The sequence below is a fragment of the Azospirillum sp. SYSU D00513 genome (assembly GCF_017356015.1).
Taxonomy (GTDB): Bacteria; Pseudomonadota; Alphaproteobacteria; order Azospirillales; family Azospirillaceae; genus Azospirillum.
Genome location: NZ_JAFIQV010000009.1, coordinates 108243 through 153703 on the forward strand (window position 1 = coordinate 108243; position 45461 = coordinate 153703).

The 45461-nt window shown below is 69.0% G+C and carries 39 protein-coding genes; 18 read left to right on the forward strand and 21 right to left on the reverse strand.

The window, feature by feature from the left end; genetic code table 11:
* The 5 genes from JUB11_RS32690 to JUB11_RS09265 all read left to right on the forward strand — a co-directional run.
* The coding region (locus JUB11_RS32690; protein WP_247886945.1) for a response regulator at positions 1-3741 on the forward strand (3741 nt) is incomplete at its 5' end.
* Between the two features lie 46 nt (positions 3742-3787).
* On the forward strand, positions 3788-5899 hold the full coding sequence (locus JUB11_RS09250) for a response regulator (RefSeq protein WP_207458228.1): 2112 nt from the start codon (positions 3788-3790) through the stop codon (positions 5897-5899).
* 134 nt (positions 5900-6033) lie between these two features.
* On the forward strand, positions 6034-6381 hold the full coding sequence (locus JUB11_RS09255; protein WP_247886946.1) for a hypothetical protein: 348 nt from the start codon (positions 6034-6036) through the stop codon (positions 6379-6381).
* A 1-nt stretch (position 6382) separates the two neighbouring features.
* Positions 6383-6652, forward strand: a complete 270-nt coding sequence (locus tag JUB11_RS09260) for a DUF5985 family protein (protein WP_207458230.1) — start codon at positions 6383-6385, stop codon at positions 6650-6652.
* Entirely contained in the window at positions 6652-6930 is a 279-nt protein-coding gene (locus tag JUB11_RS09265) for a DUF5985 family protein (RefSeq protein WP_207458231.1), read from the forward strand. Before JUB11_RS09260 ends, JUB11_RS09265 begins: the two co-directional genes overlap by 1 nt.
* A gap of 30 nt (positions 6931-6960) precedes the next feature.
* Here JUB11_RS09265 and JUB11_RS09270 read toward each other — a convergent pair whose 3' ends face one another.
* From JUB11_RS09270 to JUB11_RS09315, 10 genes are all read right to left on the reverse strand, one after another.
* Positions 6961-7617 carry a hemolysin III family protein gene (locus JUB11_RS09270; RefSeq protein WP_207458232.1) on the reverse strand — a complete coding sequence of 219 codons (657 nt, stop codon included), beginning with the start codon at positions 7615-7617 and terminating at the stop codon, positions 6961-6963.
* 67 nt (positions 7618-7684) lie between these two features.
* On the reverse strand, positions 7685-8842 hold the full coding sequence (locus tag JUB11_RS09275) for a hypothetical protein (RefSeq protein ID WP_207458233.1): 1158 nt from the start codon (positions 8840-8842) through the stop codon (positions 7685-7687).
* A 254-nt stretch (positions 8843-9096) separates the two neighbouring features.
* Complete coding sequence (locus tag JUB11_RS09280; RefSeq protein WP_207458234.1) at positions 9097-10245, reverse strand: M20/M25/M40 family metallo-hydrolase; 1149 nt, start codon at positions 10243-10245, stop codon at positions 9097-9099.
* 31 nt (positions 10246-10276) lie between these two features.
* A complete protein-coding gene (locus JUB11_RS09285; RefSeq protein WP_207458235.1) occupies positions 10277-11440 on the reverse strand; it encodes a M20 aminoacylase family protein in 1164 nt (387 codons plus the stop codon).
* A 60-nt stretch (positions 11441-11500) separates the two neighbouring features.
* Complete coding sequence (locus JUB11_RS09290; RefSeq protein ID WP_207458236.1) at positions 11501-13000, reverse strand: M81 family metallopeptidase; 1500 nt, start codon at positions 12998-13000, stop codon at positions 11501-11503.
* Between the two features lie 55 nt (positions 13001-13055).
* Positions 13056-14774, reverse strand: coding sequence for an ABC transporter ATP-binding protein (locus JUB11_RS09295; protein WP_247886947.1), 1719 nt, complete (start codon positions 14772-14774; stop codon positions 13056-13058).
* Positions 14771-15664 carry an ABC transporter permease gene (locus tag JUB11_RS09300; protein ID WP_207458237.1) on the reverse strand — a complete coding sequence of 298 codons (894 nt, stop codon included), beginning with the start codon at positions 15662-15664 and terminating at the stop codon, positions 14771-14773. Before JUB11_RS09300 ends, JUB11_RS09295 begins: the two co-directional genes overlap by 4 nt.
* The gene (locus JUB11_RS09305; protein ID WP_207458238.1) at positions 15664-16605 is read right to left on the reverse strand and encodes an ABC transporter permease; all 942 of its coding nucleotides are present in this window, start codon (positions 16603-16605) and stop codon (positions 15664-15666) included. The genes JUB11_RS09300 and JUB11_RS09305 overlap by 1 nt, the downstream gene beginning before the upstream one ends.
* Before the next feature lie 70 nt (positions 16606-16675).
* Positions 16676-18286 carry an ABC transporter substrate-binding protein gene (locus JUB11_RS09310; protein WP_207458239.1) on the reverse strand — a complete coding sequence of 537 codons (1611 nt, stop codon included), beginning with the start codon at positions 18284-18286 and terminating at the stop codon, positions 16676-16678.
* A gap of 87 nt (positions 18287-18373) precedes the next feature.
* The gene (locus JUB11_RS09315; protein WP_207458240.1) at positions 18374-19975 is read right to left on the reverse strand and encodes a gamma-glutamyltransferase; all 1602 of its coding nucleotides are present in this window, start codon (positions 19973-19975) and stop codon (positions 18374-18376) included.
* A 180-nt stretch (positions 19976-20155) separates the two neighbouring features.
* Here JUB11_RS09315 and JUB11_RS09320 point away from each other — a divergent pair, with 180 nt between their 5' ends.
* The 3 genes from JUB11_RS09320 (at position 20156) to JUB11_RS09330 (ending at position 22973) form a co-directional block, all read left to right on the forward strand.
* Positions 20156-20914 carry an IclR family transcriptional regulator gene (locus JUB11_RS09320; RefSeq protein ID WP_207458241.1) on the forward strand — a complete coding sequence of 253 codons (759 nt, stop codon included), beginning with the start codon at positions 20156-20158 and terminating at the stop codon, positions 20912-20914.
* Positions 20915-21132: 218 nt separating this feature from the next.
* On the forward strand, positions 21133-21876 hold the full coding sequence (locus tag JUB11_RS09325; protein WP_207458242.1) for an SDR family oxidoreductase: 744 nt from the start codon (positions 21133-21135) through the stop codon (positions 21874-21876).
* 122 nt (positions 21877-21998) lie between these two features.
* Positions 21999-22973 (forward strand): AraC family transcriptional regulator, encoded by a 975-nt coding sequence (locus JUB11_RS09330; protein WP_207458243.1) that lies wholly within the window; start codon positions 21999-22001, stop codon positions 22971-22973.
* A 17-nt stretch (positions 22974-22990) separates the two neighbouring features.
* Here JUB11_RS09330 and JUB11_RS09335 read toward each other — a convergent pair whose 3' ends face one another.
* Positions 22991-23905: a LysR family transcriptional regulator gene (locus tag JUB11_RS09335; protein ID WP_207458244.1), complete on the reverse strand. Its 915-nt coding sequence runs from the start codon at positions 23903-23905 to the stop codon at positions 22991-22993.
* A 170-nt stretch (positions 23906-24075) separates the two neighbouring features.
* On the reverse strand, positions 24076-25005 hold the full coding sequence (locus JUB11_RS09340; protein ID WP_207458245.1) for a LysR family transcriptional regulator: 930 nt from the start codon (positions 25003-25005) through the stop codon (positions 24076-24078).
* Positions 25006-25123: 118 nt separating this feature from the next.
* On the opposite strand from JUB11_RS09340, the gene JUB11_RS09345 reads away from it, so the two are divergent.
* The 8 genes from JUB11_RS09345 (at position 25124) to JUB11_RS09380 (ending at position 31176) form a co-directional block, all read left to right on the forward strand.
* Positions 25124-26035 (forward strand): pirin family protein, encoded by a 912-nt coding sequence (locus tag JUB11_RS09345; protein WP_207458246.1) that lies wholly within the window; start codon positions 25124-25126, stop codon positions 26033-26035.
* Positions 26036-26196: 161 nt separating this feature from the next.
* Positions 26197-26796, forward strand: coding sequence for an NAD(P)H:quinone oxidoreductase (gene wrbA / locus JUB11_RS09350; RefSeq protein ID WP_207458247.1), 600 nt, complete (start codon positions 26197-26199; stop codon positions 26794-26796).
* An 86-nt stretch (positions 26797-26882) separates the two neighbouring features.
* Entirely contained in the window at positions 26883-27320 is a 438-nt protein-coding gene (locus JUB11_RS09355) for an ester cyclase (RefSeq protein WP_207458248.1), read from the forward strand.
* Between the two features lie 258 nt (positions 27321-27578).
* Positions 27579-27899 carry a putative quinol monooxygenase gene (locus JUB11_RS09360; protein WP_207458249.1) on the forward strand — a complete coding sequence of 107 codons (321 nt, stop codon included), beginning with the start codon at positions 27579-27581 and terminating at the stop codon, positions 27897-27899.
* 48 nt (positions 27900-27947) lie between these two features.
* A complete protein-coding gene (locus JUB11_RS09365) occupies positions 27948-28802 on the forward strand; it encodes an oxidoreductase (protein WP_207458250.1) in 855 nt (284 codons plus the stop codon).
* Positions 28803-28870: 68 nt separating this feature from the next.
* Complete coding sequence (locus JUB11_RS09370) at positions 28871-29638, forward strand: SDR family oxidoreductase (RefSeq protein ID WP_207458251.1); 768 nt, start codon at positions 28871-28873, stop codon at positions 29636-29638.
* Positions 29639-29690: 52 nt separating this feature from the next.
* The gene (locus JUB11_RS09375; protein ID WP_207458252.1) at positions 29691-30479 is read left to right on the forward strand and encodes an SDR family oxidoreductase; all 789 of its coding nucleotides are present in this window, start codon (positions 29691-29693) and stop codon (positions 30477-30479) included.
* Between the two features lie 73 nt (positions 30480-30552).
* On the forward strand, positions 30553-31176 hold the full coding sequence (locus tag JUB11_RS09380) for a hypothetical protein (RefSeq protein ID WP_207458253.1): 624 nt from the start codon (positions 30553-30555) through the stop codon (positions 31174-31176).
* On the opposite strand, the gene JUB11_RS09385 is transcribed toward JUB11_RS09380, so the two are convergent.
* The 9 genes from JUB11_RS09385 to JUB11_RS09425 form a co-directional block, all read right to left on the reverse strand.
* Positions 31164-32456, reverse strand: coding sequence for a phosphatase domain-containing protein (locus JUB11_RS09385; RefSeq protein WP_207458254.1), 1293 nt, complete (start codon positions 32454-32456; stop codon positions 31164-31166). The two genes, JUB11_RS09380 and JUB11_RS09385, sit on opposite strands and share 13 nt — an antisense overlap.
* Before the next feature lie 104 nt (positions 32457-32560).
* Complete coding sequence (locus tag JUB11_RS09390) at positions 32561-35815, reverse strand: EAL domain-containing protein (RefSeq protein WP_207458255.1); 3255 nt, start codon at positions 35813-35815, stop codon at positions 32561-32563.
* A gap of 138 nt (positions 35816-35953) precedes the next feature.
* On the reverse strand, positions 35954-36286 hold the full coding sequence (locus JUB11_RS09395) for a toxin-antitoxin system HicB family antitoxin (protein WP_207458256.1): 333 nt from the start codon (positions 36284-36286) through the stop codon (positions 35954-35956).
* 419 nt (positions 36287-36705) lie between these two features.
* Complete coding sequence (locus JUB11_RS09400; protein ID WP_207458257.1) at positions 36706-37668, reverse strand: tripartite tricarboxylate transporter substrate binding protein; 963 nt, start codon at positions 37666-37668, stop codon at positions 36706-36708.
* Between the two features lie 142 nt (positions 37669-37810).
* Positions 37811-38179, reverse strand: a complete 369-nt coding sequence (locus tag JUB11_RS09405; RefSeq protein ID WP_207458258.1) for a hypothetical protein — start codon at positions 38177-38179, stop codon at positions 37811-37813.
* A complete protein-coding gene (locus tag JUB11_RS09410) occupies positions 38169-38936 on the reverse strand; it encodes a hypothetical protein (RefSeq protein WP_207458259.1) in 768 nt (255 codons plus the stop codon). Before JUB11_RS09410 ends, JUB11_RS09405 begins: the two co-directional genes overlap by 11 nt.
* Positions 38937-39022: 86 nt before the next feature.
* Positions 39023-39643 (reverse strand): response regulator, encoded by a 621-nt coding sequence (locus JUB11_RS09415; RefSeq protein WP_207458260.1) that lies wholly within the window; start codon positions 39641-39643, stop codon positions 39023-39025.
* A 13-nt stretch (positions 39644-39656) separates the two neighbouring features.
* Positions 39657-40046: a response regulator gene (locus tag JUB11_RS09420; RefSeq protein WP_207458261.1), complete on the reverse strand. Its 390-nt coding sequence runs from the start codon at positions 40044-40046 to the stop codon at positions 39657-39659.
* The gene (locus JUB11_RS09425) at positions 40039-41517 is read right to left on the reverse strand and encodes an ATP-binding protein (protein ID WP_207458262.1); all 1479 of its coding nucleotides are present in this window, start codon (positions 41515-41517) and stop codon (positions 40039-40041) included. Before JUB11_RS09425 ends, JUB11_RS09420 begins: the two co-directional genes overlap by 8 nt.
* A gap of 147 nt (positions 41518-41664) precedes the next feature.
* Here JUB11_RS09425 and JUB11_RS09430 point away from each other — a divergent pair, with 147 nt between their 5' ends.
* Positions 41665-42513, forward strand: a complete 849-nt coding sequence (locus JUB11_RS09430) for an AraC family transcriptional regulator (RefSeq protein WP_207458263.1) — start codon at positions 41665-41667, stop codon at positions 42511-42513.
* Between the two features lie 104 nt (positions 42514-42617).
* Positions 42618-45410, forward strand: a complete 2793-nt coding sequence (locus JUB11_RS09435; RefSeq protein ID WP_207458264.1) for a winged helix-turn-helix domain-containing protein — start codon at positions 42618-42620, stop codon at positions 45408-45410.
* The last annotated feature ends 51 nt before the right edge of the window (positions 45411-45461 follow it).

The following is a 45461-nucleotide window of genomic DNA, read 5'->3' on the forward strand; positions in this document are numbered from 1 at the left end:
CTCAACAGCTTCGCATCGGAAGTCACGCGCGTCGCCCGCGAGGTCGGCATCGAGGGCAAGCTGGGCGGACAGGCGCAGGTGAAGGGGGTTGCCGGCACCTGGAAGGACCTGACCGACAACGTCAACATGATGGCCGCCAACCTGACCGGCCAGGTGCGTAACATCGCGGAAGTGACGACCGCCGTCGCGAAGGGCGACCTGTCCAAGAAGATCACGGTGGACGTCCGCGGCGAGATCCTGGAGCTGAAGGACACCATCAACACCATGGTGGACCAGCTGAACAGCTTCGCGTCCGAAGTCACCCGCGTCGCCCGCGAGGTGGGTTCGGAAGGAAAGCTGGGCGGACAGGCCGAGGTGAAGGGAGTCGCCGGCACCTGGAAGGACCTGACCGACAACGTCAACATGATGGCCGCCAACCTGACCGGCCAGGTGCGCGGCATCGCCAACGTCGTGACCGCGGTGGCCAACGGCGACCTGAAGCAGAAGCTGGCGGTGGACGCCAAGGGCGAGATCGCGGCACTCGCCAACACCATCAACGGCATGATCGAGACGCTCGCCACCTTCGCCGACCAGGTGACCAACGTGGCGCGCGAGGTGGGTTCGGAAGGAAAGCTGGGCGGTCAGGCCCGCGTGCCGGGTGCCGCCGGCCTCTGGAAGGACCTGACGGAGAACGTCAACCAGCTCGCCGCGAACCTGACCACCCAGGTCCGCGCCATCGCCGAGGTGGCGACCGCCGTGACGAAGGGCGACCTGACCCGCTCCATCACCGTCGAGGCGATGGGCGAGGTCGCGGCGCTGAAGGACAACATCAACGAGATGATCCGCAATCTTCGCGACACGACGCTGAAGAACGCGGAGCAGGACTGGCTGAAGACCAACCTCGCGAAGTTCACCCGCATGCTGCAGGGCGAGCGCGACCTGGTCACCGTCTCCAACATGATCCTGTCGGAGATCGCCCCGCTGGTGAACGCGCAGCACGGCGTCTTCTACGTCGCCCAGCGCGACCGGGACGAGACTCTGCTGGACCTCGTCGCCAGCTACGCGCTCAAGGAGCGCAAGAACCTCTCCAACCGCTTCGCGCTGAAGGAGGGCCTCGTCGGCCAGTGCGCCTACGAGAAGAAGCGCATCCTGCTGACCAACGTGCCCAAGGATTACGTCAGCATCAGCTCCGGCCTGGGCGAGGCGCCGCCGATGAACATCATCGTGCTGCCCGTCCTGTTCGAGGACGAGGTGAAGGCGGTGATCGAGCTGGCCTCCTTCAGCCGCTTCAGCGAGACCCACCAGTCCTTCCTCGAGCAGCTGACCGAGTCCATCGGCATCGTGCTGAACACGATCGCCGCCAACATGCGCACGGAAGGGCTGCTGAAGCAGTCGCAGCGCCTCACCACCGAGCTGCAGAGCCAGCAGGAGGAGCTCAAGACCACCAACGACCGGCTGGAGCAGCAGGCCGCCTCGCTCCGCCAGTCGGAGGAGCTGCTGAAGGCCCAGCAGGAGAAGCTGCGCCAGACCAACGAGGCGCTGGAGGAAAAGGCGCAGGAGCTGGAGCAGCAGAACGTCGAGGTCGAGCGCAAGAACCGCGAGGTCGTGCTGGCCAAGGCCGCGCTGGAGGAGAAGGCCGAACAGCTCTCCCTGACCTCCAAGTACAAGTCGCAGTTCCTCGCCAACATGAGCCACGAGCTGCGCACGCCGCTGAACAGCCTGCTGATCCTGTCGCGCCTGCTGGCCGACAACCCGAACAGCAACCTCAGCGACAAGCAGGTGGAGTTCGCCCGCACCATCTACGCCGCCGGCGCCGATTTGCTGGGCCTCATCAACGACATCCTCGACCTGTCGAAGATCGAATCCGGCACCGTGACGCTGGAGATCGGCAACGTCGTGCTGAACGACCTGCGCACCCATGTGGAGCGGACCTTCTCCCAGATCGCGCAGGAGAAGAAGCTGGCCTTCGCCATCGAGCTGGACAACCGCCTGCCCTCGTCCATCCAGACGGACGAGAAGCGGCTGGAGCAGGTTCTGAACAACCTGCTGTCCAACGCCTTCAAGTTCACGGAGACCGGCGGCATCACCTTCCGCGTGGAGGCCGCGGACGACCGGTGGAAGGGCAGCCACCCCGTCCTGAACGCCGCCGACCACATACTGGCCTTCTCGGTCACGGACACCGGCATCGGCATCCCGGACGAGAAGCAGCAGATCATCTTCGAGGCCTTCCAGCAGGCCGACGGCACCACCAGCCGCAAATACGGCGGCACGGGCCTCGGCCTGTCGATCAGCCGCGAGATCGCCCGCCTGCTCGGCGGTGAGATCCGGGTGGAGAGCACGCCCGGCAAGGGCAGCACCTTCACGCTCTACGTGCCGCTGAGCTTCGATCTCGCCGGCCAGGCGGTGCCCACGCTGCAGGCGCCGCGGCTGGAGGACGCCGGCACCCGGCCGATCGTCGCCTCGGGCTCGGAGGAGGGGCTGGCCCTGCTCCAGCTCCATTCCGCGACCGACGACCGCGAGAAGATCCGGCCCGGCGACCCGGTGGTGATGATCGTCGAGGACGACGCCAAGTTCGCCTCGATCCTGATCGACCTGGCGCGCGAGCGCGGCTTCAAGACGATCATCTCGCCGAGCGGCGGCGCGACCGTCGGGCTGGTGCGCAAGTACCGCCCGGACGCCGTGCTGCTCGACATCGGGCTGCCGGACATGGACGGCTGGACCCTGCTGGACATGCTCAAGCGCGACCCGCAGATCCGTCACATCCCCGTGCATGTCATCTCCGCCAAGGACGACCGCCGCCGCGGCCTCGCCATGGGGGCGCTGGCCTACAACGAGAAGCCGGTGGACCGCGACGCGGTGTTCTCCGCGCTCGACCGGCTGAAGGGCTTCGTCGAGCAGCCCTACCGCAAGCTGCTGGTCGTGGAGCGGGACGCGGGCGAGCCCGGCGGCATCGCGGCGCTGATCGGCAGCGGCGACGTGGAGGCGAAGACGGTGTCCACGCCGGAAGAGGCCATGGCGGCCATGAAGGAAGAGTCCTTCGACTGCCTCGTCCTCGACGCCTCGGCGTCCAACGCGGCGGACCTCGACCTCCTCGACTGGATCCGGACGCAGGACGGCACCGGCTGGACGCCCACCGTCGTCTACGCGCCCAACGGCATGGGGGCGGAGTTCGAGGAGCGGCTGACCCGGCTGTCGGAGACGGCGGTGGTGAAGGCGGCCTTCACGCCGGCGGCCCTGCTGGACGAGACGGCACTCTATCTGCACCGCCCGGTGGAGCGGCTGCCGGACGAGAAGCGCCGCGCGCTGCTCGACCTGCGCCAGCGGGAGCCGGCCCTGGCCGGCCGGACCGTGCTGGTGATCGACGACGACATCCGCAATATCTTCTCGCTCGCCAGCGTCATGGAGGCGCACGGGGTGCAGGTGCTGCACGCGGAGAGCGGCCGGGCCGGCATCGCCCTGCTGAAGGAACGGGCGGGGATCGACGTGGTGCTGGTGGACATCATGATGCCGGAGATGGACGGCTACCAGACCATGCGGGAGATCCGCGGTATGGAGGAGTTCCGCAGCCTTCCCATGATCGCCGTCACCGCCAAGGCGATGAAGGGCGACCGGGAGAAATGCATGGAGGCGGGTGCGACCGACTATCTCGCCAAGCCCGTGGACATCGACCATCTGCTGTCGCTGCTGCGCATCTGGGCCGCGGCCTGGACCGGGCGCCCGGCCGGCGGCGGGCGGCCGCTGCCGCTTCTGGAACGGGCGTAAGGGCGCACGGGTGCCGACGCGAGGCGGGAAGGATCAAGAGATGGGCATGTACTCACCCGCGCCGGCCGGTCCGCTCGGCGGCCTCTGGGACGGCGCGCCGCCACCCGACGTCAACATCCTGGTGGTTGACGACGACGCCCGGAACCTGATGGCCGTGCGGGAGACCCTGGCCGGGCTGGGAGCGAACCTCGTGCTCGCCTCCTCCGGCGACGAGGCGCTGAAGCATCTGCTGTCGCGGGACTTCGCGCTGATCCTGCTGGACGTGCACATGCCGGGGATGGACGGCTATGAGCTGGCGGAGATGATCCGCAAGCGCGAGAAGTGCCGGCACATCCCCATCATCTTCCTGACCGCCATCAACAAGGACCAGTTCCAGGTCTTCCGCGGCTATTCCGCCGGCGCGGTGGACTACATGTTCAAGCCGGTGGACCCGCAGGTGCTGACCTGCAAGGTCGCCGTCTTCGTCGAGCTGTACCGCAAGACCGAGGAGATCAAGCGCCAGGCCGAAGCCAAGCAGCAGCTCCTGGCCGAGAATTACCGGGTCAACCTGGAGAAGCTCCAGGCCGAGCGCGCGCTGCGCCAGGCGGAGGAGCGGCAGGCGCTGATCCTGCGCTCGTTGCCCATCGCGCTCTACACGGCCGACCTGACGCCGGGCCAGCCCTTCCGCTTCCTGTCGGGCAATGTCGAGGCGCTGTTCGGCTACCCGCCGGAGCGCTTCGTGGACGGCACCATGCTGTGGGAGGAAGGGTTGCACCCTGACGACCGCGCGCGCGTGCTGGCCCAGATGGCAGCGCTGCCCGAGGCGGGATCCTGCACCACCGAATACCGCTGGCGCTGCGCCGACGGCAGCTACCGCCACCTGCTGGACCAGGCCGTCGCCATCCCCGGCGAGGACGGGACGGCGCGCGAGCTGTTCGGCACCATCCTGGACGTCACCGAGACGCGGATGATGCAGGAACAGCTCCTCCAGGCGCAAAAGATGGAGGTGGTGGGTCAGCTCACCGGCGGCATCGCGCACGACTTCAACAACATGCTGATGGTGGTGATCGGCAGCCTGGAGCGGCTGCTCCAGTCCCTGCGCGACGGCAAGGCGCCCGACCCGAAGACGGCGTCGCGGCGCGCCGACATGGCCTTGCAGGCGGCGCTGCGCTGCTCCGACCTGACGCGGCGGCTGCTGACCTTCGCGCGGCGCCAGAACCTGCACCCGGAACCGGTAAACCTGAACGCGCTGGTGCTGGGCATGGGCGAGCTGTTCGAACGGACGCTCGGCGGGAACGTCGAGGTGCGCACGGACTGCGCCGCCGAGAGCTGGCCGGCGCTGGTGGACCGGTCGCAGGCCGAATCCGTCCTGCTCAACCTCGTCATCAACGCACGCGACGCCATGCCGCGCGGCGGGACGCTCGCCATCCGCACCGCCAACATCCGGCTGGAGGAGCCGCTGACCAGCCACGGCATGACCGCCGGGCCGGGCGATTACGTGGTGCTGAGCGTGGCCGACAACGGCTGCGGCATGGCGCCGGAGGTGCTGGAGCGCGCCTTCGAGCCCTTCTTCACCACCAAGGAGACGGGCAAGGGCACCGGCCTCGGCCTGTCCATGATCTACGGCTTCCTCAAGCAGACGGGCGGGCTGGTGCGGATCGACAGCGCGGTCGGCAGCGGGACCAGCTTCCATCTGTACCTTCCGCGCGCGGCCGAGGCGCCGGCCGCCCCGCCGCCGGCCGGAGAGGGCGATCCGCTGACGGCGCTGCGCGGCTCGGGCGAAACCGTGCTGGTGGTGGACGACGACCACGACGTGCGCCGCGTCACCGTTCAGACGCTCCACGAACTCGGCTACCGGACGCTGGAGGCGGCGACCGGGCCGGACGCGTTGACGGTGATCCGGACGGCCCCCCGCGTCGACCTGCTGTTCAGCGACATCGTCATGCCCGGCGGCATGGACGGACGCGACCTCGCGCGCGAGGCCGTGCGGCTCCAGCCGCACCTGCGCGTCCTCTTCGCGTCCGGCTACGCGAACGGGGGACCGGCAACGGGCGGAGCCGGCGACGGGGCGGACCTGTCCTCCATCGAGATGCTGCTGAAGCCCTACCGCGACCACGAGCTGGCGCGTGCGCTCCGCCGCACGCTGGACCTCGCCACCCCCCCGCCCGTCGAGGCCTGAGGCGCCGCGGCTCCAATCCCCCGGCGGAGCCGGGGCACCGTCGGCCGCGCGCCCGGCCGGACACGCCTTTCATCCTGCATGTTCATTGGAAACGGTTTTGGTAAGGTATGGTGATTTCGGAAGATGCACTCAATTTGCTTCGAAGTTCGATCAAGTCCATCTGGTCGCTTGAGCTTCTGCTGCTGATGAAGCGCGACCCGGGCCGGGCCTGGAGTTCTGACGACCTCATCCAGGAGATGCGCAGCAGCACGGTCGTGGTGCAGGAGGCGCTGGGCCATTTCCAGCAGGCCGGCCTCGTGGCCCAGGAGGCGGACGGCGCCTTCCGTTACCGCCCGGCCGCCGCCCTGCTCGACCAGTGGGCGGGCGAGATCGAGACGGCCTACGCCCAGAAGCCCTCGGCCGTCATGAAACTGATCTTCTCCTCGCCCGACAGCAAGGTGCAGATATTCGCGGACTCTTTTCTCTTCCGAGGAAAAGACTGACATGAGCCTATTGAAGTCTTCGGTCTATCTGCTCTGCTTCGCGTCGAGCTTCCTGTGCATGGCGCTGCTGGCCCGCAGCTATTTCCGGTCGCGGTCGCGGCTGCTGCTGTGGAGCATGCTCTGCTTCATCGGCCTGTCGATCAACAACCTGCTGCTCTTCGTCGATGTCGTGCTGCTGCCGACGACCGTCGACCTGCTTCCGCTACGCCACCTGTCGGCGCTGGGCGGGCTGGGCATCCTCCTCTACGGTTTCATCTGGGACGCGGACTGATGAGCGCTACGGCCTACACCTACATCGCCGGCCTGATCACGATGGCCTATGTCATCGCCGGGCTGTTCTTCTTCCGCTTCTGGCGCCGGACACGCGACGGGCTGTTCGTGAACTTCGCCTGCGCCTTCTGGCTGCTGGCGCTGACGCAGGGCATCCTGGCACTGGCCGGCATCATCCGCGAGGAGCAGAGCTGGATCTACCTGCTGCGCTTCCTCGCCTTCGTACTGATCATCGTCGGCATCCTGCGCAAGAACTACGGCCGGCCCCGGCGGGCCTGAGGGGGTATCAAGGAGGCACAGGCACCGGGATCAGGGAACGCTGTCCAGCGCGATGGCCGCGAAATGGCAGCCGGCGGCGGCCAGCACGAAGCCGTGCCACACCGCGTTGTGGTAGCGGACCCGGTCCATGAGGTGGACCGCCGTCCCCGCCGTGTAGAGAAGGCCGCCCGCGACCAGCAGCACGAGCGAGGCAGTGGGGATCGTCGGCCACAGGCCCGGTTCCAGGAACAGAACGCCCCAGCCGAGCCCGAGATAGAGCGCGGTCCCCGCCCGCTCGAACCGCCGCGGAAAGCAGAGCTTCAACACGATGCCGAGGAGCGCGATGGACCAGGCGGCACCCAGCGCCGTCCCGTCCCCGCCGCCGCGCTGCATGTGGCGGACGGCGAAGGGGGTGTAGCTGCCGGCGATCATCGCGTAGATCATCGCGTGGTCGAGGCGCCGCAGGATCTCCTTGAGCCGCCCGTCACGGGCCGTGTTGTAGGCGGCGGACGCCAGCAGCATCCCGCCGAGGCCCCCGAGATAGGCACCGAGCGCCAGCCATTCGGCGGCGGGCAGCCCGGCGCGGCTCGACAGGAGCCAGACGCCCCCGCCCAGCCCGGCGAACAGGCCCAGGGCATGGACGGCCGCGTCGGCGCGGCGTTCGCCGGGCGTGTAGACAGGGAAGGCGGCGCTGCCGGTGTTTTGCATGGGGCCGGCAGTGTAAGGCGCCGTGCCCCCGCTGTCCAACCCCTCCGCCTTCCCCGGCGGTGCTCCGTTACTGGCCCGTGCCGTTTGACTGCCCCTCGGTCGGGCGGTTCGCCGGCTCCCCACCGCCGCCGGCCGAGGAGCCGGAGGACTGGAGGTTGGTCCGCTCGCTCTGGAGGCGGGTGATCTCCTGGTTCAGCTGCTCGATCTGGGATTGCAGGTTGCCGCTCTGCTGGAGGACGCCCTGCTGGCGCGTGGTTTCCTCCCGCAGGGTCGCGAGCTGGCGCTGCAGCTCGTTCACCTGGTCCTGGAGCGTCGTCCGGGTCTGGGTCATCTGCTCGATCTGCTGGGCCGCGTTCGCCGAGTTGTCGCGCGTCTCGGTCAGCACCTTGGACTGCGCGGCGATGTCCGCCGTGATCTGGCTGAGATTCTGCGTCGCCTGGGTGGCCGCCGTCTGCAGCTCCGCCAGCCGGCGCTCGCCCGCCGCGACCTGGGCCGTCGTCTCCTGGGCCTTCTGCTGGGCCGTCGTCAGGGCCTCCTGCGCCGCGGCCTCTTGCTGGCGAAGCTCGCCCAGCCGGGCCTGGACCTGCTCCAGCTCGGTCGAGCGCTGGGCGAGAAGGTCAGTGACCTCCTTGGCCTGGCCGGCGAGGGTGGATTGCTGGTTGCGCAGGTCCTCGGTCTGGGACTGGGCCTCGGCCCGGCGCTGCTCCAGGTCGGTCAGCGCCGCCTGGAGCTGCTGCTGCCGTTCGTCGCCCTGCTGGATCTGGCTCTGGAGATCCGCCCACCTCTGCTGGGCCTGCTGGAGTTCCGCGTTGATCGTCTCGCGCTGACCCTGGAGGCCGGTCAGCTCGGCGCGGCCCTGGTCGAGTTCGCCCCGTAGCCGCTCGATGTCCGCCTGGACGGCCGAGCGCTCGCCGGCGCTGGCCTGGAGTTCGGCGAGGCCGCGCTTGGCCGTGTCGGCCTCCGCCCGCGTGCCGGTCAAGTCCGCCGTCAGGGTCTGGTTCGTCTGGTTGGCGGTGCCCAACTGCTGTTCCAAGGTCGCGGCCTGCTGCCGCGCCGCGTCCCGCTCCTGACCGCGGCTGCCCGCCGCCGACCAGCCCCAGACCGCCGCGATGATCGCGATGGCGGACACCGCCGCCAGGATCTGCGTCGGCCGGTTGGACTTCAGGGACTCCGAAAATGAGCGCTCGTCGGACCGGATCGGGTGTCCCGGATCGTTCGCTGACATGGGTGGCTATCTCCAGACATAGGGGATAGCAGGCAAACACGCAGGTGCCCCAACCGTCCACGGACCAATGGTGGGGCGCCCCGCACTCTTCCGGGCGGGGCGGGAGCATGCGGGCCATCCGCCAGCGCCCTGCCCACTCCTTCGGAACCTCGCCTGTCGGGCCGATGGAATTTTCCGCGCTTCCACGGACGGGACCATGGATTCCGGAAGTTCCATGATGCCGGCGGTCATGGACCGTGACCGCCGGCTTTCCTTCAGTTGGCTGTTCCCAGACGGGCCAGCAGGCCGGCCACAAGACGCGCGCGCTGGGCGAGGCTGGCGATCTCGATGTGCTCGTTCAGCGTGTGATAGCCGTCGCCGGTCAGTCCGAGCCCGTCGAGCGTCGGAATCCCCCGCGCACCGGTGAAGTTACCGTCGGAACCGCCCCCGGCGCTGCCATGCGTGAGGTCGAAGCCGAGTTCGGCGGCGACGGTCCTGGCCAGCCCATAGAGAGCCATGGTCCCCTCGTCCGGCTCCCAGACCGGGCGGACGACGCCCCGCTCGACCGTGAAGCCGGTTCCATCCGCGTCCCGCCGCGTCAGCTCCATGATGCGGGTCACGCCCTGGTCGAGGTCGGCCTGCCGCTTCGCCATGCTCAGCGCCTCGGCGCGGCACTCGGTCGAGACACAGTTCACCCACTGGCCGCCCTGGACGACGCCGACGCTGAAGGTGCAGTCGTCGTTCGTCATGTCCTCGATGACGAGGATCTGGCGGGCCATCTCCCGGATCGCCGAGCGTCCCGCCTTGAGCGCGGCACCAGCGTGGCTCGGGCGGCCATGGGCCGTCAGGTTGAAGCGGGCGATGGCGTAGCGGCCGGTCACCACGCCCGTTCCGTCGATGGCGGGCTCCGGCACCAGGATGTATTTGTGGCGCTGCGCCTCCGCGACGATCAGCTCCCGTGTCCCCGGGCTGCCGATCTCCTCGTCCGAGGTCAGGAGCACATGAACCGGCAGCGCGGTTTCGATTCCGGCCTCGCGCAGCAGGGTCACCGCGTGCAGCGCGGCGAAGGTGCCCCCCTTCATGTCGAGGATGCCCGGACCGTAGCAGCGCCCGCCGTCGATGCGGAAGGGCAGCTTTTCCAGCGTGCCGATGGGATGCACCGTGTCCAGATGCGCCATGACGAGGATGCCGGGCTCACCGGCGCGCGGGTGCGGAAAGGACGCCCTGATGCAGTCGCCGAGGCCGGCCGGTCCCTCCACCCTCTCCACCGAGGCGCCCATGGCCGCCAAGTCCTCGGAGGCGAGAGTCATCATCCGGTTCACCGCCGCCCGGTCGAAGGTCGGGCTCTCGCACTCGACCCAGCGCCGGAGTCCGGCGAGCATCGCATCCACATCGGGCGTCAGCGCGTTCACGGAAATGCTCATGTCCTGTCAACTCCCTTCGGGCTTCGGAGGCTCAGGCCGCCTGGAGACGGCGTTCGACGACGCGCGCCAGCAGGCTGGCGCCGACCGGCAGGATGCCGTCGTCGAGGACGAACGAGGGGTTGTGCAGGGCGACCGTTCCGGCATGGCCGACCCAGCAATAAGCACCCGGCACGGCGTGCAGCATGTCGGCAAAATCCTCGCTGCCCATGGTGGGGCGCGGGTCCGTGAGCACGTTCGCGTCGCCGACGATCTCGCGCGCCGCGTCGGCCATGGCCGCGGTTTCCGCGGGGTGATTCTCCAGGACCGAGAAGATGTCGCGGATGTCCACCTCGACGCGCACCTCGAAGCTTTCGGCGATGCCCGCGGCGATGGTGCGCAGGCGCGCGCGGACCAGCTCGCCGACCGCGTCGTCGAAGAAGCGGATCGTCCCGGCCAGCGTGGCTTCTTCCGGGATGACGTTGTAGGCCGAACCGGAATGGATCTGGGTGATCGACAGGACCGCCGCCTTCAGCGGGTCGGCGTTGCGGCTGACCACGCTTTGCAGAGCCTGGGCCAACGCCGTCGCGGCGACGATCGGATCGCGCGAGGCGTGCGGCATCGCGCCGTGGCTGCCCCGGCCGGTGATCCTGATGTCGAAGAAGCTGGCGCCGGCCATCGCCTTGCCGGGGAAGACGGCGATCTGCCCGGCGTCCAGATCGGGCGAATTGTGCAGGCCATAGACCTCGGCGCAGGGGAAACGCTCGAACAGCTTGTCGGCGAGCATCGCGCGCGCGCCGCCCAGCCCTTCCTCCGCCGGCTGGAAGATGAAGAGCGCGGTGCCCGCGAAGTCCCGCGTCTCGGCGAGATAGCGCGCCGCCCCCAGCAGCATGGTCGTGTGGCCGTCATGGCCGCAGCCGTGGAAGCGGCCGGGCTTGGTCGAGCGGTAGGGCAGATTGGTCAGCTCGTCCATGGGCAGGGCGTCCATGTCCGCCCGCAGGCCCACGGTCCTGGCGCCATCCCGCTTTCCCTTCAGCACCCCGACGACCCCGGTGCGCCCGATCCCGCGATGGACCTCGATGCCCCAGCCCGCCAGCTTTTCCGCGACGATGCCCGAGGTGCGCTCCTCCTCGAACCCGATCTCGGGATGGGCATGAAGGTCGTGCCTGATGTCCGCCAATTCGCCGGAGAAAGCCTCGATGCGTGAAATGACCGGCATGATGATGTCCTTTTCGATGATCGCGATTTTTCTGGGTTGGCTTAAGTAGGCAGATTTTGGTCAGGCGAAGACCGGCCCGTTCGGTGCCAGACGCAGGTTCGGGCGCAGGCGCTTGAAGGGCAGGTCCGCCGCGCTCACGGGCATCGGACCCGGCGCGGCGCAGACGAGGATGGCTTCCGCGATGGGCGTGAAGTCGGCCCGGAAATGGACCGAACTCTTGTTCACCAGGATGGCCTGGTCGCGCGGCTCGATGCCGACGAAGCGGTACATTTCCTGATCGGCGAGCTGGGCCTTGCTGGAGGCGACGACGACGCGCACGCCGCCGATGCGCAGGCAGGCCGAGGGTCCGAGCCGCAGGCGCGCCCCGCCGTAGTAGGGACCGGTGGCCGTCAGGTACCCGTCCGACACGGCCTCCACCACGAAGGTCCCGTCGAAGGGCGCGTCGCCCGCCACGCCGGACTTTCCGCCGAGCGCCAGACGGATCTCCGCGCCGACACCGGCCGCGCGGGCCTTCAGAGCGGCGGCCGGATCGACGATGACGCCGATGGCGGCCCGCTCCGCCCCCGCCGCGACGAGCGCGCGCAGCATGCCCGTGGTGTCGGAATCGCCGCCGGCGCCGGGATTGTCCTGCGTGTCCGCGATGACCACCGGGCGGGTGGCGCCGCGCGCGATCTCCATCGCCCGGCGCACCCCCTCCTCCGGCGAGAAGACCTGCCCGGCGAAGGCGCCTTCGGCCGCGATCACCTTTTCCATGAGGGCGTCTGCGGCGCGTTCCGCTTCCCCGGCGCTCCGGGCATAGGCGATGATCGACGGGCCGCAATCGGCGAAGTCCGCCGCCGGGAATCCCGTCAGGAAGGAGACCGACCCGACACCGCCGGTCTCCAGCTCCGCGACCGCTCGATAGAGGCTCCGGCACGGCTCCATGTCCGTGCATTGCCACACGATGGGAATCAGGAATGGGATCTGCCGGAAGGCCTTGGCGTCGGGGGGGCCGGCCAGCCGGCGCGCCATGTAGGCGGCACAGCGGCGGCCGGTCTCGGCCATGTCCACATGCGGATAGGTCCGGAAGGCGATCAGCGCGTCGGCTTCCGCGACCATCCGCGGCGTCACGTTGGCGTGCAGGTCCAGGCTGGCGACGACCGGCACCTCCGGCCCGACCACCGCCCGCACGCGGGCGAGGATCTCCCCTTCCCCATCGTCGAGATGCTCGGTCACCATGGCGCCGTGCAGGTCGAGATACACCCCGTCCAGCGGCCCGGCCTTCCCGATGCCCTCGATGAGCATGGCCGCGATCCGCTCGAAGGCGTCCTTCGTCACCTGGGCCGAGGGGCTCGCCGCGCACCAGAGGGTCGGGACCAGCTCCCACCCCTGCCGCCCAGCCGCTTCCATGAAGCCGCAGACGCCCATGTTGACGTCGCGCATCGCCTCCATCATCGCCGCTCCCCGCGACAGGGGCGGCCAGCCGCCGCCATCCAGGAAGGCGTCGTAATCGGCCCTGCTCGGCCCGAAGGTGTTGGTCTCGTGCATGAAACCGCCGATGGCGATCCGCGTCTTCGACATGCTCTTTCTCACTCGCTGAGAGGTGCGCCAGCACCCGGGAAAGCGCTCGGGGAAATCAGGCGACGGTGCCCGTGACGGCCGGGCCGGAAGCCAGCGGCCGGAAGTTCGGAAAGTCCCATTCCTTGCCGGGAGCCGCTTCCAGCAGTTCCCGCGTGTAGGGCTGCTCCGGGCGGCGCAGAACCTGCTCGGCGGGGCCATGCTCGACCACCCGCCCCTTGCGCATCACCGCGACCTCGTCGCAGATCTGCGCCGCGACCCGCAGGTCGTGGGTGATGAAGAGGATGGCGACGCCGAGCCGCGTCTGGATGTCGTCGAGCAGGCGCAGAACCTGCGCCTGGACCGACACGTCGAGCGCCGACACCGCCTCGTCCGCGACGAGCACGTCCGGCTCCATGGCGAGCGCCCGGGCGATGGCGATGCGCTGGCGCTGCCCGCCGGAGAACTGGTGGGGGTGGCGGTCGATGGCGTCGGGCGGAAGCCCGACCAGTTCGAGCAGTTCGCGCGCCTTCGCGAGCGCCTGGTTGCGGGGCGTTCCGTAGTTGACCGGTCCCTCGATGATGCTCTCGCCGACGGTCAGGCGCGGGTTGAGCGAGCGGTTCGGGTCCTGGAAGATCATCTGGATGCGCTTGCGGTGGGGGCGGAGCGCCGAGCGCGACAGGCCGGAGATGTCCTTGCCGCGCACACGCACGCTGCCCGAGGTCGGGTCGATGAGCCGCATGACGCAGCGCGCGACGGTGGACTTGCCGGACCCGCTCTCCCCGACGATGCCGAGCGTGCGCCCCCTCTTCAGGGACAGGTTCACGTCCTGCGCCGCCGCCGTTCCCGCCTTGCGGCGGAAGAAGGAGGAGCTGCGGCCGTACACCATTCCCAGCTCGACCGTCTCCAGCACCACCTCCCGGCTGGTCTCGCCGCGCGGCGGGCGGGGCTGGAGCGAGGGGACGGCGCGCAGCAGGTTGCGGGTGTATTCCTCGGCCGGCGCGCGCAGGATGGCGTCGATGCTCCCGGTCTCGACGACCCGGCCGCGGTGCATGACGCAGACGCGGTCCGCGATGTCGGCGACGACCCCCATGTCATGAGTGATGAAGAGGACGGCCGTGCCCTGCCTCTCCTGCAATTCGCGGATGAGCTTCAGGATCTGCCGCTGGGTGGTAACGTCGAGCGCGGTCGTCGGCTCGTCGGCGATCAGCAGCTTCGGCTTCAGGATCAGGGCCATGGCGATCATGATGCGCTGGCGCTGCCCGCCCGAGAGCTGGTGCGGGTAGGAGGCATGGACGCGCTGCACGTCCGGCAGATGGACCTGCTCCATCATCTCCAGGACCAGCCGCCGCTGCTCCCGCGCGGACAGCCGGGCATGGGCCTGCAGCACCTCCTCGATCTGCCGCCCGACCGTCAGGACGGGGTTGAGGGCGGTCATCGGCTCCTGGAAGACCATGGACATGCGGGTCGCGCGCAGTTGCCTCATCCGGGCGGCACCCGCCGCGAGGAGATCCTCCCCGTCCAGGGCGATGCCGCCGCCGCGGACCCGGAGCGCGTTTTTGGGAAGAAGGCCCATGGCCGCGAGCGAGGTCACGGACTTCCCCGACCCGCTTTCGCCGACGAGGCACAAGGTCTCGCCGGCCGCGATGTCCAGGGAAATGCCGTCGAGGATCGGCGCGGCCCCGCCGATGCCGATGTCCACCACGAGGTTCCGCACGGACAGGATGGTGTCCCGGCCCGCCGGCCGGTTCACCGGTGTCTCGTTCATCGGCGCCACGCTCATCGGTGTCTCGCTCATCTCGGGCCTCCACGTTGCTTGAGGCGGGGGTCGAGCATGTCCCGCGCGGCGTCGCCGAGCAGGTTGATCGACAGGATGCAGACCGACAGCAGCAGGCCCGGCCAGAAGATCAGGGAGGGCTTCAATTGGAAGTAGGCCCGCCCCTCCGACATGATGTTGCCCCAGGAGGGCGTCTCGGTGCCGATGCCGGCACCAAGGAAGGAGAGGATGGACTCGGTCAGTATGGCCGAGGCGCAGATATAGGTTCCCTGCACGATGAGCGGAGCCATCGTGTTCGGCATCAGGTGCCGCCACATGATCTTCGGCAGGCTGCTGCCGACGGCGATGGCGGCCTCGACGTAGGGCTCCTCCCGCGCCGACAGCACGACCGCGCGCACCAGCCGCACCACGCGCGGAATCTCCGGAATGGTGATGGCGACCAGCACGGTCCAGAGGCTGGCGCCGGTCAGCGAGACGACGGCGATGGCCAGCAGCACGCTCGGGATCGCCATCAGCCCATCCATCACCCGCATCAGGATTCCGTCGAGGACGCGGAAGAAGCCGGAGGCGAGCCCGAGGGGAAGGCCGATGGCGACGCTGACCACCGCGGCACCGATGCCGACGGTCAGCGAGATGCGGGCGCCGTAGAGGATGCGGGACAGCAGATCCCGCCCATAGGCGTCGGTGCCCAGGAGGAAGGCGTCGCTCGCCGGCTTCAGCCGGTTCGACGGGTTCATCTGGATCGGGTCGTGCGGGGCCAGCCAGGCCGCCAGGACCGCGACCAGCGTGATCGCCAGGAGGCAGAGGCCGGCCAGGATCGCGGCGGGGCCGAAGCGGCCGATCCGGAGCGCCGGGCGGCGGCCGCGCCGTTCCAGCGCCGGCTCCGCGTGCTTGTCCAGGTTGATCGCCATCAGTAGCGGATCCTCGGGTCCAGGAATGCGTAGGACAGGTCGATCAGCAGGTTGATCAGGACGTAGAGCCCGCTGGTGAAGAGGATCAGCCCCTGGATCACCGGATAGTCGCGGGCGAGGATCGCGTCCACGGTCAGCCGGCCGAGGCCGGGGATGTTGAAGACGCTTTCCGTGACGACGACGCCCGAGATCATGAGCGCGAATCCCGTTCCGATCACGGTCATGATCGGCACCGCCGCGTTCCGGAGCGCGTGGCGGAACAGGACGATGTTCTCGCCGAGCCCCTTCGCCCGCGCCGTCCGCACGTAATCCTCGCCGAGCACGTCGAGCATGCTGGCGCGCGTCATGCGCGCGATCAGCGCGATGTAGATCGAGGCGAGCGACAGGGAGGGCAGGATGGCCCGCTCCAGGAATCCGCCGAAGCCGTTGAAGATCGAACGGAAGCCCTGCACGGGCAGGAGCTTGAACTCGATGGCGAAGATCTGGATGAAGATGTAGCCGATCACGAAGACCGGGATGGAGAAGCCCAGGACCGAGGCGCTCATGACGATGTTGTCGATCCAGGTTCCGTGCCGCCAGGCCGCGACGACCCCCATCGGCACCGCGATGAGGACGGACAGGAGGATGGTCATCAGAGCGAGGCTGACCGTCGGTTCCAGCCGCTGCCCGATGAGGGTGGTCACCGGCGTCTGCGAAATCAGGGAGGTGCCGAAGTCGCCGGTCAGGAGCTGCATGCTCCAGGTCACGAACTGGACGTAGATCGGCTCGTTGAGGCCGAGCTGGCCGCGGATGCGCTCGAGCTGTTCCGGGGTCGCCATGTCGCCGGCGATGATGGCCGCCGGGTCCCCCGGCGTCAGGCGCAGGAGAAGGAAAACGAACAGCGCGACCACGACCATCACCGGGACGGCGGCGAGGACGCGGCGGATGAGATAGCCTGTCATGATGCACCTCGGCCCTGCGGGGAAGGAGGGGCGCCGATGACGGCGCCCCCGGCTGCTCCGGACACCGCGGTCACTCGGCCTTGGCGATGTTCCAGAAGGTGGTGATCGGCGACTTCATGAGGCCGGACAGCGACTTGCTCCAGGCGGCCGGCGGCACGTACTGGCCGAGCGGGATGTAGTTGACCGTCTCGTAGGCGTGCTTCTGGATGTCCGCGGCGATGGCCTTGCGCTCCCCGTCCGTCTTGACCGTGACGAAGGCCTTGCGCAGCTCCTCCAGCTTCGGGTCGTCCGGCCAGCCGAACCAGGCCGCCTTCCGCCCGCCGCCGTTCAGCATCGGGTTGACGATGGGGTTCCAGACCTCGGGGATGACCCAGTTGGTGAAGAACATGTTCCAGCCGCCCTCCGAGGGCTTGGCCTGGCTGGCGCGGCGCGTCACCAGCGTCTGCCAGTCCATCGGCTGGAGGTCGACGGTGAAGCCGGCGTTGCGCAGGAGCTGCGCCGCCACGACCGGCTGCGGAGAGACCGTGGTGACGTCGGTCGGCTGCATCAGCACCACCGGGGTGCCGTCGTAGCCCGCCTCCTTCAGCAGCGCCTTGGCTCCCGCCGGGTCGCCGCCGGTCAGCAGGGTGCCGGCGCCGGCGTCCGTTCCGAGCGGCGTGCCACAGCCGTACATGGCGCCGCAGACCGAATAGTAGTCGGGGTTGCCGACCAGCGCGCCGAGCACGTCCTCCTGCTTCATGGCCATCAGCGCCGCCCGGCGGATCTTCGGATTGTCGAAGGGCGGGTACAGGAAGTTCACGCGCCCCATGGTCTGGTAGCCCAGCGTGTTGAGGACGCCGACCTCCAGCTCGTCGTTCGAGGTGAGCAGCGGCAGCAGGTCGATCTGCGGCTGTTCGATGAAGTCGATCTCGCCGGAGTTCAGCGCGTTGATGGCGGTCTGGGCGTCGGGCATGGTGACCCATTCGACCGTGTCGACCTTCACCACCTTGCCGCCCGCCGTCCAGCTCGCCGGCTCGGAACGGGGCATGTAGTCCTTGTTCTTCTCGTAGACGATGCGGACGCCGGGCTGGAAGGCGCTCTCCACGAAGCGGAAGGGACCCGACCCGACATGCTCCTTGATCGCCTCCGTCGAGGGCGTTCCGGCCATGCGCTTGGGCATCATGAAGGCGGGCACGGCCGACGGCTTGGCGATCAGCTCGATCACGTAGGCGAAGGGCTCGGACAGGGTCAGGACGATGGTCTTGGCGTCCTTCGCCTCGATGCTCCTGGTCGAGCGCATCAGCATCTGGCCGCCGCCGTCGCGATCCGCCCAACGCTTGAGCGAGGCGACGCAATCCTCGGCGGTGACCGGCTGGCCGTCGTGCCACTTCAGCCCGTCGCGCAGGGTGAAGCTGTAGACGAGCCCGTCGTCGGACACCGTCCAGGAGGCCATCTGCGGCTGCGGCTTCATGTTCTCGTCCACGCCCAGCAGCGTGTCGTAGATCATGTAGCCGTGGTTGCGGGTGATGTGGGCGGTGGTGATGATCGGATCGAGCACCCGGATGCCGGAATGCATGACCGCCTTGAGGTCCTGCGCGCCCGCCGGAACGGCGACCGCGGCCGTCAGCGCGACAAGGGATGCCAGAAGACTCTTCCGCACGGCTCGGTTCAGGAACGAGGCCTGGAGGGGTTCGGGTCGCATGCTCGGCTTCTCCTCATGTAGGACGGTCTGAAGGCGAAAGATTGTGTTCGGGTGCGCGTCTCCAGGCCCGGTGTCCGGGCCTCTTGTTCAGGGTCGCTCCTCTTCCGGGCTCCGGGTCCCGGCGCGCTCGGCGACGGCGTCGGCCCAGGGCGACATGACCTCGGTCGCAGCAAGATTGATGCCGTCCCGGCGCATCACCCCGACCGGGCAGGCGAAGGCGAGCGGGTAGACCGAACGCCTGGCCGTCGTGGCGCCATGGCTGGCGGCCAGGGCTGTGAGGGTGTCCGCCGGCAGGCTGTCGTCGGCCACGGGGGCGGGTCCTCCGCTGACGTCGATCCGCGGCTGGTGGAAGGCCTCCTCCAGGCTCATGCCATGGTCCATCAGGAAGGACGCGATCTGGGCGATGGCCGGCAGGATCCGGCGTCCGCCCGAGGCGCCGATCGCGAAACGCCCGTCGCCAACCTCCCCGATCATCGGGCAGACGTTCATCAGGCATCGCTTGCCCGGCGCCAGCGAGTTGGGATGGCCGGGTTCCGGGTCGAACCACATGATGCCGTTGTTCAGCAGCAGCCCGGTGGTTGGCGAGACGACCCGCGCGCCGAAGACCGACAGCAGCGTCTGGGTCATCGCGACCATGTTCCCCCGCCGGTCCACGACCGAGAAATGCGTCGTGCAGCTGGGGCTGTGCGGCGCATCCCGGTCGCCCATGGTCGCCAGCCGCTCCAGGTAGGCGTCGCCGATGGCGTCGGCGTAGGCGGCGTAGCCCTCCGGGCCGAGCCCGGCGCGGGGAAAGCCCGTCCGTCCGGCGAGCGACCTGAACACAGCGGCGAGGGTCGGCCCGGCGGTCAGGCCCGGCGCCGGGTAGAAGCCGCCGTTACGGTAGGGGACGCGCGCGACCGGGGAGAGCGTGGCCCGGTAGGCCCGCAGATCATCGAAGGACAGGGAACCGCCCTTGGACCGCACGTCGGAGGCCAGAGCCTCGGCAAGCTCGCCCTCGTGGAACTCGCGGTGCCCCTTCTCGGCCAGCCGGTCGATGGTGGCGGCCATCGCGGCGTTCCGGATCCGCTTCGGCGGACCGTCGCTCGCGGCCGCGACGGGAGGCCAGCGGCCGTCCTCCAGGAAGAGGGCGGCCGCGTCGGGATCACGGGCGAGCGACCGCGTGGCCGAGGCGATCATGAGGGCGGCGTACCAGTCGAGTTCGAAACCCTCGCGGGCGAGCCCGGCGGCCGGTTGAAGGAGCTCGCGCCACGGCATGCGGCCGAAGCGTTCATGGGCGAGCCCGACGCCATCGACCGTGCCGGGAACGGCGACGGCGGTCGCGCCCTCCACGTTGCGGTCCCCGACCACCGCCTTCCAGGGGAACAGGTCGGAGGCACGCCCCGCCGGGGCCAGCGGATAATCGGCGGGATCAAGGGCCGCCGGGGAGCGCATCCCATACTCCACGGCGTAGGCTTTTTCCTCCTCCGCCCGCCAGATCATCATGAGGCCGCCGCCGGCAGGCCCGCTCATCCAGGGTTCCAGCACGCCGAGGGCGAAGGAAGTGGCGACGGCGGCGTCCACGGCATCGCCGCCCGCCTCAAGAACATGGGCACCGATTTCGGCGGCGCCGCGGTGCTGGGCCGCGACGATGCCCGTGCGCGAGACGACCGCCGGCTTGCGGACCGTCTGCGAAAGCGAAGCCGCCCTCACCGGCGCACCCCGGCCCGGCACGCTGCTTGGCAGGATCGTTTGTCAGAGAAGCAGTTCAACGGTGAACGGTGTATCATATTATGATATCCTGAACCGTGATACACGATGCTAGATTGATGATTAACCTTTGGTCAATGAATATTATTGCTCAATTCATGAGCATCCCTGGGGAGGTCCGGCATGGCGGGTGAGGACAGGCAGGACACGCTCTTCGTCGCCTCCGTCGAGAAGGGCATGCGCGTCCTCGCGGCCTTCGGGGAGGAGCGGACGGAGCTGGGCCTGCGGGAGCTGGCCGAGGCGGCGGGGCTCGACAAAAGCGCGACCCAGCGGCTGGCGAACACCTTCCACAGGCTGGGTTACCTGGACAAGGACGCGGTCACGCGGCGCTACCGGCCGGCCGTGAAGTTCCTCGAACTCGCCAACGCTTACCTGTGGTCCGACGGGCTGGTGCGCGCCGCCATGCCGAAGCTGATCGACCTGCGTCAGAAAATCGGGGAGACGGTCAACTTGGCGCTGCTGGACCAGGACAGCATCGTCTACGCCGCGCGCCTTCCGAGCGCGCGGACCGCCTACGCCGCGACGATCATCGGCCGGCGCGCGCCCGCCCTCAACACATCGTCCGGGCGGGCGATCCTGTCGCTTCGTGACGAGGAGGAGCGGCGCCGTTGCGTCGAGGAATGGCCGATGCGCCGCTACACGCCCGGCACGCTCATGGACCGTCCCAAGATTCTGGAACTGATCAACGAAGCGGCGGAGAACGGCTATTCCGTCGCCAGCAACGAACTGCTGATGAACGAGGTCGGGATCTCGGCACCGATCCGCCGCGAGGGCACCGCGCGGGCGGCCATCCAATGCTCCGTCTCGGGCCTGACCTGGGACCGCGCGCGGCTGGTGAAGGAGATCGTTCCGTACCTCATCGACACCGCGCACTCCTTCTGACCGCCACCGGGTTTCATCCCCCCTCCCCCCCGCCCGTGCGGCGTCTCTCCTGGGGCAGGTCGGTGCGTGTGAACAGCGGTTCCGTCCGGCCATCGCGCCAAGGCTGGAGGTGGGAAGCTTTTCCGGACGATAGGTAATGTTTTCCGGCGCTCTGATTATTCCTCGTCTCCAGCCGCAAGTCCTACTCTGGTCGCGTCGGTTCACCCGAGGAGATCCACATGAAAACCGTGCTCATCACTGGCAGCTCATCCGGCTACGGGCTGGAGACCGCCATCCACTTCCATGACCAGGGCTGGAACGTGATCGCCACCATGCGCAAGCCGCGCGAGGGCATCCTGCCGCCATCGGACCGCATCCGCCTGCTCCCGCTCGACGTGACGGACCCGGACAGTGTCGCGGCGGCCATCAAGGCGAGCGGTCCCATCGACGTTCTGGTCAACAACGCGGGCATCGGCGTCGTCGGTGCCTTCGAGGCGACGCCGATGGCGCACATCAGGCGGGTGTTCGACACCAACACCTTCGGCGTCATGGCGGTGACCCAGGCCGTCATTCCCCAGTTCCGCGAAAGGCGGTCGGGCGTGCTTGTGAACGTCACCTCCAGCGTGACGCTCGCGCCCATGCCGCTCGCGGCGGCCTACACGGCCAGCAAGACGGCAATCCAGGGATTCACGGGCTCCCTGGCGCACGAACTCGCCGCGTTCGGCGTGCGGGTCAAGCTCGTGGAGCCCGGCTATGCGCCCACCACGCGCTTCGCGCAGAACGCCGGCATCCGGGTGGAGGAACTGATCCCGGCGGCCTACGCGGAGTTCGCGGCTCCGATCTTCGCCGGATACGCCAGGCCTGCCCTGGTCACGAAGGAAAGCGACGTCGCCGAGGCGGTCTACGCGGCGGCGACCGATGGGACCGATCGTCTGCGCTATCCCGCCGGGGCCGACGCCGTAGCGCTCGCGCAGGCACGCTGAAACGCCGTGCGGGCCAGGGAGGCGGGCATCGTCCGCGGCAACCCGCCGGTGCAATCCGCTGGAACGGCTGGCCGAACGCGGCGCATGATGTCCGGAGCGAATGTCTTCATGCATCGTCCGGAATGGAACCGCTCTCGGCCATCATCTCGCTCCTGCGCCCGCGGGTCGTCCATCCCAAGCTCATCACGGAATCGGGCCGGTGGGAAGTCCGCTATCCCAAGGTCGAGGTCGCCGGCTACGGGCTGGTGCTGTCCGGCCGTTGCCACCTGATCCGCGACGGCATGGCCCCTGCGACCCTGGCCGCGGGGGACTTCGTCCTGATGCCACCCGCCCCAGGGTTCGTGATGGCAAGCGATCCCGATGTCGAACCCGTCACGGCCGAACCCGTCATGGTCGATGCCGGGACGGCGGACGGGCTCACGGAAGTCCGCCATGGCGACCAGGAGGGCACCGCGGAGTTCGAAATGCTCGGCGGCTACTTCCTCTTCGATCCCGCGAACATCTCCCTTCTGGCGGAGCTGCTTCCGGATCTCGTCCATGTTCGGGGCGCGGACGTCACGGCGAAGCGCCTGGCGGCCATGATCGACCTTGCCACGGAGGAGGCCCTCGCGCGCCGGCCGGGCCGGGACCTCATCCTGGAAAGGCTGGTCGAGGTCATGCTGGTCGAGGCGCTCCGCCACTCGGGAGAAAGCGCCCACCCGGTCGGAAGGCCAAACCTTCTCCGCGGCTTGGCCGACCCGAACCTGTCCAGGGCTCTGCGATGCTTCCACGCCGACCTCCAACGGCACTGGACCGTCGGCGAGCTGGCGCGCGAGGCGGGCCTGTCCCGGTCCGCGTTCAGCGAGCGTTTCGCGACCGCCGTGGGGTTGCCGCCGATGGCTTACCTGATCCAGTGGCGAATGGCCGTGGCCAAGGACCTCCTGCGGCGCGGCGGCATGGCTCTCGAAGAACTCGCCTTCGCGATCGGCTACGAATCCGCCAGCGCTTTCAGCACGGCTTTCAGAAAGAACGTTGGCCGCCCGCCGAGCCACTTCGCGAAGGAGATGCGCGCCGACGCACGTCCAACGGCAGAGGGCCGCATCACCGCTTCCGCCTGAGTTCCCTCATCTTATTTTCACCCCTCCCCCGCCCGCGCCGCCCAGCCACGCCGCAGCGCGTTGACGAAGGCCGCCAGCGCCGGGGGCTGCTGGCGGCGGCTGGGGTAGTAGAGGAAGAAGCCGGGGAAGGGCGCGCACCAGTCCTCCAACAGGCGAACCAGGCGGCCGGACGCCACGTGTTCGGTCACCTGATCCTCGAACAGATAGGCGACGCCCATGCCGTCCAGCGCGGCCTTCAGCATCAGGTCGGGTTCGTTGAAGGTCAGCGGGCCGTCCACCCGGACCTGCAACTCCTCACCGTCCTTCTCGAACTCCCAGGCATAGAGGCCACCGGACGAGATCAGGCGGTAGTTGATGCAGCGGTGGGCGCCGAGGTCGCGGGGCGTCACGGGCGCGGGGCGGCCGGCGAGATAGGCGGGGGATGCCACCACCGCCATGCGCAGGTCGGGGCCGACGCGCAGCGCGATCATGTCCTTTTCCACCATTTCGCCGAACCGGATGCCGGCGTCGAAGCGTTCCGCGACGATGTTGCGCAGCCCGTAATCGACGACCAGCTCGACCGTCACGTCCGGATGCTCCGCCACGAAGCCGGGCAGGACGGGCCAGATCACCGAGGTCACGGCGTGCATGACGGAGGTGATGCGGATCGTGCCCGAGGGCTTGTCGCGGCGGCGCGCCAGCGCGGTGACGGCGCCGTCGATGCTCTCCAGCGCCGGCCGGAGGGTGCGGAGCAGCTCCTCCCCCGCTTCCGTGACGGAGACGCTGCGGCTCGTGCGCGCCAGCAGCCGGACGCCGAGCCGCTCCTCCAGCGCCCGCATGGCGTGGCTGAGGGCGGAGGTCGAAACGCCGAGCTTCGCCGCGGCGCGCGTGAAGCTGCCCTCCTCCGCGATGACGAGGAAGGAGGCCAGGTCGGGAAGGTCACCACGCGGCATCGTTGAGCCCCATTCAACGGCACATTGGGATCTTAGCGTCTAATCGATTCCGGCCCGCTCGGCTATCCCTCCCATGGTTGCCGGATTGGGCCGGACGACGAAGGACGATCAAACACCGGATCATGGGATGAAGGCAGGAGCGCCGAGACATATTGACACCGTCCGCGCCGTCACTCCTCCGACGCCTGGGCCTCGAAGCGGGAAATCAGGTAGGAGGCCGCCGGACCCGGCGGCGTGTCGGTGCGGTGAACGGCCTGGAGCCGGTAAGGGCCGCCCTTGCAGTCCGGCATGTCGAGCCGGACGAGGCGGCCGGCGTCGAGGTCGTCCTGGATCATGGGCAGCGGCATGTTGCCCCAGCCGATCCCCTCCTTCAGCAGCATGTGCTTGGAGCCGAGATCGGCCAAGCGCCATGTCCGCGTGCCGATGACCGCGAACTCCCAGCCCTGGGTCAGGGTGGAGCGGTCCGTCAGCACCAGCTGCACATGGTCGCGCCCGGCTCCGGGGGCGTTGCGGCCGGCGGCCAGCGGGTGGCCGGGGGCCGCGACCGGGACCAGATCGACGAAGCCGACGCCGATGCGCTCGATTCCGTCGATCTCCACGTCCAGCGGCCCGCTGACGCCCACGGTCGCCGTGCGGTTGAGGACCATCTGCGTGACGGCGCCCAGCGCGTCCACGTAGAGCCGCAGCGTCACCGTGGGGAAGGCCTCGCGGAAGGCTTTCAGGGCATCGACCACCCTCCAGGCCGGCAGCATCACGTCGAGGGCCAGATGAACCTCCGCCTCCAGCCCGCGCGCCAACCCCCGGACCTTCGCCCGCAGGCTGCCCATGCCGTTGGCGATGGAGCGCGCCTCCGACAGCACGGCGCGTCCGGCCTCGGTCAGCCGGGGTTTCTTGGTCGTGCCCCGGTCGAACAGCGACACGCCGAGCTGCGCCTCCAGATTGGTGATCGAATAGCTGATCACCGAGGTCGCCCGGCCCAGCCGGCGGGCCGCACCCGCGAAGCTGCCGACATCGACCACGGTCAGGAAGACGCGCAGCTGGTCGAAGGTGGGGGTGCCGGGATTGCCGGCGCCGGAGCCCGTCATGTCGATGTCCCCCATTTCGATTTTCTCGAACAGTTCGGTTCATCTTATGCCGGTTTCGCCGAAAAGCCAGCGAGGATAGGAATCAGGCACCGGCAGCGACGAGCGCCGCCCCACCCGATATCGGAGACACGCCATGACCATCCGGCCCGCCGCCGCCATCGAACAGATCCTCCTGCCGTCCGTGCGCGATCTCGGCGACGGGTTCCAGGTCCGCCGCGCCCTGCCCTCCGCGCAGCGGCGCATGGTGGGACCGTTCATCTTCCTGGACAGCTTCGGCCCCGTCGCCTTCCGTGCCGGGGAGGGGCTGGACAGCCGCCCCCACCCGCACATCGGCCTGTCCACCCTGACCTACCTGATCGAGGGGGACATCCTCCACCGCGACAGCGAGGGCCATGTCCAGGCGATCCGCCCGGGCGAGGTCAACCTGATGACCGCCGGGCGCGGCATCGTCCATTCCGAACGCAGCACGGACGCCACGCGGGCCAGCGGGGCGACGGTCTTCGGCTTCCAGAGCTGGATCGCCCTGCCGGCCGCGCATGAGGAAACCGATCCGGGCTTCCAGCACGTGACAGCCGAATCCCTGCCCCGGATCGAGGGCGAGGGGATCGACCTGCGGCTGCTCGCCGGCTCGCTGCACGGGCGGCGCGCGCCCACCCGCGCCTTCTCCGACCTGTTCAACGCGGATCTCCTGCTGGCCGACGGCGCGCGCTACCGCATTGACGCCGAACACGCCGAGCGCGCCGCCTATGTCGTGGAGGGCGCGGTGGAGGTGGTTCCGGAAGCCGGCGTCTTCCCCAAGGACCGGCTGATCGTCTTCAAGCCGGGCGCGGAGATCGTGCTGCGCGCCGTGGGCGCCGCCCGCCTGATGCTGCTCGGCGGCGAACCCCTGGACGGGAAGCGGCACATCCACTGGAACTTCGTCTCCAGCCGCCGCGACCGCATCGAGCAGGCCGCCCGCGACTGGCAGGAGCGCCGCTTCCCCGGCGTGCCCGGCGAAACCGAGTTCATCCCACTGCCTGGGGCATCGCCCGCGCGCGCCGCGTAGGACAGCATTCTTCCGCGAACGTTCGATTTTCTCGAACGCAAAGGCGGACTTTATTCGGCTGGTCCGGACCGGGCCGCTCCGTCAGACTTCCTCCGCGGCCCAAGCGCGCTTGGGCCGCCCCTCTCTCGCCCTTCCACCCGCCATTCACAGGGAGACCCCCCATGGCAAAGGTTCTCGTTCTTTATTATTCCTCCTACGGCCACATCGAGACGATGGCCCACGCCGTCGCCGAAGGCGCCCGCGCCGCCGGTGCCACCGTGGACGTCAAGCGCGTGCCCGAGACGGTTCCCGAGGCGGTCACCAAGAGCGCCCACTTCAAGCTGGACCAGACCGCCCCGGTGGCGGCCGTCGCCGACCTGGAGCAGTACGACGCGATCATCGTCGGCACCGGCACCCGCTTCGGCCGGATGTCCTCGCAGATGGCGGCCTTCTTCGACCAGGCCGGCGGGCTGTGGGCGCGCGGCGCCCTGAACGGCAAGGTCGGCGGCGCCTTCACCTCCACCGGCACGCAGCATGGCGGCCAGGAGACGACGCTCTTCTCCATCATCACCAACCTCATGCATTTCGGCATGATCATCGTGGGCCTGCCCTACAGCTACCAGGGCCAGATGAGCACGGCCGAGATCGTCGGCGGCGCGCCCTACGGCGCCAGCACCATCGCCGGCGGCGACGGCAGCCGCCAGCCCTCGCAGATCGACCTCGACGGCGCCCGCTTCCAGGGCGAACTGATCGCCCGCACGGCCGCCAAGCTGTTCGGCTGATCCCAGCCATCCGGTCCCGGCCCGCGCCTCCATTGGGCAGCGCCGTCCGGGGCCGCCCCACCCGAATCCACAAAGGAACTTTCAGAATGTCCGACAACCCGATCAGCCGGGCGGCGATGGCCGTCGTGCGCCGCAACACCGAGGAGGTCCAGGGAAAGGGCGACTACGCGCTCTTCGAAGAGCTGTTCGCCCCGGATTTCATCGACCACACGCCCCAGCCCGGCGGCACCCCCGACCGCGAGGGCGCCCTGCGCCTCTACAAGACCCTGCGCGGCGCCTTCCCGGACTTCCACGCCGACATTCACTGGCAGGCCGCCGATGGCGATCTGGTCACGACCTACAAGACCTATCACGGCACCCATGAGGGTCCCTTCCTGGGCGTGGCGCCCACCGGCCGCAAGATCTCCTTCGAGACGGTCGACGCCATGCGCGTGCGCGACGGCCGGATCATCGAGCATTGGGGCGTCGCCAACCTCTACAAGCTTCTGGAACAGCTCGGCGCCCTGCCCCCCGCCAAGGCCTGAAGGCCCGGACGCCGCCGGATCGCACCGGACGCGATCCCGCCCCGTCCCGCCCCATCGTTGAATCCCGTTCAACGCCCCATCCCGATCTTACCGTCTGATCGTCTCCGGCCCCTTCGGCTATCTCTTCCTTCGTCGCCGGGACGCACCGGTGACCAGGAACGGGCAAGCCTCGCCCCGCCATGGGCGGCGACGAAGGCCGCCGCCGGACCGCGCGCCGGGGAACCGCTTTTTAAAATTTTCAAAACGGAGGAGAAAATCATGGCCGTTCTGACCAACGCCGCGTTCTTCACCGCCAAGCCCGGCCGGGGCGAGGAACTCGGCGCGCGACTGCTCGACCTCGTGGCGCCGACCCGGCGGGAGCCCGGCTGCCTGCGCTACGACATCTATCGCTCGACGGACTTGGCCGACGCCTGGTTCGTCCTTGAGGAGTGGCGGTCCCGCGCCGACTTCGACGCCCACATGCAGACCCCCTACGTCGCCGCCTTCATGATGCTCGTCCCCGAACTGTGCGAGGGCGAGGTGGAGATCTGCGGCTACGAAATGCGCTCCCAGCCCGCGGACCGCGGCAACGAGGCCTGACCGGCAGCGCGCATCACACAAGGAGACATCACGGAAGGAGACATTCCCATGACCAACAATGCCCAACTCGTCTGGTTCGTGACCGGCTGCTCCACCGGGTTCGGCCGGAGCATCGCCGAACATCTCCTCGACAAGGGCCAGAAGGTCGTCGTCACGGCCCGCAGAACCGGGTCGGTCGAGGATCTCGCCCGGCGCGGGGACGCGCTGGTTCTGCCGCTCGACGTGACCGATCCCGCGCAGTGCGCGGTGGCCGTCGAGCAGGCCGAACGCAATTTCGGCCGCATCGACGTGCTGGTGAACAACGCCGGAACCGGCCATTTCGCGGCCGTGGAGGAAACCGGGCCGCACGAGGCCCGCGCGCTCTTCGAGGTCAATTTCTTCGGGGCCGCGAACGCGATCCACGCCGTGCTGCCGGGCATGCGCGCCCGCCGCGCGGGCACCATCGTGAACCTCACCTCCATCGGCGGTCTGAGCGGCTTCCCCGCCGTCGGCTATTACTGCGCGAGCAAGTTCGCGCTGGAGGGGCTTTCGGACAGCCTGCGGCTGGAAACCGAACCGCTGGGCATCCGGGTGATGACGGTGGAGCCCAGCGGCTTCCGCACGGAATGGGCGGGGTCGGCGGCGGAAACCGGGGATCCGATCCCGGATTATGACGCGACCGCCGGCGCCGCGCGGCGCGCCTACCATGCGTCCGTCGGCCGGCAGGCCGGCGACCCGAAGCGCGCCGCCGCCGCCATCCTGCGGGCGGTCACCGCCGACGCCCCGCCCCGCCGCCTCCTGCTCGGCAACGAGGCCTTCGAGGTCGCGCTCGCCAAGCTGGAGGAAATGCGCGCGGACTTCACCGCCTGGGAGGCCGTGACGCGCGGCGCCGACTTCCCGCCGGAAGAGCGTTGCGTGGCCTGAGCCGCGCCCTCTTCCCCATTCCCATCAACGACACCCCATTCCCGAAACATGATCATCGGAGGATTTTCATGAACCGGTTCGAAGGAAAGGTCGCCATTGTCACCGGCGGCGGCTCCGGCATCGGCGAGGCCATCGCCCGCCGCCTGTCGGCGGAAGGCGCTTGCGTCGTCATCTCCGGCCGCACGGAAAAGCGTCTGGAGGACACCGCCCGGACGCTGCCGGCGGAACGCGTGCTGCCCGTGACGGCGGACGTCGCCAGGCGGGCCGACTGCGACGCCCTGGTCGCCGCCGCCGTCGAGCGGTTCGGCCGGCTCGACACGCTGGTCAACGCCGCGGGCATGAACCTGGTCGGGCGGATCCAGGACACGTCCGACGAGGACTGGGAGGCCTGCCTGGGCTCCGACCTCGGCGGCGTCTTCTACATGATGCGCGCATCAATTCCCCACCTCGTCCGCACGAAGGGCTCGATCGTCAACATCGGCTCCGTCTCCTCGCTGGGCGGGGGCTGGAGCCACGCGGCCTACAACGCCGCGAAGGCCGGCGTCGCGAACCTCACGCGCTCGGCGGCCTGCGACCTGGGCCGGTTCGGCGTGCGCGCCAACACGGTGGCCCCTGGCCTGACCGTGACCGGCATGGTGGACAAGATCATGGACGACGAGGCCCTGCTGGAAAAAGCCTGGGAGCGCATCCCCCTGCGCCGGGCCGGCCAGCCGGAGGAGATCGCGTCGGCCGTCGCCTTCCTCGCCAGCGACGAGGCGCAGTGGATCACGGGGGCGGTGCTCCCGGTCGATGGCGGCCAGACCTGCACCGACGGCGGTCCCGAATGGGGCAGGTAGGCCTCCCGCACCAGCCCCGACAGCCAACAGACTTCGCGAAAGGATAGGAGCAATGACGAACAACGCATCGAAGATCGCCCCGGCCATGAATGGGTTCGCCGTGAACGAGGTCGAGGGCAAGGTCGCCCTGGTGACCGGTGCGGCCAGCGGCATCGGCCGGGCCATCGCCGAGCTGCTGCACGCCCGCGGCGCGAAGGTGGTCGCGGAGGACATCGACCCGGCGGTCCGGGAGCTGGCGCGCGACGGGCTCGTGCCCTTTGTCGCCGACATCACCAGGGACGGCAGCGCCGAGCAGGCGGTCGAAACCGCGGTCGAGACGTTCGGCCGGCTCGACCTGCTGGTCAACAACGCCGGGCGCATCCTCTACAAGCCGCTGGTGGAGATGACGCGGGAGGATTGGAACTGGCAGATGGAAACAAACGTCACCGGCGCCTTCCTCCACTCGCGCGAGGCGATGAAGGCGATGATCCCGAACCGGTCTGGCGCCATCGTGAACATCGCCTCCTACGCCTCCTACTTCGCCTTCCCCGGCATTTCGGCCTACACCGCGTCCAAGGGCGCCCTGGCGCAGCTCACCCGCACGCTGGCTCTGGAGGCGATCGAGCATGGCATCCGGGTCAACGCCATCGGCGTCGGCGACGTGGTCACCAACCTGCTGAACCACTTCATGGAGGACGGGCGCGGTTTCCTGGCCGAGCATGGCCGCAACGCTCCCATCGGCCGCGCCGCCGATCCGAAGGAGATCGCGGAGATCGTCGCCTTCCTGGCGTCGGACCGCGCCAGCTTCATGGTCGGCTCGGTCGTCATGGCCGATGGCGGCATGAGCGTGGCGGTGGGCTGAGACCGGAACCCTCCGGCCCGGGCAATGTTGCCAGCGCACGGGCCGCTTCGGCACGGATCGCTGGGAGGACGGGATGATCGACGAGCACAGCCGCCTGGACCATGGGAACACCGTCCGGCCCCGGCGGGAGCGGCGTTCTGAGGGCTCCGGCCATCCGCGCGCGGGCGGCGCCGTGCCGGGCGTGGGGGAGGTCCTGGTCCGGGGCCTCCTGGCCGGCGCCGCCGGGGTCGCGGCGATGACCGTGGCGGAGAAGGTCGAGCAGGCCCTCACCGGACGGCCGAACTCCTACGTCCCCGCCCACACGCTGGAACGGCTGCTCGGCCTGCCCACCCGGCCGGACAGCGAACGGCTTGGCATGAACTGGGCGATGCATTGGGGCCAGGGCATCGCGCTGGGTGCCGTCCGCGCGATGATGGCGCGGCACGGATTCCGGGGGCCGGTTGGGTCCTTCCTGTTCCTCAACCTGCGGCTGGCCAACGACCAGTCGCTGGAGAACGCCACGGGCGTCGGTGCGCCGCCCTGGACCTGGCCGGTGGACGAGCAGGTGGTCGATCTCCTGCACAAGGCCGTCTACGCCTTGGCCACCGGGGCCGTCGCCGACCGTCTGGTGCCCGGTCCGGAGCGCAGGCCCCGCAGCGGCGACCCGGAAGGCCATGGCCGCCGGGAGGGCGATCAGGAAGCCCATCAGGACGACTGAGCCCGTTCTCCCGGAGCGGCTTCCTTCGTTTCCACGACGACGTTGGGCGGCACGGGCTCGCCGCCTTTCTCCAGCGCGTCGCGCAAGGCGCCCGCGGCGATGGCCGTGGCGGTGCCGGACGCGGCGGGCCGCGCGATGCGCCGCGTGCCGGCGGGGGCCTTCTCCCCGCCTTCCTCCCGCATGGCCTGTTCGACCGTGGTCCGGGTGCCGGGCGGCACGAGCCCCAGCCGTTCCGCCTGTTCGGCCATGGCGGCGCTGTCGGCGGCGACCATCATGCTGCTGCCCGCGCGGGCGACCGCCAGGGCAAGCTCTTCGATCTCGCGCATCCGGCCCTCCCCGCGCGAGACGTTGCGGATCAGCACTGCCAGGACGCGGCCGGGATTTTCATCGACGATCTGCCGGTAGACCTCGGGGTCGTGCTGGCCGCTGTCGCCGATCAGGACGAAGGGAAGGTCGCGGTACAGGTCCAGCATGTTGCGGATCAGCGCCTGCTTGTGGTCCTCCGCCCGGCGCGGCAGCGGGCTCTTCCAGGTGAGGCCCCATTCCCGCAGGAACAGCACCGGCCCGACGGGAACGTCATGGTTCCGGAAGAAGGCCTCCAGCACCTCGTAGATGCCCCAGGGCGCGCGCGACACGTAGAGCATCGGGTTGCCCTCCGCTCCCGAGGCGCCGCCATGAAGCGCGCGGTACAGGGCCGCCACGCCGGGGAAGGCCGTGCGGCTTTCGGCGTCCTCGACGAACAGGCGCCAAAGCATGGCCAGCTTGTTGGCGACGCCCGTGTGCATGACCGTGTCGTCGATGTCGCTGATCACGACGAAACGGCAGCCCTCTGGCGGGATGAAGACCTGCCCCTCGCCCTCGACGGGCTCCTCCCCTTCCAGGCGGAGATGCATGGCGTGCCAGAACCGGCCGGGCGGCGGCGGATCACGGAAGGCCAGATGGACCCGGAAATAGCCGTCACGGTCGGTCTCCACGCGCTGCTCCGCGCCGAAGAGGCGGGCCGTCACGACGGCACCCGGCACGGTCCGGCGGGCGACGCGGCGGCCGATGTCCCGCAACTGCCCGGCGAGGCTTCCCTGCCCACCGCTGCCGGACGGGACGGACGGGGCGGATTGCCGGAACACCCGGCCGATCAGGAAGGCCTCGCCGCGCGATCCGTAGCCCCGGTAGGGCTGGAGGACGATGCCCTTGCGGCCCTGTGCGGTCCGCACCGGACGCGTGGCCAGAGACAGGATTCGCCGTGCCGCCCGCCCCCACGCCGCCAGCCTGCCGCTTTCCATGCTCCCCGCCCCCGGCCATTGATCCTCCGCGCATCCCTATCAATGGCCCATGGGGCAAAACATCCTCCCCCGGCCTGAACAAAGAGCGCGGTGAGGAGCGCCCGTCAGGCGGGAACGGCGCCGGCGGCTGGGTTCGGCAGCCGGGCGAGCAGGTCCGGGATGGCGGAGGCCGGCACGGGCCTGGAGAAGAAGTAGCCCTGGGCCTCGTCGCAGCCCTGGGCGCGCACCGCCTCCAGTTGGGCGTGGGTCTCCACCCCCTCCGCCGTCGTGGTGATGGCGAGATCGCGGCCGAGCCCGGCGACGGCGCCGAGGATCGCCTTGGATCCTCCGCACTGCGGCAGGTCGCTGACGAAGGAGCGGTCGATCTTGATCTTGTCGAAGGGGAAGCTGCGCAGGTAACCCAGCGCCGAATAGCCGGTGCCGAAATCGTCCATGGCAATGCGCAGGCCGAGTTGCCGCAGTTGGCTCAGCACCGCGAGGTTGGCGTCGTTGTCCTGGAGCAGCACCGATTCCGTGATCTCCAGCTCCAGCCGTCCCGGTTCCAGGCCGCTTTCGGCCAGCGCCCCCGCCACCGCCTCCACCAGCCCGCGGCTGCGGAACTGGACGGAGGAGAGGTTGACGCTGACGCCGGCCGTGCCGGGCCAGCCTGCCGCCTCGCGGCAGGCCTCCTGCAGAACCCACTCGCCGATGGCCACGATCAGCCCGGTCTCTTCCGCCACCGGGATGAACTCCGCCGGCGATACCAGCCCGCGTTCCGGATGGCGCCAGCGCAGCAGCGCCTCGAAGCCGCTGATCCCGCCGGAGCGGAGATCGACCAGCGGCTGGTAGTGCAGCTCGAACTGGCCCTTCGCCAGCGCCTCGCGCAGGCCGAGCTTCAGCGCGTGGTAGGCGTGGAGCTGCTCGGCCATCCAGGGGGCGAAGAAGCGGTGGGTGCCGCGCCCGGCGGCCTTGGCGCGGTAGAGCGCGATGTCCGCCGCCTTCATCAGCGCGTCGGCGCCCGCCCCATCGCTGCGGCCGAGCGCCACGCCGACGCTCGTGCCGATCATGATCTGGGCACCGTCCACCTCGTAGGGCTCACCCAGGGACTCGACGATGCGGCGCGCCAGCGAGGCGGCGTCGTCCGGCTGGCGCAGGCCGGTTTGCACGACGGCGAACTCGTCCCCGCCGAAGCGCGACACGAGGTCGGCGTCGCGGACGCAGTGGCGCAGCCGGGCCGCCACCTGCTTCAGCAGGGCGTCCCCGGCCGGGTGGCCAAGCGTGTCGTTGACGGTCTTGAACTGGTCGAGGTCCAGGTAATGCACCGCCAGCCCGGCACGGCCGGCGGCATCCGCCAGTTCCCGCTCCAGCCGCTCCTGGAAGGACAGCCGGTTCGGCAGGCCGGTGAGCGCGTCGTAGCGGGCGATCCGGGCGATCTTCTCCTGGGCGAGCCGCCGCTCCTCCTTCGCGCGCCGGCGCTCCGTCACGTCGCGGAAGAAGACGGACAGGCCCTCGGGCGTCGGGAAGGCGTGGATCTCGACCCAGACGTTGCGCGCGTTCAGGTGCCCCTCGAAGGCGACGGGCGCCTCCTCCTCCATCGCCTGGCGGAACCGCCGCCCGAAGGCACAGGCGCAGCCGCTGTCCAGAACCGGGACGGATTCCATGCCTGGGGCGTCCGGGAACAGGTCGAACAGGCTGCCGCCGAAGTCGATCCGCTCGGCCCCGTGCAGCTCCGCCGCGCGCCGGTTCGCGTAGGTGACGCGCCAGTCGCGCCCGACGAACAGGACGCCGTCCGTGGTGCTCTCCAGCACCGCCGACAGGCGCTTGGCCGAATCCTCCAGCGCGCGGCGGGTCATGTGCGCGTCGGTGATGTCGCGGGAGATCGCCAGCAGCCGGGCCGCCCGCCCGTCCGGCCCCGGAATGGGACGGATCAGGTTGTCCCACCATTTCGGCGTACCGGCGAGAGTCGGGCAGAAATCGATGAAATGCCCGATCCCGCCGGCACGCGCCTCGTCGATGGCGGCGCTCGCACGCGCACGGCTTTCCTCCGGCCAGATGTCCGGCCAGAAGATGCCCTCGATGCGCGAGAAGTCCTCCACCTCCAGAAGCCGCTGTCCGGGCGGGCTCATGAAGAGAAGGCGACCATCCAGGTCCAGCACCTTCATGCATTCGGGGTTGGTGTCGAGGATCTGGCGCGCGAAGGCCTCGCTGTCGCGCAGCGCCGCCTCGGTCAGCTTGCGGTCGTGAATGTCCTCGGTGGAGCCGTACCAGCGGATGATGCGCCCGTCGGCCCCGAGCCGAGCCGTGGCCCGGCCGCGGAACCAGCGGTAGCTGCCGTCGGCCATGCGCAGCCGCTTCTCATGGTCCATGCGCCGGCCGGTCCGCAGGGCCTCCTCCCAGTTCCGCCGCGTGCTCTCGGCATCTTCCGGATGCACCGCCCGCATCCAGCCATGGCCGAGCGTCTCTTCCCGGGTGAGCCCGACGAGATCCTGCCAGCGCGGCGAGATGTCCAGCAGCGCGCCGTCCGGGTCCATGATGAAGGGGTATTGGGGGTTCAGCTCCACCGAATGGCGGTAATGGTCCTCGCTCTCGCGGAGCGCCGCCTCGGCCACTTTCCAGTCGTGGATGTCCGCGTCGCTCCCATACCAGCCGACGATCCGCCCCTCGGCGTCGTGGCGCGGCATGGCCCGGCAGCGGAACCAGCGGTAGCCGCCCTCGGCCACTTTGAAGCGGGCCTGATGGTCGAAGCGCGCGCCGGTGCGCAGCGTGTTGTCCCAGGCCCGCGCGATGCGCTCGCGGTCATCCGGATGCACCGCGCGGAGCCAGCCGTTGCCGACCGCCTCTTCGTAGCTCAGCCCCATGCGCTCGCGCCAGCGCGGGCTGAACTCCAGCGACAGGCCGTCGGCGTCGCAGTTCCAGAACAGGAAGGGGCTCAGCTCGACCGTGTGGCGGTAGTGGTCCTCGCTCGCGCGCAGGGAGGCCTCGTCGGCGGTGCGCGCATCCCAATCGGTCTCGGCCACAGTGCAGAGCAGGCCGCCCGCACCTTCCCCCTCGCCCGCCAGGGACCGGAGACAGACCTTCAGGAGGCCGCGCCCGTCCGGGCGGCGCAGCTCGACGCCCCCCACTTCCTCGCCGTCCGCCGCGCGCCGCAACGCCATGGCGAGCCCGTCCCCGGCGCCGGGCAGCAGCTCCGCCGGGGTCCGGCCGAAATGCGCCGCGCGCGGAAGCCCGGTCAGCTCGGTCATCCGTCCGTTCAGGTGAGTGCAGCGCAGGTCCCGATCGAGGAACAGCAGCCCCACCGGCGCGCCGTCACGCACCGGCCGCGCGGCGGCGGCTACCCGGTCATGAGGATCTGCGGGGGTCTGGGACGGTGCTTCACGCATTTTTCGTTTCGCCGGTGTCGGGGCTGGCTGGCGAGCCATCGGGCCTACGCCCCAACCTTTTGCATAGGACGGCGAACAAATCCTTAACGTGGACCCGCATAGGCGGCAGGCGGGGCGGCGGAGCCCGGCTCTTCGCCTTTACCGCCCTCCGGCGGCAAGCTTCGCGTTGACGTAGCGGTTCAGGCTGACCCTCGCCTCCGCCGCCTCCAGCACGAGGCGCCGGTGCATGTCCGACGTGGTGCGGATGACGAACTGGCCGGAGTAGTTTCTCTCCATGATCGGTTCGGGCACGTCCTCACCGTTCGCGATCATGTCCTGTACGGTCTCGGCCACAAGATCCCTGATGCCCCGCATCGCCTCGACCTCGTCCTCGTCAAGCCAGGAAAGGCTTGGAAACTCCAGACAGCTGGCGATGTACTGGCCGTCATCGGAGGACCAAGCGATCTTGTAGGCATGGTGCCTATTCAGCATCGCCCTTTTCGTTTCCTGAAGATTGCATCTGATCGAGCTTTCAAACGGCTTGGAGCATTTGCTTGACCTGATGGGACCTTCGCCCGGCCGTTCTTGCCTTTTTGGATGTTTATGCGCGGGTCACCGGCTCAAGCTGTCCTGAACACCATGTGGCTCGTCACTTCCTGGCGAGGCTCCCGGAAATACGCTCCGCACGGCTTGGAGATATCATCGAACGGAACATCATGAGGAGCGGTCCTCATGCGGGCCAGAATCTCGCCGAGTGTCGCCATGCCAACCTCAGCATAGCATCACTATCGATATCGAAAGGCCGGAACCGAGGGCAAGCCGCGAGCAGCGGCATCCTTTTCCCGAAGGCCCAACGCAAAAGGGCCGCCCCAGCGGAGCGGCCCCTTCCCGTTCGGCGGCGGCGCGGACGGTCAGTCCACGGTCGCGCCGGAGTCCCGCACCACGGGCCCCCATTTCGCGAGTTCGGCCTTCACGTGCTCGGCGAGCTTTTCCGGGGTCGAGCCGACGACCTGGGCGCTGAGTTCGTTCAGGCGCTTCTGCACGGTCGGGTCGGCGACGGCCTTGTTGCCGGCCTCGTTCAGCTTGTCGATGGCCTCCTTGGGCGTGCCGGCGGGGGCGAACAGCGCGTTCCAGGTGTAGGTCTCGTAGCCCGGCAGGCCGGCCTCGGCCATGGTCGGCAGGTCGATGGCGGGCGAGCGCTCGGCGGTGGTCACGGCGATGCCGCGCAGGGTGCCGCCCTTGATGTGGCCGATGGAGGACGGCAGGTTGTCGAACATGATCGGCACCTGGCCGGCCGTCACGTCGTTCAGCGCCGGGCCGGCGCCGCGGTAGGGCACGTGGGTGACCTCGACCCCGGCCATCGACTTGAACAGCTCGCCCGAGAGGTGGAGCGGCGTGCCGTTGCCCGAAGAGGCGTAGTTGAAGGTGCCAGGGCTGGCCTTGAGCAGGGCAATCAGCTCCTTCAGGTTCTGCGCCTTCACCGAGGGGTGAACGACCAGGACGTTCGGGACCGTCACCAGCCAGGAGACCGGGGCGAAGTCCTTCACCGGGTCGTAGGGCATCTTCTTGAAGAGCGCGGGGTTGATCGCGTGGGTCGCGACCGTGCCCATCAGGATGGTGTAGCCGTCGGGCTCCGCCTTGGCGACCGCGTCGGAGCCGAGGTTGCCACCGGCGCCGCCGCGGTTCTCGATGACCACCTGCTGGCCCAGGATCTCGCTCATCTTCGCGCCGATCAGGCGGGCGATGATGTCGGTCGAGCCGCCGGCCGCGAAGGGCACGACCAGCTTGACCGGGCGGTCCGGATAGGCGGCCTGCGCGCCGCCGGCGCCGCTCACGATGGGCAGCACGACGGCCGCCATGGCAAGAATCTTCATCCCAAACGTCATCGGTGTTCCCCAGCCTTCTTCTTGGTCCGCATCGGCGCGGTTCGATCCGCGTTGGCTTGGACGGCCGCTGACGCCGCCCTTTGCCTGGTGCCGCTGATTGTAGCCCAGGCGGATCGCTCCGCCACGAAAATCACTGGAGTCCGGCCGACCGCGCGGCGAAAACCTGCTCCGCGAGCGCGAGGCTGAGGCGGGCGTCGGTTTCGGTGATGCTCTCGCCGAGCGCGCGCTGCCCGCGCAGGCTGGCCAGCCACAGCGTGTTCCAGTGCCGCCGGGCCAGCCGCAGGAAGGGCGGCGCCTCGTCCATGCCGCCGGCGAACAGCGCCTCGCGCACGGCCCGGTCGTTGCCGGCGAAGGTCGCGGGGTCCAGCCCGAACCAGCCGGCGACGCTGAGGAACAGCGAATCATAGGCAAAACGCACGGCCGCCCGCCGCTGGGCCTCGCCCGCCGCCGGGGCGTTCAGCGCGTCGCGCGCCAGGGTCAGGTAATCCTCAGGCGTCATGGGCCGCCACCGCTTGACCGGAATGGATGAACCGCAGGGCCAGGGTCCCGCAAAGCAGCGGGATCGCGTTCTCGACCCGATCGTGAACGGCGTTGGCAAGCCCCGCCAGCCGCCCGGCGTCCCCGGCGAGATCCGGCCCGACGGGCACGTCCAGCTCGTAGACGATCATGTCCCCGGCGATGCGCGGGCGGAGTTCGGCCGCCTCGGCCAGCCCTGGGAGATCCTGTTCCCCGGCGATCTCCGCCAATGCCGCGACATGCAGTTCCCAGGCGGTCACGAGGTTGACGGCGCCCGTGCGGCGGCGGGAGACGGCGAGCGCCCGGTGCCGCATCTGCCGTACCACGGTGAGCCATTCGTCCTGGAAGGCCTCCGCATCCTCGATCAGCCCGCGCAGCAGCGCCGAGACGCGCTGCGGCATCTGGAGCTTGCGGGCGAGCGCCTTGTATTCGCGGATGACGTCGTTGCCCAGCCGCTTGATCTCCGCCTCGTGCGCGGCGGCGATCTCGATGAGCTGGTCGTGCACGGCGAAGCCGTCGGCCGCGGCGCGCTCGGCGAGATACATCAGCCGCTCCGCGTCGAAGCGGACCTCGGCGACGGTGCCGTTCGCCACCGTCTCCAGCGCGTGCTGGAGCCGCTGGACCTGCTCCAGGTTCAGGTCGTTGCGCCCTTCCAGCACGCCGTGGATCAGCGAGACATACTGCTGCGCGATCTTCAGCGGCCGTTCGGGGGTGAATGGGTCGAGGGCGAGGGCGATCATCGGCCGCACCCTGCCGCCCCGGGCCGGCGCCTGTCAATCCGACCCTCGTCATAGGGAGGCGGTCGCTTTCCGCCGTTCACGCCCGGTCATCGCCGCCGGCGGGCGGGGACCCCCAGCTGCTCGGCCATCCGGACGAGATCGGGCAAGGACCGTGCGCCCATCTTTTCCATGACGTGGCGCTTGTGCACCTTCGCCGTGATCTCCGATAGGCCGAGTTCCCCGGCGATCTGCTTGTTCATCAGACCGCCGATGGCGCAGGCCATGACATCCCGCTCGCGGTCCGTGAGGGTCGCGTAGCGGTCGCAAAGCTCGTGACGGGCGCGGTCCATGTCCAAGGCCTCGGCATCGGCCCTGATCGCCCGGCCGATCGCCTCCAGAAGCACCTCCTCCTCGACCGGCTTGGTCAGGAACTCGATCGCCCCGCCGCGCATGGCGCGCACGGTCATCGGGATCGTGCCATAGCCGGTGAGGAAAATGATCGGCACGGTGCTGCCGGCACCCCGCAACGCCTCCTGCACGGCAAGCCCGTTCTGATCCGCCAGCCGTACGTCGAGCAGGACGCAGGTCGGACGGCGGGCGAGCGTCCTTTCGGCGAGACCGTCGGCGTTTGTGTGTTCGACCACGGCCAAGCCCGCGGCCTTGCAGAGCCTCACCAGCGCGGTGCGCAGCGCCGCGTCGTCGTCGACGATGTGGACGGTCGGTTCCATGGCGGGCATCACATCATGATTTGCGCTGCGAACTGAAGTTGGAAAGACAATCCTCCAGCAAGGCGGCGTCGAAGGGTTTCGTGAGATAGGCGGCCGCTCCCGCTTCCAACGCCCGCTGCCGGATCGCGTCGCTCGGATAGGCGGTCATGGCGACGACGGGAAGCGAGGGATGGCGCCTGGTGAGGAGCTGAATCAATTCGACGCCATTGACGCCGGGCATCTGCAGATCGGCAAGGACGCAGAAGAGAGCCTCCACCGCTCCGTAGGACAACAGGGCCCCGGCTTCCCCGAACAGCAGAGGGTCGTACCCGATCGATCGCACGAGCCTTCCCAGCCCGGCCCGAATGAAGGCATCGTCATCCACGATCGCCACGACGCGACGCAACTGTCCGTTCTCAGCCATGAGCGACCGGCAGTTTGAAATGAAAGGCCGCTCCTCCTCCCGGAGCCTCGTCCACCCAGATGTCGCCGCCATGCGCGTCGAGACAGTTGCGGCATATGGCCAGCCCCATGCCCATGCCGCCCGGCTTGGTCGAATGAAACGGCTCGAAAATCTGGGCGCGCCGTTCGGCCGCCACTCCCGGCCCGGTATCGGTCACATTGGCCGCGATCCACGATCGGTCGAGGCGGAGGGTCACGGTGATGTCCCGCCGGCCCGGCCTTTCCGCCATGGCTTGCGCCGCGTTCAGCATGAGATTCACGAACACCTGCTGGATCTGCACCAAGTCGGCCATGGCCGGCGGAAGGTCGTCCGGCGCCGCGAGGTGGACGACCGCGCCATGGCGCCGCAGATCCGTTTCCACAAGCAGATTGGCGTTGCGGGCCGCCTGGACGACATCGACCGGAGCGAAGGCGCCCGAGGATTTGCTGAAATGGGACGTGATGCGCGCCACGACGTCGCGCGCGCGCGAGGCCTGGGAGACGACGTCCTGCAGGGCCGCCGTTGCCTCCGCGATGTCCGGCTGGGCCTGTCGAAGCAGGCGCTGGGCCGCCTGGGCGTTCGCCAGGATGGCCGCGAGCGGCGAATTGACCTCGTGCGCGACCGACGCGCTGAAGGCATTGGCGGTCGATATCCGGGAGGTCCTGGCGACATCGGCCTGGACGGCGGCGAGCCGCGCCTGCGCTTTCCTGTAGGCGGTGATGTCGACGGAGGTCACGACGATGTCCGAAAAGCCGGCGAGATCGCGCGGCAGCATGGCGGTGAAAAGCGCATCGAGTTCGGCGCCGTCCGCGGCCCTCAAATGCGCTTCGGAGCGAAAGAAGCGGTCGCCACGGCCGAAGGCCACCAGCCATTGCACGAAGGTCTGGTCGGTTTCGGGAAGCAGCCGGTCGAGCGGGCCGATAAAGGCCTCCTTTCCCGGCGCGCCGGTTTCCTCCAGCGTGAAGGCGTTCACGTCGCGGATCATCACGCGCGCCTTCAGCGCCCGGAGTTCGTCGGGCCTGTTGGCGAAGTAGCTCTCCAGATCGCTGACGCCGGCCCGGCGCAACGCCATGACGGCCTCCCCGACGGCCGTCCAGTCCTCGCGCCACATCGAGATGCCGGCGCGCTCGAAGAAGGCTCCGCATTGCCGCCGGCTGTCTGCCAGGTCGCGTCTCAGCCTCATCACGAGAAGGACGGCCAGGATGCCGGACAGGAGCGCGCCCGCCCCCATCAGGAGCGCCGCCTCGCGCCGTTCGGCCGGTTGCATCACGGAAAGCGCCGCCAGGGCCGCCGGCGCGAAGACCAGCAGGGCGGAGACGGCCAGGTCGCGGGCGACGACGGGCCATCGCCGTGCCGGAACGGCCGTCATCCAGGCCGGCAGAACGTCGGGCTTCGGCGGGGCCTCCGCCGAGGTCTCCGCAAGGCTTGGCCATCTGGAAAAGACTTGCCGCATCGTTCTCGTCCTTGGAAGAGAAGCAGTAACAGCGCCGCCCAGCCGTGTCTGCGATACGCCTGTATAATGGCCGAGCGCCGCCGGTGAATTCAAACTTCCGCCATGACTCTGCACGGGCACGGCGCATACAAATTCCCGAATGCGGGCTTGGCCGCAACATCGCTCGGCCGTGGCTGGAACGGTGTCGCCGCCGAACTGCGTTCGCATCCGGCCGGCGATCTGCCCGCGATCCTTCCGACCCAGATGGAGGTCACGCTGGCGACGCGGCGCAGCCCGGGTGCCTTCGTCCGGCGGAAGGGAGCCGGCCTCCGCCAACGCTCGGCCGTCGAGCAGGGCGCCATATGGCTGTGCCCGGTCGGCGTCGGCGAGGACGAGATCGGCATTTCCGCACCGCTCGATGAAATCCTGCACATCTACCTGCCGGCCGATCGCTTCGACGCGCTGGCCGATCTCTATGGCGACGGGCGCATTCGCGCGGATGCGATCCGGTATCTCGCGGATCTGCGCGATCCACTCATCTGGCAGATCGGCCTGTCGATCCGCTCGGAGCTTCTGCGGGAAACCTCCGCCGGCCGGATGATGGTCGAATCCGCGGCGCTGGCCCTTGCCGCGCGGCTTGCTCATGCTTACGGCGAGGATTGTCCGAATAACCCGGACGCGGCACCCGAAGCCGACTGCCCCAAGCGGATCGCACGGGCGATCGACTTCATCCGCGACAACCTGGAACGCGACATCTCGGTTTCCGAACTCGCCGAGGTCGCCTGCCTGAGTCCCTTCCACTTCGCGCGCATGTTCAAGCGCGTGATGGGCAAGACGCCCCATGGCTTCGTCAGCGCGGAACGCTTCGAACTCGCCCGAAGGCTTCTCGGCGATCCGGACATGCCGCTCGTCACCGTGGCCCATCGGTCGGGTTTTTCCAACCAGGCGGCGTTCAGCACGGCCTTCAAGCGGGCGATGGGGTGCACGCCCGGAGACTATCGCCGACGCATTCCCTGAAAGACGGATTCGGCAGAATCGCGAAAGACTTCCGCAGCTTCGCGAAAGACCCCGGACGGCGAACTCCGCGAGACTGCCCCGTATCTTCCGGTGAGGAGAGTGGCATGGAAGAGGAGCTTGAATTCGGCGCTTTCACGGTGGCGCCCGCGCGGCGCGCGTTGCTGCGCGATGGGGAGGTCGTGCCGCTCGGCAGCCGCGCGATCGACATCCTGATCCATCTCCTCGCCCACGCGGGCGAAATCCGGTCCAACAGAGACATCGTGAAGCATGTCTGGCCCGACACGTTCGTCGACGAGGCGAACCTCCGGGTGCATGTTTCGGCCATCCGGCGGGCGCTGGGCGATACGCGGTTCATCGCCAACATTCCAGGCCGGGGCTACACCTTCACCGCTCCGGTCACCAGACGGCAAGCGCCCGGCGACGCCGGTGGATCCGCCCTCCGCTGTCCCGGAACCGACCTCGGCGCGGTCCGGATCTTCGGGCGGGAGAGCGTGGTGGAAACCATTTCCGCGCAGCTTTGCCGCTCCCGGCTCATCACGATCGTCGGGCCGGGCGGGATCGGGAAGACGACCGTCGCGCGGGCGGTCATCGCCCGCGACCGGTCCGAGGACCCTATCTTTTGGATAGACCTTTCTCCCGTGAATGGCGGGCATCTCGTGCCGACCGTGGTGGCGTCGGCGCTCGGCATCCTTTCGCGAACAGACAACATCACGCGCGAAATCATCGTGCATCTGCGCACGCGCGCCGCCCTCATGGTTCTCGACAGCTGCGAGCATCTGGTGGGCAGCGTGGCGTCGTTCGCCGAGAGCCTCCTCGCGGAGGTTCCGGGCCTTCGCATCGTCGCGACGAGCCGCGAACCCTTGAGAGCCGATGGGGAGCGTGTGCACCGCATCCCGCCGCTGGAGCTTCCGCCGGCGGCACTGTCGGCGAATGCGGCTTTGAGGTCGCCCGCCGTCCAGCTCTTCGTGGAGCGCGCCGAAGCCTGTATCGGGCAGTATGAATTGACCGACAAGGACGCGCCCCACGTTGCCGACATCTGCAGCAAGCTCGACGGCATCGCGCTTGCGATCGAGCTGGCGGCCGGACGGCTGGAGACGATCGGAGTGCAGGCGCTGGCCCAGTCGCTTTCGGACTGCTTCCGCGTGCTGACCCGTGGCCGCCGCACGGCGCTTCCCCGCCATCAGACGCTGAGGGCGACGCTCGACTGGAGCTACATGATCCTGCCGAAGCCGGAACAGGTCGCCCTGGCGGAACTGTCGGTCTTCCGCGGCTGGTTCAGCGACGAGGCCGCAGCCGCCGTTCTAACGGGCTGCGACGGGGAGGACATCCTTGCGTCGCTCGTCGCGAAATCGCTCGTCGCCGCCGATGCCTGCTCCGGGCTGACGCGGTACCGGCTTCTCGATACGACCAGGCTCTACGCATCCGAAAAGCTCGTCGACACAGGCGATGCGGGCCCTGCGATGGCGCGGCTCGCCGAGCATCTGCGCGCCTTTCTCGAAAGTGCGGAGCACGAACTCCATTCAATGCCGGTGTCGGAATGGTCGCGCGATTACGCGCAACACACGGACGACCTGCGCGCCGCGCTTGAGTGGACATTCGCCGAACGAGGTGATCCGTTGCTCGGCGTGCGGCTCACCATCGCCGCTTTGCCGTTCTTCCACCGGCTTTCGCTGCTCGACGAGTGCCTGGCCTGGGTGACCCGGGCGATCAACTACCTGGAGGCACACCCCAGTCTGGACGAGCGCAGCCGCATGAAGCTCTACGCGGCACTCGGCTGGCCGCAGATCTGCCCGACCGATGCGCCGGAACACGGCGCCGTGGCATGGTCGATAGCCTTGCGGATCGCCGAGGACATCGGCGATATCGATCATCAGCTCCGGGCCATCTGGGCGCTCTGGGTCGATGCCATCAACCGTGCGGAACCGCGGCTCGGCTTGACCTTCACGGAACGGTTCCGCGCACTGGCGCCCTCCTCGGCCGATCCCGCCGATGCGATCATCGGCAAGAGGCTGCATGGCGCAACGCTGCACTGGCTCGGCCGCCACGCCGAAGCGCGCGAGCAACTTCAACAGATGCTCGGTGAATACACCGCATTGCCGGCGAGCCGTCACTCCGTGCGTTTCCAATTCGATCAGACCGTCACGGCCCGCATCGTGCTGGCTCGATCCAGCTGGATTCTGGGAGACGAGGACCAAGCCTTGCGCGAGGTGGAAGACACATTGGCCTATGCCCGGGTGATCCAGCACAACCTGTCGCTCAGCAATGCCCTGGCGGAAGCCGCCTGCCCGCTTTCGCTGCTCGCGGGGCGTGACGATCTCGCCGGCCATTATGTGTCGCTTCTCAGGGAACACACGAAGGCTCTGTCGCTTGACGTATGGAATTGCTACGCGAACTGCTTCGAGGCTGAAATCGCGCTTCGGAATGGGCGCCCCGACGACTGCCTGCGGCTTCTGAACACGAGCCTGCCGGTTCTTCGCAAGAGCGGCTTCACCCTGTTCCGGACGATCTTCCAGTCCGTCGCCGCGCGGGCGCTCCGCGACATGGGCAAACATGCCGACGCGCTGGCGGCGGTCGACTCCGCGATCGCACGTTGCGCGTCCTCCGGCGAGCGATGGTGCCTTGCCGAACTCCATCGCGTGAAGGGCACGATCCTTTCCGTCGACGGATTGCCCGGCGCCAGCGACCGAGCGGGCGACAGCTTTCGCCAGGCGATCGCGGAGGCGCGCCGCGATGGCGCCGTCGCCTGGGAACGTCGCGCGAACGCCGATCTGCTTGCGCTGCCCACACCGCACCGGGTACCAGAGAGGGATCGGATCGCGGCCGTTTCACCGGTGGGAAGCGCTTGCCTGCCGGCGCCTTCTTGTATCACGGGCACAGACGTTCAGGCTCGGTGTTGAAAGAGCTTGAACGGACACGGGAGAGGGGCGCCGCGTCCGCCTTGAGGTTTG

Bases quoted from the DNA above. Each gene is read 5' to 3' on its own strand.
- JUB11_RS09280 (WP_207458234.1), bottom strand. From the start codon at position 10,245: ATGAGCATTTCCGTGAACGCGCTGACGCCCGATGTGGATGCGATGCTC.
- JUB11_RS09275 (WP_207458233.1), bottom strand. From the start codon at position 8,842: ATGTCAGCGAACGATCCGGGACACCCGATCCGGTCCGACGAGCGCTCA.
- JUB11_RS09290 (WP_207458236.1), bottom strand. From the start codon at position 13,000: ATGTCGAAGACGCGGATCGCCATCGGCGGTTTCATGCACGAGACCAAC.
- JUB11_RS09410 (WP_207458259.1), bottom strand. From the start codon at position 38,936: ATGATCGCCCTCGCCCTCGACCCATTCACCCCCGAACGGCCGCTGAAG.
- JUB11_RS09365 (WP_207458250.1), top strand. From the start codon at position 27,948: ATGACCAACAATGCCCAACTCGTCTGGTTCGTGACCGGCTGCTCCACC.
- JUB11_RS09335 (WP_207458244.1), bottom strand. From the start codon at position 23,905: ATGCCGCGTGGTGACCTTCCCGACCTGGCCTCCTTCCTCGTCATCGCG.
- JUB11_RS09415 (WP_207458260.1), bottom strand. From the start codon at position 39,643: ATGGAACCGACCGTCCACATCGTCGACGACGACGCGGCGCTGCGCACC.
- JUB11_RS09270 (WP_207458232.1), bottom strand. From the start codon at position 7,617: ATGCAAAACACCGGCAGCGCCGCCTTCCCTGTCTACACGCCCGGCGAA.
- JUB11_RS09390 (WP_207458255.1), bottom strand. From the start codon at position 35,815: ATGCGTGAAGCACCGTCCCAGACCCCCGCAGATCCTCATGACCGGGTA.
- JUB11_RS09375 (WP_207458252.1), top strand. From the start codon at position 29,691: ATGACGAACAACGCATCGAAGATCGCCCCGGCCATGAATGGGTTCGCC.
- JUB11_RS09400 (WP_207458257.1), bottom strand. From the start codon at position 37,668: ATGAAGATTCTTGCCATGGCGGCCGTCGTGCTGCCCATCGTGAGCGGC.
- JUB11_RS09295 (WP_247886947.1), bottom strand. From the start codon at position 14,774: ATGAGCGAGACACCGATGAGCGTGGCGCCGATGAACGAGACACCGGTG.
- JUB11_RS09260 (WP_207458230.1), top strand. From the start codon at position 6,383: ATGAGCCTATTGAAGTCTTCGGTCTATCTGCTCTGCTTCGCGTCGAGC.
- wrbA (WP_207458247.1), top strand. From the start codon at position 26,197: ATGGCAAAGGTTCTCGTTCTTTATTATTCCTCCTACGGCCACATCGAG.
- JUB11_RS09395 (WP_207458256.1), bottom strand. From the start codon at position 36,286: ATGCTGAATAGGCACCATGCCTACAAGATCGCTTGGTCCTCCGATGAC.
- JUB11_RS09420 (WP_207458261.1), bottom strand. From the start codon at position 40,046: ATGGCTGAGAACGGACAGTTGCGTCGCGTCGTGGCGATCGTGGATGAC.
- JUB11_RS09380 (WP_207458253.1), top strand. From the start codon at position 30,553: ATGATCGACGAGCACAGCCGCCTGGACCATGGGAACACCGTCCGGCCC.
- JUB11_RS09265 (WP_207458231.1), top strand. From the start codon at position 6,652: ATGAGCGCTACGGCCTACACCTACATCGCCGGCCTGATCACGATGGCC.
- JUB11_RS09355 (WP_207458248.1), top strand. From the start codon at position 26,883: ATGTCCGACAACCCGATCAGCCGGGCGGCGATGGCCGTCGTGCGCCGC.
- JUB11_RS09370 (WP_207458251.1), top strand. From the start codon at position 28,871: ATGAACCGGTTCGAAGGAAAGGTCGCCATTGTCACCGGCGGCGGCTCC.
- JUB11_RS09425 (WP_207458262.1), bottom strand. From the start codon at position 41,517: ATGCGGCAAGTCTTTTCCAGATGGCCAAGCCTTGCGGAGACCTCGGCG.
- JUB11_RS09325 (WP_207458242.1), top strand. From the start codon at position 21,133: ATGAAAACCGTGCTCATCACTGGCAGCTCATCCGGCTACGGGCTGGAG.
- JUB11_RS09435 (WP_207458264.1), top strand. From the start codon at position 42,618: ATGGAAGAGGAGCTTGAATTCGGCGCTTTCACGGTGGCGCCCGCGCGG.
- JUB11_RS09405 (WP_207458258.1), bottom strand. From the start codon at position 38,179: ATGACGCCTGAGGATTACCTGACCCTGGCGCGCGACGCGCTGAACGCC.
- JUB11_RS09285 (WP_207458235.1), bottom strand. From the start codon at position 11,440: ATGCCGGTCATTTCACGCATCGAGGCTTTCTCCGGCGAATTGGCGGAC.
- JUB11_RS09385 (WP_207458254.1), bottom strand. From the start codon at position 32,456: ATGGAAAGCGGCAGGCTGGCGGCGTGGGGGCGGGCGGCACGGCGAATC.
- JUB11_RS09300 (WP_207458237.1), bottom strand. From the start codon at position 15,664: ATGGCGATCAACCTGGACAAGCACGCGGAGCCGGCGCTGGAACGGCGC.
- JUB11_RS09310 (WP_207458239.1), bottom strand. From the start codon at position 18,286: ATGCGACCCGAACCCCTCCAGGCCTCGTTCCTGAACCGAGCCGTGCGG.
- JUB11_RS09330 (WP_207458243.1), top strand. From the start codon at position 21,999: ATGGAACCGCTCTCGGCCATCATCTCGCTCCTGCGCCCGCGGGTCGTC.
- JUB11_RS09305 (WP_207458238.1), bottom strand. From the start codon at position 16,605: ATGACAGGCTATCTCATCCGCCGCGTCCTCGCCGCCGTCCCGGTGATG.
- JUB11_RS09340 (WP_207458245.1), bottom strand. From the start codon at position 25,005: ATGGGGGACATCGACATGACGGGCTCCGGCGCCGGCAATCCCGGCACC.
- JUB11_RS09320 (WP_207458241.1), top strand. From the start codon at position 20,156: ATGGCGGGTGAGGACAGGCAGGACACGCTCTTCGTCGCCTCCGTCGAG.
- JUB11_RS09345 (WP_207458246.1), top strand. From the start codon at position 25,124: ATGACCATCCGGCCCGCCGCCGCCATCGAACAGATCCTCCTGCCGTCC.
- JUB11_RS09360 (WP_207458249.1), top strand. From the start codon at position 27,579: ATGGCCGTTCTGACCAACGCCGCGTTCTTCACCGCCAAGCCCGGCCGG.
- JUB11_RS09250 (WP_207458228.1), top strand. From the start codon at position 3,788: ATGTACTCACCCGCGCCGGCCGGTCCGCTCGGCGGCCTCTGGGACGGC.